54 protein-coding genes and 2 riboswitches (1 of these 56 running past the window's edge) are annotated in these 57,671 nt (G+C 44.6%); of the genes, 20 read left to right on the top strand and 34 right to left on the bottom strand.

Going from position 1 to position 57,671, the window contains the following annotated elements; all coding sequences use genetic code 11:
• From A3IK_RS0104990 to A3IK_RS0104945, 10 genes are all read right to left on the bottom strand, one after another.
• Positions 1-1,075: the 5' portion of an ABC transporter ATP-binding protein gene (locus A3IK_RS0104990; protein ID WP_020558880.1), read on the bottom strand. The gene continues 473 nt to the left of window position 1, outside the view; only the first 1,075 of its 1,548 coding nucleotides appear in the window; it begins with the start codon at positions 1,073-1,075; its stop codon lies off the left edge, out of view.
• On the bottom strand, positions 1,065-2,054 hold the full coding sequence (locus tag A3IK_RS0104985) for a BMP family lipoprotein (RefSeq protein ID WP_020558879.1): 990 nt from the start codon (positions 2,052-2,054) through the stop codon (positions 1,065-1,067). The genes A3IK_RS0104990 and A3IK_RS0104985 overlap by 11 nt, the downstream gene beginning before the upstream one ends.
• Before the next feature lie 102 nt (positions 2,055-2,156).
• Positions 2,157-3,236, bottom strand: a complete 1,080-nt coding sequence (locus tag A3IK_RS18555) for a putative bifunctional lysylphosphatidylglycerol flippase/synthetase (RefSeq protein ID WP_020558878.1) — start codon at positions 3,234-3,236, stop codon at positions 2,157-2,159.
• A 29-nt stretch (positions 3,237-3,265) separates the two neighbouring features.
• On the bottom strand, positions 3,266-3,895 hold the full coding sequence (gene udk, locus A3IK_RS0104975; protein WP_020558877.1) for a uridine kinase: 630 nt from the start codon (positions 3,893-3,895) through the stop codon (positions 3,266-3,268).
• 191 nt (positions 3,896-4,086) lie between these two features.
• Positions 4,087-4,257, bottom strand: a complete 171-nt coding sequence (locus A3IK_RS0104970) for a hypothetical protein (RefSeq protein WP_162596614.1) — start codon at positions 4,255-4,257, stop codon at positions 4,087-4,089.
• Between the two features lie 10 nt (positions 4,258-4,267).
• Positions 4,268-4,789 carry an AAA family ATPase gene (locus A3IK_RS0104965; RefSeq protein ID WP_026220814.1) on the bottom strand — a complete coding sequence of 174 codons (522 nt, stop codon included), beginning with the start codon at positions 4,787-4,789 and terminating at the stop codon, positions 4,268-4,270.
• Positions 4,790-4,943: 154 nt separating this feature from the next.
• A complete protein-coding gene (locus A3IK_RS0104960; protein WP_020558876.1) occupies positions 4,944-5,762 on the bottom strand; it encodes an SPOR domain-containing protein in 819 nt (272 codons plus the stop codon).
• 75 nt (positions 5,763-5,837) lie between these two features.
• Positions 5,838-6,788 carry a thiamine-phosphate kinase gene (thiL, locus tag A3IK_RS0104955; RefSeq protein ID WP_020558875.1) on the bottom strand — a complete coding sequence of 317 codons (951 nt, stop codon included), beginning with the start codon at positions 6,786-6,788 and terminating at the stop codon, positions 5,838-5,840.
• Positions 6,789-6,953: 165 nt separating this feature from the next.
• The gene (locus A3IK_RS0104950) at positions 6,954-10,277 is read right to left on the bottom strand and encodes a cadherin domain-containing protein (RefSeq protein WP_245539456.1); all 3,324 of its coding nucleotides are present in this window, start codon (positions 10,275-10,277) and stop codon (positions 6,954-6,956) included.
• A gap of 359 nt (positions 10,278-10,636) precedes the next feature.
• Positions 10,637-11,248: a cation efflux transmembrane domain-containing protein gene (locus tag A3IK_RS0104945; protein WP_020558873.1), complete on the bottom strand. Its 612-nt coding sequence runs from the start codon at positions 11,246-11,248 to the stop codon at positions 10,637-10,639.
• Positions 11,249-11,311: 63 nt separating this feature from the next.
• Here A3IK_RS0104945 and A3IK_RS0104940 point away from each other — a divergent pair, with 63 nt between their 5' ends.
• Positions 11,312-11,758 carry a MerR family transcriptional regulator gene (locus tag A3IK_RS0104940; protein WP_020558872.1) on the top strand — a complete coding sequence of 149 codons (447 nt, stop codon included), beginning with the start codon at positions 11,312-11,314 and terminating at the stop codon, positions 11,756-11,758.
• A gap of 91 nt (positions 11,759-11,849) precedes the next feature.
• Here A3IK_RS0104940 and A3IK_RS21490 read toward each other — a convergent pair whose 3' ends face one another.
• Together A3IK_RS21490 and A3IK_RS0104930 are read right to left on the bottom strand one after the other, a co-directional pair.
• Positions 11,850-12,911, bottom strand: a complete 1,062-nt coding sequence (locus A3IK_RS21490) for a hypothetical protein (RefSeq protein WP_020558871.1) — start codon at positions 12,909-12,911, stop codon at positions 11,850-11,852.
• 154 nt (positions 12,912-13,065) lie between these two features.
• Positions 13,066-13,638 carry a phosphoribosyltransferase gene (locus A3IK_RS0104930; RefSeq protein ID WP_020558870.1) on the bottom strand — a complete coding sequence of 191 codons (573 nt, stop codon included), beginning with the start codon at positions 13,636-13,638 and terminating at the stop codon, positions 13,066-13,068.
• Positions 13,639-13,703: 65 nt separating this feature from the next.
• Between A3IK_RS0104930 and A3IK_RS0104925 the strand changes: the two genes are divergently transcribed.
• Positions 13,704-14,297 (top strand): phosphoribosyltransferase, encoded by a 594-nt coding sequence (locus A3IK_RS0104925; protein WP_020558869.1) that lies wholly within the window; start codon positions 13,704-13,706, stop codon positions 14,295-14,297.
• 15 nt (positions 14,298-14,312) lie between these two features.
• On the opposite strand, the gene glcE is transcribed toward A3IK_RS0104925, so the two are convergent.
• Positions 14,313-15,377, bottom strand: coding sequence for a glycolate oxidase subunit GlcE (gene glcE, locus A3IK_RS0104920; RefSeq protein ID WP_020558868.1), 1,065 nt, complete (start codon positions 15,375-15,377; stop codon positions 14,313-14,315).
• Positions 15,378-15,815: 438 nt separating this feature from the next.
• Between glcE and crcB the strand changes: the two genes are divergently transcribed.
• Positions 15,816-16,187, top strand: a complete 372-nt coding sequence (crcB, locus tag A3IK_RS0104915) for a fluoride efflux transporter CrcB (RefSeq protein WP_026220813.1) — start codon at positions 15,816-15,818, stop codon at positions 16,185-16,187.
• A 42-nt stretch (positions 16,188-16,229) separates the two neighbouring features.
• Here crcB and A3IK_RS0104910 read toward each other — a convergent pair whose 3' ends face one another.
• From A3IK_RS0104910 to A3IK_RS0104890, 5 genes are all read right to left on the bottom strand, one after another.
• Positions 16,230-17,717, bottom strand: a complete 1,488-nt coding sequence (locus tag A3IK_RS0104910) for a S1C family serine protease (protein WP_020558866.1) — start codon at positions 17,715-17,717, stop codon at positions 16,230-16,232.
• 63 nt (positions 17,718-17,780) lie between these two features.
• The gene (locus A3IK_RS0104905) at positions 17,781-19,661 is read right to left on the bottom strand and encodes a monovalent cation:proton antiporter-2 (CPA2) family protein (protein ID WP_026220812.1); all 1,881 of its coding nucleotides are present in this window, start codon (positions 19,659-19,661) and stop codon (positions 17,781-17,783) included.
• Positions 19,652-20,197 carry an NAD(P)H-dependent oxidoreductase gene (locus A3IK_RS0104900; protein ID WP_020558864.1) on the bottom strand — a complete coding sequence of 182 codons (546 nt, stop codon included), beginning with the start codon at positions 20,195-20,197 and terminating at the stop codon, positions 19,652-19,654. The genes A3IK_RS0104905 and A3IK_RS0104900 overlap by 10 nt, the downstream gene beginning before the upstream one ends.
• Before the next feature lie 3 nt (positions 20,198-20,200).
• Positions 20,201-22,663, bottom strand: a complete 2,463-nt coding sequence (locus A3IK_RS0104895; RefSeq protein ID WP_020558863.1) for an ABC transporter permease — start codon at positions 22,661-22,663, stop codon at positions 20,201-20,203.
• Positions 22,660-23,349 carry an ABC transporter ATP-binding protein gene (locus tag A3IK_RS0104890; protein WP_020558862.1) on the bottom strand — a complete coding sequence of 230 codons (690 nt, stop codon included), beginning with the start codon at positions 23,347-23,349 and terminating at the stop codon, positions 22,660-22,662. Before A3IK_RS0104890 ends, A3IK_RS0104895 begins: the two co-directional genes overlap by 4 nt.
• A 14-nt stretch (positions 23,350-23,363) precedes the next feature.
• On the opposite strand from A3IK_RS0104890, the gene A3IK_RS0104885 reads away from it, so the two are divergent.
• From A3IK_RS0104885 to A3IK_RS18550, 5 genes are all read left to right on the top strand, one after another.
• The gene (locus A3IK_RS0104885; RefSeq protein ID WP_020558861.1) at positions 23,364-24,005 is read left to right on the top strand and encodes an arylesterase; all 642 of its coding nucleotides are present in this window, start codon (positions 23,364-23,366) and stop codon (positions 24,003-24,005) included.
• A 121-nt stretch (positions 24,006-24,126) separates the two neighbouring features.
• Positions 24,127-24,552 (top strand): EamA family transporter, encoded by a 426-nt coding sequence (locus A3IK_RS0104880; RefSeq protein ID WP_020558860.1) that lies wholly within the window; start codon positions 24,127-24,129, stop codon positions 24,550-24,552.
• 48 nt (positions 24,553-24,600) lie between these two features.
• On the top strand, positions 24,601-24,807 hold the full coding sequence (locus A3IK_RS0104875; protein ID WP_020558859.1) for a FitA-like ribbon-helix-helix domain-containing protein: 207 nt from the start codon (positions 24,601-24,603) through the stop codon (positions 24,805-24,807).
• 53 nt (positions 24,808-24,860) lie between these two features.
• Positions 24,861-25,100 (top strand): hypothetical protein, encoded by a 240-nt coding sequence (locus A3IK_RS21485; protein ID WP_211209413.1) that lies wholly within the window; start codon positions 24,861-24,863, stop codon positions 25,098-25,100.
• Between the two features lie 70 nt (positions 25,101-25,170).
• On the top strand, positions 25,171-25,860 hold the full coding sequence (locus A3IK_RS18550) for a hypothetical protein (RefSeq protein ID WP_211209412.1): 690 nt from the start codon (positions 25,171-25,173) through the stop codon (positions 25,858-25,860).
• A 5-nt stretch (positions 25,861-25,865) separates the two neighbouring features.
• On the opposite strand, the gene A3IK_RS0104865 is transcribed toward A3IK_RS18550, so the two are convergent.
• From A3IK_RS0104865 to mtnA, 11 genes are all read right to left on the bottom strand, one after another.
• Positions 25,866-26,189, bottom strand: a complete 324-nt coding sequence (locus tag A3IK_RS0104865) for a hypothetical protein (RefSeq protein ID WP_020558858.1) — start codon at positions 26,187-26,189, stop codon at positions 25,866-25,868.
• A 79-nt stretch (positions 26,190-26,268) separates the two neighbouring features.
• The gene (locus A3IK_RS0104860) at positions 26,269-26,502 is read right to left on the bottom strand and encodes a hypothetical protein (RefSeq protein ID WP_020558857.1); all 234 of its coding nucleotides are present in this window, start codon (positions 26,500-26,502) and stop codon (positions 26,269-26,271) included.
• A 212-nt stretch (positions 26,503-26,714) separates the two neighbouring features.
• Positions 26,715-27,164 carry a type II toxin-antitoxin system VapC family toxin gene (locus A3IK_RS0104855; RefSeq protein WP_020558856.1) on the bottom strand — a complete coding sequence of 150 codons (450 nt, stop codon included), beginning with the start codon at positions 27,162-27,164 and terminating at the stop codon, positions 26,715-26,717.
• Entirely contained in the window at positions 27,161-27,430 is a 270-nt protein-coding gene (locus tag A3IK_RS0104850) for a type II toxin-antitoxin system RelB/DinJ family antitoxin (protein WP_020558855.1), read from the bottom strand. Before A3IK_RS0104850 ends, A3IK_RS0104855 begins: the two co-directional genes overlap by 4 nt.
• A 123-nt stretch (positions 27,431-27,553) precedes the next feature.
• Positions 27,554-30,439: an aminomethyl-transferring glycine dehydrogenase gene (gene gcvP / locus A3IK_RS0104845; protein WP_020558854.1), complete on the bottom strand. Its 2,886-nt coding sequence runs from the start codon at positions 30,437-30,439 to the stop codon at positions 27,554-27,556.
• 25 nt (positions 30,440-30,464) lie between these two features.
• Positions 30,465-30,857 carry a glycine cleavage system protein GcvH gene (gcvH, locus tag A3IK_RS0104840; RefSeq protein WP_020558853.1) on the bottom strand — a complete coding sequence of 131 codons (393 nt, stop codon included), beginning with the start codon at positions 30,855-30,857 and terminating at the stop codon, positions 30,465-30,467.
• 173 nt (positions 30,858-31,030) lie between these two features.
• Entirely contained in the window at positions 31,031-32,116 is a 1,086-nt protein-coding gene (gene gcvT, locus A3IK_RS0104835; protein WP_020558852.1) for a glycine cleavage system aminomethyltransferase GcvT, read from the bottom strand.
• A 52-nt stretch (positions 32,117-32,168) separates the two neighbouring features.
• A riboswitch (glycine riboswitch) is annotated at positions 32,169-32,265 on the bottom strand.
• Positions 32,266-32,277: 12 nt separating this feature from the next.
• Positions 32,278-32,375, bottom strand: a riboswitch (glycine riboswitch).
• 43 nt (positions 32,376-32,418) lie between these two features.
• Positions 32,419-33,333, bottom strand: coding sequence for a DsbC family protein (locus tag A3IK_RS0104830; RefSeq protein ID WP_020558851.1), 915 nt, complete (start codon positions 33,331-33,333; stop codon positions 32,419-32,421).
• Between the two features lie 108 nt (positions 33,334-33,441).
• Positions 33,442-34,374, bottom strand: a complete 933-nt coding sequence (xerD, locus tag A3IK_RS0104825; protein WP_020558850.1) for a site-specific tyrosine recombinase XerD — start codon at positions 34,372-34,374, stop codon at positions 33,442-33,444.
• 11 nt (positions 34,375-34,385) lie between these two features.
• On the bottom strand, positions 34,386-34,727 hold the full coding sequence (locus A3IK_RS0104820; RefSeq protein WP_020558849.1) for a Rieske (2Fe-2S) protein: 342 nt from the start codon (positions 34,725-34,727) through the stop codon (positions 34,386-34,388).
• 18 nt (positions 34,728-34,745) lie between these two features.
• A complete protein-coding gene (gene mtnA, locus A3IK_RS0104815) occupies positions 34,746-35,801 on the bottom strand; it encodes an S-methyl-5-thioribose-1-phosphate isomerase (protein ID WP_020558848.1) in 1,056 nt (351 codons plus the stop codon).
• A gap of 386 nt (positions 35,802-36,187) precedes the next feature.
• Here mtnA and tcmP point away from each other — a divergent pair, with 386 nt between their 5' ends.
• Complete coding sequence (gene tcmP / locus A3IK_RS0104810; protein WP_020558847.1) at positions 36,188-37,105, top strand: three-Cys-motif partner protein TcmP; 918 nt, start codon at positions 36,188-36,190, stop codon at positions 37,103-37,105.
• On the opposite strand, the gene A3IK_RS0104805 is transcribed toward tcmP, so the two are convergent.
• The 3 genes from A3IK_RS0104805 to vapB form a co-directional block, all read right to left on the bottom strand.
• Complete coding sequence (locus A3IK_RS0104805; protein ID WP_020558846.1) at positions 37,091-37,834, bottom strand: DUF5131 family protein; 744 nt, start codon at positions 37,832-37,834, stop codon at positions 37,091-37,093. The two genes, tcmP and A3IK_RS0104805, sit on opposite strands and share 15 nt — an antisense overlap.
• A gap of 108 nt (positions 37,835-37,942) precedes the next feature.
• Positions 37,943-38,344, bottom strand: a complete 402-nt coding sequence (gene vapC, locus A3IK_RS0104800) for a type II toxin-antitoxin system tRNA(fMet)-specific endonuclease VapC (RefSeq protein ID WP_020558845.1) — start codon at positions 38,342-38,344, stop codon at positions 37,943-37,945.
• On the bottom strand, positions 38,345-38,581 hold the full coding sequence (gene vapB, locus A3IK_RS0104795) for a type II toxin-antitoxin system VapB family antitoxin (RefSeq protein ID WP_020558844.1): 237 nt from the start codon (positions 38,579-38,581) through the stop codon (positions 38,345-38,347). It lies immediately after the preceding gene.
• Positions 38,582-38,932: 351 nt separating this feature from the next.
• Here vapB and ubiG point away from each other — a divergent pair, with 351 nt between their 5' ends.
• From ubiG to A3IK_RS20160, 3 genes are all read left to right on the top strand, one after another.
• Positions 38,933-39,643, top strand: coding sequence for a bifunctional 2-polyprenyl-6-hydroxyphenol methylase/3-demethylubiquinol 3-O-methyltransferase UbiG (gene ubiG, locus A3IK_RS0104790; RefSeq protein WP_020558843.1), 711 nt, complete (start codon positions 38,933-38,935; stop codon positions 39,641-39,643).
• Between the two features lie 4 nt (positions 39,644-39,647).
• Complete coding sequence (locus A3IK_RS0104785) at positions 39,648-40,235, top strand: hypothetical protein (protein ID WP_040848694.1); 588 nt, start codon at positions 39,648-39,650, stop codon at positions 40,233-40,235.
• A gap of 412 nt (positions 40,236-40,647) precedes the next feature.
• A complete protein-coding gene (locus tag A3IK_RS20160) occupies positions 40,648-43,632 on the top strand; it encodes an Ig-like domain-containing protein (RefSeq protein ID WP_020558841.1) in 2,985 nt (994 codons plus the stop codon).
• Between the two features lie 76 nt (positions 43,633-43,708).
• On the opposite strand, the gene narL is transcribed toward A3IK_RS20160, so the two are convergent.
• Together narL and A3IK_RS18540 are read right to left on the bottom strand one after the other, a co-directional pair.
• Complete coding sequence (gene narL / locus A3IK_RS0104775; protein WP_020558840.1) at positions 43,709-44,359, bottom strand: two-component system response regulator NarL; 651 nt, start codon at positions 44,357-44,359, stop codon at positions 43,709-43,711.
• Positions 44,349-46,238 carry a type IV pili methyl-accepting chemotaxis transducer N-terminal domain-containing protein gene (locus tag A3IK_RS18540; RefSeq protein ID WP_245539455.1) on the bottom strand — a complete coding sequence of 630 codons (1,890 nt, stop codon included), beginning with the start codon at positions 46,236-46,238 and terminating at the stop codon, positions 44,349-44,351. Before A3IK_RS18540 ends, narL begins: the two co-directional genes overlap by 11 nt.
• Before the next feature lie 296 nt (positions 46,239-46,534).
• Between A3IK_RS18540 and A3IK_RS0104765 the strand changes: the two genes are divergently transcribed.
• The 8 genes from A3IK_RS0104765 (at position 46,535) to A3IK_RS0104730 (ending at position 57,490) form a co-directional block, all read left to right on the top strand.
• The gene (locus A3IK_RS0104765; RefSeq protein ID WP_020558838.1) at positions 46,535-47,806 is read left to right on the top strand and encodes an MFS transporter; all 1,272 of its coding nucleotides are present in this window, start codon (positions 46,535-46,537) and stop codon (positions 47,804-47,806) included.
• Between the two features lie 31 nt (positions 47,807-47,837).
• Complete coding sequence (locus tag A3IK_RS0104760; protein ID WP_020558837.1) at positions 47,838-49,445, top strand: MFS transporter; 1,608 nt, start codon at positions 47,838-47,840, stop codon at positions 49,443-49,445.
• Between the two features lie 103 nt (positions 49,446-49,548).
• Positions 49,549-53,301: a nitrate reductase subunit alpha gene (locus A3IK_RS0104755; protein ID WP_020558836.1), complete on the top strand. Its 3,753-nt coding sequence runs from the start codon at positions 49,549-49,551 to the stop codon at positions 53,299-53,301.
• The gene (narH, locus tag A3IK_RS0104750) at positions 53,298-54,848 is read left to right on the top strand and encodes a nitrate reductase subunit beta (RefSeq protein ID WP_020558835.1); all 1,551 of its coding nucleotides are present in this window, start codon (positions 53,298-53,300) and stop codon (positions 54,846-54,848) included. The genes A3IK_RS0104755 and narH overlap by 4 nt, the downstream gene beginning before the upstream one ends.
• A complete protein-coding gene (gene narJ, locus A3IK_RS0104745; RefSeq protein ID WP_020558834.1) occupies positions 54,845-55,528 on the top strand; it encodes a nitrate reductase molybdenum cofactor assembly chaperone in 684 nt (227 codons plus the stop codon). Before narH ends, narJ begins: the two co-directional genes overlap by 4 nt.
• 1 nt (position 55,529) lies before the next feature.
• A complete protein-coding gene (gene narI, locus A3IK_RS0104740) occupies positions 55,530-56,207 on the top strand; it encodes a respiratory nitrate reductase subunit gamma (protein WP_020558833.1) in 678 nt (225 codons plus the stop codon).
• Positions 56,208-56,210: 3 nt separating this feature from the next.
• On the top strand, positions 56,211-57,014 hold the full coding sequence (locus A3IK_RS18535) for a peptidylprolyl isomerase (RefSeq protein WP_020558832.1): 804 nt from the start codon (positions 56,211-56,213) through the stop codon (positions 57,012-57,014).
• 107 nt (positions 57,015-57,121) lie between these two features.
• Positions 57,122-57,490 (top strand): NnrS family protein, encoded by a 369-nt coding sequence (locus tag A3IK_RS0104730; protein ID WP_020558831.1) that lies wholly within the window; start codon positions 57,122-57,124, stop codon positions 57,488-57,490.
• Positions 57,491-57,671: the final 181 nt, after the last annotated feature.

Here is a 57,671-nt window from a genome sequence, read left to right as displayed (position 1 = left end):
AGGGTAATACTAACCCCATGCGGTGCCTATCCTCAGGGACATGGGCGACGCCCCAGCGGCGTACCTCAGCGGCATCAATAGGGGTTTTAGGGGTAATCATATGCTGACTATAGTGAATTTCCCCCGCCGTGGGGCTAATAATGCCGGCTAATACTTGAAGTAGCTCGCTTTGCCCATTACCTGAGACTCCGGCTACACCGACAATTTCGCCTGCATTGAGGTGAAAATTGACCTTTTTAACCCGCTCAACTCCACTAGCATCACGGACTACCAGATCTTTTACCCGTAAACGTTCTGTCCCTAAAGCTACCTCACTATACTCTACCGTATGGCGTACTTTACGTCCTACCATTAGCTCGGCTAGCTCAGCAATAGTGGTTTCAGCCGTTTTGCGATGCGCCACCATACGCCCTTGGCGCATGACAGATACCTGATCGGTAATCGCCATAATCTCACGTAATTTATGCGTGATCAGCAATACCGTGACCCCTTGAGCCGTGAGCTGGCGTAAAATAACAAATAGCTCATCCGCCTCTTGCGGGGTCAAGACTCCAGTAGGCTCATCAAGTATGAGAATACGTGCATTGCGATAAAGCGCTTTCAGAATTTCAATGCGCTGTTGTACCCCTACAGATAACTCCGCAACGGGTATATCGAGTGGCACTGCCAAACCATGACGCGCAATAATCTGCTCTAATTGTTGGCGAGCCGTAGCCGTAGTGGTTTTTAATAAGGCTCCCCCCTCTGCGCCTAGAATAATATTTTCTAAAGCAGTGAAGGTTTCCACCAGCATAAAATGCTGGTGAACCATACCAATACCAAGGCTAATGGCTTGTTGTGGATTACGGAGCTGTATTGCTTGCCCATTGACACGAATTTGACCCTTATCGGGTTGGTATAGCCCGTAAATGATGCTCATGAGCGTCGACTTACCGGCTCCATTTTCACCAATAATGCCGTGTACAGAACCACTCACAACCGATAAATTAATATCTTGATTAGCCTTGACGGCACCGAACTGCTTGGAGACTTCCAGCAGTTCCAATGCTAAAGAAGCGTTAGGATCAATACTCACAGCTATTCGTTTTCATATAGTCATGAATTTTAATTTTATCAGCGATAATATCGGCTTCAATCGCTGCCATTTTTTCCTTGAAAGGCTCTACAATCTTTTCATTGTGCTCATCGACTGCCCAGCCCACACCCTTCTCTGCCAGACCTAAGCTGACAATACCTGAGGTCCAAGTACCATCCATTTTGGCCTTAAAGGTGTCATAAGCTGCATTATCAACCCGCTTAATCATGGAACTTAGCATCGTGCCTGGGTGTAAATGGTTTTGGTTAGAATCCACACCAATGGCATATTTGCCATTATCTTTAGCGGCTTGATAAACACCAATACCTGTGCCACCTGCTGCGGCAAACACCACATCCGCACCGCGATCAAATTGTGACTTGGCTAACTCGCCACCTTTGGTAGGGTTATTCCAAGCGGCACCCGTGGAACCCGTCATATTTTGGAAGACTTCAATATCTTTATTCACATATTTTGCCCCTTGCTCATAACCACAGGCAAATTTACGAATTAAAGCAATATCTTGTCCGCCTACGAAACCAATTTTCCCCGTTTTAGAGGCTAAAGCAGCTAAGGCACCGACTAAAAAGGAACCTTGTTCTTCACGGAAGGTGACGGAACGCACATTGGGCTGATCCACCACGCTATCAATAATGGTAAAGCTGGTATCTGGGAATTCCTTAGCGACAACACCTAAGGCATTGGCTTGGCTAAAACCGACGGAGACAATGGGATCAGATCCCCGTTTAGCCATTTTACGAATAGCTTGTTCGATTTGAGAGTCATTGGAAGGCTCAAACTCACGCACTTCGACTTTAGTGTCTTCAGTAAAACGTTTAGCGCCATTTGACACGCCTTCATTAAAGGATTTGTCAAACTTAGTGCCTAAATCATATACAATAGCGGGACTAATCTCCGCGCTATAAGCCCAGGTGGGTAATAATAATGAGATAGCTAGACCTAACAAGCGGCGTTTCATAGTTGCTCCTTATTGGGGATGGTTAGCAAGAACGTGCTTGGGGTTCAACTATAATCGTTTTTAAACAATAAAGGTATTCCTTTCAAAGCGCTTTTTATCACCTTAATGCTGATGGGCTACAGCAAAGGATATTAAAATCACCAAACCTACCACTACAACTATGATAGCTAAGAGCATATCTGGCAAATAAGGCTTGAGACGTTGATGCAAGGATTGATAACTGTTTTTAATCCAGTCCCGCTGTTGAATCCCCTCATTAACCAATAGCAATAACAGCGCAATCCCGAAAGGTAGTAAATAATAAAAAATACGAAATATTAATAAAGTAGCCGCTAGCTCAGCCTTAGGGAGTTGAGTTAGGGTATTGAGCATCACTACTTCAAAGACCCCTAGCCCCCCCGGCACATGGCTTAAAATACCAATCACCATCGACATCACAAAAGCAGTTAGGGTTTCGATATAGCTCACACCAGACGGTAATAAAATATATAGGGCTAAGGCTACGGTGATAATATCCAGCACAGATGCGCCGGTTTGCATCAAGAGCATACGCGAGGACGGCATATCCACATACCATTGTCGCCATTGTAAGCGTCGACCTACTGGCCCCGCCCAAAGTGCTAACCCAATAATCCCCGCAACTAATAAACCACCCAAAGTTTGCACTAAACCGACGGCTAAGTGCCAACCCAACATTTGATCAAACATATGGCTCATCATTTCCGGGCGCAACAGCAAGACCACCCCAGCCATAAAACTAATCCCGAAGGTGAAAGTTACCGAGACCAGCACCATCACAGCGGCAATTTGCAGCGGTGTTAAACCAACCGCCGAATACAGCCGATAACGCACCGATCCTGCTGATACAATGGCAAGCCCCACACTATGCCCTACAGCATAAGCGGTTAATGAGGTAAAGACTACTTTTGAATTAGGTACACTCAGCTTTAAATAACGCAAGGCTAAGGAGTCATAAAGAGCCAAAATCCAATAGCCCACCCCTACGATCGCTAAGCCGCCTAATAAATGGCTTACAGGAATCGCCTTCACCGCTTCTTTAACCGCGCGAACATCTAAATCATGCAGCATGTGATACAAACTGCTAATCGCTAAAACAAACACTCCGAGAGTGAGTAAGGCGACTAGCCAATGCCAATTGAATTTAATATTTTTAAGATTCATTCTTATCCATGCTCTTTTAAGGGTGGGACTTAGAAATAAACGGACGTTGTTGCATGTAAGCAACTGTGTATGGCAGCCAAAACGGTATCGACCTCTAGCTCTCCATCACCGGCTACAATCACATCAGCCTGTAATCGATACGGCTCGACATAACACTCGTGCATCGGGCGCACGGTTGCAAAGTATTGCTCTAAAATGTCATCCACTGTCCGTCCACGTTCGCGGGTATCGCGCTGAATGCGGCGTGCTAAACGAATATCCGAAGGAGTATCCACATAAATCGATAAATCTAAATGCTTCATCACCGTGGGCAACGCAAATAATAAAATACCATCCAAAATAATAATGGGCGTGGGTAATAGTACCTGAGTATGCTCACTACGATCATGAATAGTGAAATCATAATGGGGTAAATCCACCGCTCTTCCCTGACGTAGGGACTGTAAATGCTCACTTAAGAGCGGAGTATCAATCGTATCAGGGTGATCATAATTACCGCGTAAAGTACTAGGGATATTACTTTTACAATGATAATAAGAGTCTAAACTAATCAAGGTAGTAGGTTTTAATGAATGGCTCACCACTGCTTGCGCTAATGTACTCTTGCCACTGCCGCTACCACCACAAATACCAATAAAACGAGGAGGTTGATGTATCACGCCTATAAACGTCCCAGCAAATCCGACGCTGCACTATAACAAAGCTTCTCACTCACGGCACCTCTACCTTGCCTAGACTCAACAATTCTTAGCAGACTATTCAGAAAATAGACAAAATTAAACAGATAATTCCGCCGTTTTGACAGCAAGGATGTATTTACAACAGCTACGAAAGCAATACCTGCTTACTTTTACTCAACTATTGATGGGCTAAGATGTTCATAGGGTAAGGCTATCGGATTACGCTCAAGTAGTAGAATATCGGGGTATTTACGATTGAGTTCGCGCTCACTTTGCGCAAAATAGATTTGAGTTTGATACAACAGCGTCAGTAATAGCGCCTTAACATGCTTTTCATCCATAGCCATTGCATCAAGGTTGGAGAGTAATTGTAAGACTCGCATCATTTCTCAGAAGTAGAAACTTTTGCTCTCCTAGTAATTCAACAAATTGTTGCATTTTATCGGCTGGAGAACCTTTGTCCTTTAAAGCTATTTGATAACTATCCGGGTAGGCATAGCGACGCAAAAAAGTTTGCAAGTGCATTTCAAGCTTACTGCTAAAACGCTGAAAAATAGCCTCATGCCCACCATCAGTATCAATACCGCTAAAATCCATGAACAATACTTGATAGCTATTACACGCAGGGGTAGGACTTTGCCCAATGGCTAACTGCCCGAATAAGGTTGAGAATTCATTTTTATAGGCGATATCGTAGTAATACTCCAACATCGATAGAAATAGGCTCTTACCAAAGCGACGCGGGCGCAGTAAAAATAAGTGGCTACCTGTTGCTTCAAGCTGTGGGATGTAGTGGGTTTTATCAATATAGACAAAGCCACCCGTAATGACTTTTTGAAAATTGCTTTCGCCGTAGGGGACTTTAAGATTCATGGGGCTAGCTCGGTGATTTTAGCTTAGTTTAGAAGCCCATTACACCTGAGACAACTCTAAAATACTTTGTGGGGGCTTGATGGAGTTATATACAAAAAAGCCCAACCTTCACCAGATTGGGCTTTGCTCACAAAGCTACATCATCAACGTTGAATTAGCGAGTGGTAATGAATGCGCCAGACTCGCCAGATAGACTACGAATTCGAGCTAAATTAGCACTGGCTTGATCGCGGCTAGCAAAAGGGACGCGTACTTTATAGAGGCCGCCCACATTATCCACTACCGCACTGAGGCCTACTGCTTGCATTTGACTACGCATACTCTGCGCTTTGCTGCTATTACCCGTTGCTAGTACCTGTACTGCATGCGAACCACTGGCACTACCAGAAGAACTAGAGCCACCACCTCCTGAACCACTATCTGAATAGCTGTCAGGATAACCTTCGGAACCTGAGTAATCATATTGTGGTTTAGCTTGTGCTTTAGGGCGACCATAATTGTCATACATATCATAGGAACCACTATTGCTGCTGGTATTGCTAGCGGTATTCGTACTGCTGGTATCATAATTAGTAATGCTACCATAGTTAGTCGTGCTATTAGTGCCATAATTCGCTACCGGAGTAGTATCCTCATAGCTAGTGCTGCCCCCATCATCATAGCCTTGTGTTGCCGCTTGATATTGGGATTGAGACTGTGCCGGCGGCGTATAGGCCGGTGCGGGCACATAAGTATTAGCCGTATAATTAGGTTGATACTGAGTCTGAGTATTATAGTTAGGTTGCTGCGGCTGTACTGTTGTGATCGTTGTCGTGGCTACTGTAGAGGTATTACTGCCTTGAACCAATGGCCCAGATTCTGGAATAGAGGCAACGGCATTAGTATCCATTTCCTCTATAGGTGCGGTAGAACAAGCACTTAGGGTTAGCGCCATCAGCGTTACTAATACGCCTACCTTTAATTGACTAGTCATATATTTTAAGCCCTTATTTTATTTAGTTATCACTTTATAAGACTATATTATTAGGGCAGAGTTCTTTGCACAAGCTCAGTATTTGAAATGATCGTATCCACTTGTCTGAAAGTTCTCAGCACCATGTACCCGCACAGCGGGCTTGGCTTCACTTATTAAACCAATCAGGGTGACTGGTAGATGAATAGCACTAAAATACTGATCTAAAAGGTATATTTTTTCAGATGGTAGGGTAAACAACAACTCATAATCATCCCCTCCCGCTAAAGCAAAGGCTTGACGTTGCGCTAAAGGCAATGGCTTTAATGCCTCTGAATAGGGCAAGCATGTTGCGTCTAATTCAATCGTCACTTGAGATTGCCGCGCTAAATGCCAAGCCTCGCTCACTAAGCCATCGGATATATCAATACAGGCATGAGCATGTTGAATCAGAAAATCAACCGCTGCTGTGCGAGCCGTAGGATAATTGAGACGCTCCATACAATAATGAGCTGCTGCCTCCGGCAAACTCAAACGCTCCTGCAAGAGCGCCAAACCCGCCGCTGCATCCCCTAAAAACCCCGTGACACATACCACATCCCCCACCTGAGCCTTAGAACGTAGCAACCGTGTACCTTGAGGGGCTAGACCCAAGATTTGTATGCTAATACTAAGCGCACCCCGTGTGGTATCCCCTCCAATCAAACTGAGCTGATGTGCATCAGCTATGGTTTTTAAACCTGTACTAAATCCTTGTAACCAAGCCTCATCCACCTCTGGCAAAGAAAGTGATAAGGTAAACCAACGCGCGGTAGCTCCCATAGCAGCCATATCACTAATATTGACCGCTAATGATTTATAGCCTACTGCATCAGCAGGCGTTGCCACCGGAAAATGGACACCGCTATTGGAAGTATCCACCGCTACGGCTAGCTCAAACCCTGCTGGTACTTGTACTAAAGCACTATCATCCCCATTACCGACTACAAGCGCAGAGTCATTACTTTCCCAGTGAAAATAACGCTTTATAATATCAAATTCAGACATGGTTACTACTGACCTCTAGAGACTGGAGTAAAAGTAAGGTGGTATTTCTGGAGTAGTCTTGGCGACAGGGGTGTATTATTCGGCATTACGACGCTCTAGCAAAGTCCCCCATAGCTACTATGGGGGACTGAAGTATTTCTGACTAGTTTAAACGATGTTTTACTGTTAAGGCACCGTACCCAATATCACATAGTTGCCAGATAATGTCGTATTAGTGGGGTGTAGAATAATATTGCCCGTAGCAATATTTAACTCATTACCAGGGCCTGCAAAAATAGTCACTCCATCCATATTAATATCGGAATTGGAATAGGCTTGGTACACATAATTTGCATTAAATAAGGTATTACCCTCGGCTAGTAAAACATTGGATAACACCGGACTCACATCATTATTGGGGCCATTAACGATAATATTTTTATCTAAATTAGCATTACCCGCCCACATTACTGCTTTGCTACCAGCCATTAATTGCGCTTGTGCGCCATAGGTCGGTGTCGAGCTTAAACGGAAATCTACCACGCTATTTAGAGTCAAACTCATCGCAATAGGCGCTTTAGTCATCACCGCTAAATGATTACGATGGCGCAATACCACATAGTAAGACCCATCATTGACTGCTGATATGAGCCATTGTGCACTATCATTGCTTGGATTCAGCACGAGTCCTTCACGCGTCAATAGTCCCGCCTTTTGTGCCACAATAGTACTAGGATTAGTCGCATCACGTAACTCGATTATCACCCAGTCTACAATAGCAGAAGCACCTGTGACGGCTAGACGAGTACTACTAACCACTTCATTTCCTGTGTAATTGAAAGCAGTATAACGACTATAAGGCTGTGTAGTAGGGATAAGATTCAGTACACGCAGACTATCATTCATTAGTGTGCTCACAGAATCATAAGGGCCTTGTAATAACCCCATGACGGAGAGGCTCACACCTTCTGGTGTATTGGTGACCGTAATCGTAAGCACTTGGGTATCCACCCCGCCCTTACCATCGCTCACCGATACCGTCACTAGATAGCTATTATTACCATCACTATCGGTTGGCGCTTCAAAATCAGGCGGAGTGATAAAGGTTAAAACACCCGTACTCGCTTGAATACTAAAGCGTGCTGCATCCACTCCCCCACTAATGCTATAAGTGAGCACATCATTATCGGCATCGGTTGCTGTTACTGTTGTAACCGTTTGTGTTCCCTCTGCTAAGGTAATACTTGCTGTATTTCCTCCGCCATTACTGGTAATCACAGGCGCTCTATTAGCCGGTGCAATAGGGCAGACATTAGCGATCGGCGTTACGAAATTACTAATTTGTGCCGCAGAAAGAGTGAAGGTAGAGGAGGTTTCATAGCGTCTAGGGCTAGTCTTAGATCCATCAGGATCAGAAGGATTACTTTCTATAATACCACTCCAAGAACCACCGACAGAGGCAATGGCTGCAGCCGCGCCATCACGCTCATCTGCTGTGCTTCCATTAGGTAGCGTAAGCGATACCATTGAAAACTTAACACCTTGGGCTTTTAATAGATTGTAGATAGTAAAATTTGACCCATCATTCGGCTCGTAGCCATACCCCACGCCATCAATCATAGAAGAACCAGCAACAGACCCGTCTCGATAGGCATCGGTGAAAATGACGATTTGTAAGGGGCGACTTAAATCACGGCTCAGCTCCTTGAGGGGGCTTAGAATAAAACTTGAGGTGGTGCTGGCATTGCCGTCAAGCGCATAGCTCAACTGATTCACAGCGCCCGCTAGGTTGTCCTCAGTATAATTATAAATGCTGGGAAATTGGCGTACAGGTGAGGAGAGTGCCGCCGTTGAGAAGTCTCGCTCTAGAGAGAGATACTGTCCATAATTGGCTAAGAGTACACTACCACCAGCAACGGGGCCTGCAAAATGAGCGACAGCAATACGGGTGGCTGGATTAGCAGTACGCAGCGCATTACCAATACTCACCACCGTTGCGGCATATTCAGTATATTCTGCAGCAAGGACAGAGCCTGAGTTATCCAAGAGAAAAATGACATCAGTACCCCCGGTAGCCGTACAGCTCGGAGTTCCCCCAATAACAGGCAGCTCAGGCAGATTAGTCACTGTTACAGCAATGGCCTGCATATCTGTGCCACCTTTGCCATCGGATACAGTCACTTGAACATCATAAACATTATTAGCCCCAGCATCGGTGGGAGCCTCATAATCGGGAGCTGAGACAAATTGTAAGACACCCGTACTACTATTAATGGTGAACTTAGCCGCATCAGCTCCACCTGTAATGCTATAGGTTAAGGTGTCCCCATCCGCATCGGTGGCTGTTACCGTTGTTACTGCGGTTTGGTTTTCTGGCACACTAATAGCGGCGGTATCACCCCCCCCATTACTCGTAATCACAGGCGCTCTATTGCCTATTAATACGGTGACAGCATAATCCTCCACCTCACCATTACTCGCATTACTGACACTATTAAGATCTGTAGTGGTTGACCATCTAAAGCGAGCATAGGTCTGAGTAGTAACGGCATTAGTAGGTACATTGACATTAAAACTGATCACACCCGTTGCAGCGTTAGTATCGCCCGTAGCATTATCTTGTATATTGACAGCGACTTGCTCACTAGCCTCCCACACTCCATTGCCATTCCAATCGATCCAACCTTGCAAAAAGCCACCAGCGCCTGCGACGGTTGCCGTAATCGTAGCGGTTTGTCCCTGCTTCAATACGGGGAAAACAATACCATCGTCATCGCTACCATCACCAGTAGCTCCGATACTAGCAAGGCTTGCCGTATCATCATCGATAGCAGCACCTAATAAGATACCGGGCACGATTTGATGAAGTGTTTCACCATAGCTATTCGTACCTGTCCCATTAGCACTTACACCTGTAATGGGCGCATCTGATTTATCAATTTGAACCGTCGTATTAGTACAAGCATTAGTACCCGTAAACCACATACCATTAGATGCCGCACTACCACAGAACCAGTTAGCAGAACTCAGCTCAGTATCATACATTTCAAACCGGATAGAACTCACCGACACGGTAGTAGGCAAAGAAATGTCTACACTTCCATTCGTCATTGTCGTCGCAGCAAAATTATTGCCCGAACGCGACAACCCCGTCATATTACTCACATTAGCGGCTTGTAATGTATAGGTGCCTCCACTTGATAAATTAATGACTAATTTAACAGACTCACCATAGCCATATATGCCATTAATTAATCCTGTTTTAACCAAAGCGGATAGTTTAAAGTTCAAACCATGTACCGGTTGATTAAAGTCCATTAAGTATTGATATCCAGTTCCGCCGGGGGAAACCTGATCAGCAGTACCAAAACCGAGTATGGTGGCATTCACTTTCCCGAAGTTATATGCCGAACAGGCTTTCACATTTTGTCCGGCATTCACTTTAGTCACGGTTGAAGTTATGGGAGTACCTGTCCAAGGAGCAGGATTGGCGGTCGTCGATAAATCCATACTACCGCAGGTCTCTACCACCATAGTCGCCTGAGCGATATTTCCGAAACTGAACAATAATATAGCTATGATCAGTTTTAGTAATGTGGGAGGGTAGGTAGATGATATATTTTTTAGCTTGAGTAGCTCAAATATTTTAGACATAAATCAACCTGTTATTTATTTTTTATATTCAACTATCGTTTGATACATATATTATTTTATGCCTTATATAGTCAAATAAAAACCATAAAAACACAAGGTGTTCTATAAATTTAATTAATTAATGATTAGGTTATCGGCGTTTTTTACATAAAAACAACTCGCTATTTTTGCCCCACTATTGCTACGGTTCAGATAATAACAAGCTACTACCCCCATCATCCTTGAGCTAGCTCACTACGCGCTTGTTTAATAATTTGATAGGAGGCGCTCAAAGCTAGACTAGCCATGACGACCGCGACCATAAAATCAGGCAAACCAGATTGTGTACCTAATACCCCTAAGGCTGCCAACATAACCGCAATATTACCAATGGCATCATTGCGGCTGCATAGCCACACGCTACGCATATTGCTATCACCTTCGCGCCATGCATACAGCATAACTGCCACGGTCACATTGGCAATGAGTGCTAGCACACCGACTACTCCCATGGTGGTAGCCTCTGGCACACTATTATTCATCAATCCCCATAGTGCATCGCCTAATACCCACACGCCAAACAGCGCCATGGTCGAGGCTTTAATCAACGATGCGCGGGCGCGTACTAGAGTCGCCATACCTAATACCCATAGGCTAATGCCGTAATTCGCCGCATCGCCCAAGAAGTCGAGTGAGTCAGCTAGTAAAGCGGACGAATTGGCCTTAAGACCGTAAATAATTTCTACCCCAAACATGAGGGCATTAATAATCAACGCGACCCACAGCACCTTACGATAGCGCTCATCGGGTACTGCCTCGGTACTACAATCATGATGATCACAAGCCATGTTCTTGCTCCTAAATTACTATTAGGTTTATGCTAAAGTCTGTAGTCACTACAGAGTCAAGCTATGACAAGTGAATTAACTATAGGCGCACTGAGTACCGCCTCAGGGGTGGCGATTGAAACTATTCGCTATTATGAAAAAAGCGGCCTACTGGCTAAAGCCAAGCGTAGTCTGAATGGTTATAGGCGCTATGGTGCCCTCGATATTCAACGCCTGCGCTTTATCCGTCGGGGGCGAGATTTAGGCTTTAGTATTGAAGAATTGAAAACCCTATTACAGCTTGCCGATCACCCTACTCAGCCCTGCGCCCAAGCGGATGCCTTGGTACAAAACCATCTCACCGAAGTCAAAGCGAAAATCCGCGATCTGCAAGCTATTCAGCAAGTACTTGAACAATTAGCCGAATGTGACAGCCATAATGCAGAGCATTGCCGTCTATTAGAAGTATTAGATCATCGTAGCTGTTGTTCGCCTGTTGATTTTGCTTGGGTCACTGTATCAGAGGCCTAAACCCAACTATCATGCGTCTAAACAGATCAGCATAGGGATAGTCTTAGCTATCCCCAGCCTATAGCCAATGCGTTTAGCTCATAGCTCAGTACTAATGAAAGCCATACGTTGACCATGGTTTGACTTCAGCATCGACATTACCGAGCAGCAATACACTGAGTCCTGTCGCCGTCGCTTGTAGAATAATGGTTTTATAATTTTTAACCCCGACATTGACCGTCCCAGAGCTAGGCGCTGAGGTCTTATCGTTAAGAGTACCCAATGTGCCTGCAAACTCAATGGGGCTAAATACATCCAGTGTCAGGCTAGCACTGTTCATGGTATAGGTACTTTTGAACTCATGCTGCATTTTAAAGGTTAAATTACTCACATCAGTGGTGTAGCGAAACTTGATTGATTCATAGGTATGCTGAATAGTGCTGCCTCCTACTGTGGCGGTATAGCTCAGATTATTACTATTGAGCGCCTCATAACTTTTGCGCTCCTCCAAGCTATTCACCAAGCTGGTATCCAGTAAACCATTGATCACATCATAATCACTGCTATTAGTAGAGCGGGATTTGAAATCTTTAAACGTAGTGCTCTGCCCCAACGTCCACGCCTGCACATAAGCGGCTTGGGCTGAGCTATTAAATGCAGGCAAGGAGCTGCTCGCAAAACTCACCTCCACACTAATACCACCCGACATATAGACCGTATCGCCATTCGTACAATTATTAAAAGTAATAGTGTACAGATCTCCCTCTGATACCTTTTTATTCAGGTCATTGTCCTGATAATCCAAGGTATAAGTTCCCTCCGAGCATAATGGGACTGTGAACTTACTACCATTAAAGCTAGGGGTCGCTTTAGTAATAAAGCTCAGCAGGTCATTCTGCATATGTATATTAGTCATATACACCCCCACCACTGCATCAACTTGAGCACGCGACAAACTACTAGGGGTAGGTGTCGGAGTGGGCGTAGGAGTTGGTGTTGGGGTGGGTGTCGGCGTAGGAGTCGGTGTTGGGGTGGGCGTAGGTGTGGGGGTTGGAGTGGGCGTAGGTGTAGGCGTCAGCGGGCTAGGAGCAGAAGAGTTGACCGTACCACCTCCACCACAAGCAGCTAATACAAAAACTAGGGGTGCTACTACAATAAAATTAGTCTTAGACATAGACTTGCTCTATTTTTTATAAATTTAATTTATTAACAGTCTAGCAAGGTTAAGCCAATAACTCAATTCTAGATGATTACTGGTGATCTATAGAGTGATTTTAACCCTAATCCATAGACTAGCCCCCTTTGCTCCTACAGTAGATAAGACTTGCTTATTGCTCAACTGATAAATGGGGCTGCAAAATCTCATAGATCGCAGGACGTTGGGTGCGAATCTCCTCCACCGTTAAACCCTCTAGGGAATGCGGGTACTTTAACCAAGCCTCGGTTTCATACAAATAGTAATCTGGTTCGCGCTCGGTTTGATTGCGACTCGGTTTGTAATAAGGCACTGCAACCCGAATATCTTCTGGTGCATTTAAACGAGTACGACGCTGTAACTCATTAATAATCGCTTCGATTGAGCGCCCAGTATCAAATACATCATCTACAATCAATAAGTTATCATGGGATTGAATGTTTTTAACTAAATAATTGAGACCGAATACTTGTACCTGCTTAGTTTGCTTATCAATCCCACTATAAGAGGAGGTACGAATGGCAATATGATCGGTATGTACCCCGTAAAAATCTAAAAATTCCTGCACCGCAATTCCCATCGGCACTCCGCCGCGCCAAACCGCCAACATAAAGGTGGGGCGAAAACCACTATTGAGTACCTGTACGGCTAGCTCAAAGGAGTCTTCGAGTAATTGTTGTGCGCTTAAATATTGCTTGCTAATCATCACTACACTCCGAGCCATAAAGTGCGTTATATTCTCTAGCCTGTCCGTGCAACGCAAGCCCTACTATGAAAAAACATTTTCTAGATGAAGAAACTCTACTCCTTGATGCGTTTCGTTTAGGCGTTAAGATTTACGAAAGTGGATTTCGTCCCACCTTTATCGTCGCACTGTGGCGCGGCGGCAGTACGGTGGGGATTTATGTACAGGAATGTTTACAGACTTTAGGGGTTAAAACGGATCATATTGCCCTGCGCACTTCGTATCGTGGTTTGCCGCATTATCAAAATATGGTCAGCTCACCGACCACTGAAATTCGCGTACATGGCACGCAGTACTTGATGGAAAATCTCAATGTGACTGACAAACTCTTGATTGTCGATGATGTGTTTAGTACCGGATTAAGTGTACAAGCGGTGTTAACTCGACTGCGCACCCATTTAAAACGCAATATGCCTCATGATGTACGCATTGCGACACCTTGGTATCGCCCTACTTTTAATAAAACAGAACTCCAACCCGATTATTATCTGCACACCACTGAAGACTGGCTGGTCTTTCCGTATGAAATGAGCGGCCTGAGTTTAGAAGAAATTGAACAGCATAAGCCTTTCTTGATTCCGCTAATGCATGAAGTACGGATTCACGAAACGGATGACTAAGCATTGCTAGGCTGACTACCAATCTGCATATAAGCGTCCGGGATTAAAAATATACTGCGGATCTAGTGCTGCTTTGACGCGCCGTTGTGCTTGTACTGCTGCATCGGCCTGTGGTTGAAAGGCACCCACACCCGGCAAACGCCCTCGATATAGGGTTGCCTGTCCGCCTTGTTTACTCGCAATATTCCGCATTAGATTTACGGGCATATTACTATATACCCAACGCTGCGCTCCTGCCCAATCCAGCAAAGCGTTACCCTCTAAACGACTCGCTACCTGCGTAGTAGGTTCCACCGACAAGCGCCAAAGGGGGCGATCATATTGTTGGAAAAACTCGTGGGTTTGATTGCGTAATGATTGCCAAAACTCATCAGCATCCGGCACCTCCTCACCCCCGATGCCAGAATGAGTCTCCTTCACTTGACGCTCTGTAGCACTAAAGCGGATATAGAGGCAATCATCAAAATAACAACAGCCACTCAAAGGTGGAGCCGAGCGGCGTAGAGCCAGTACATAATCTAGAGCCTCATTCAGCGGCATTTCTAAGGCAGTAGTGAGCGAGTATTCGGGTTTTGTGACTACCTTAAGGGTCACATCCAGCATCACCCCTAAGGTTCCAAGCGCTCCCACCATTAGGCGCGGCACATCGTAGCCCGCTGCGTTTTTCGCTGTTTGCCCCCCAAAACTCGCAACCTCCCCAAACCCGGTAATCATAGTCGTGCCTAACATATGGTCGCGCACGCCGCCCCACCACGGACGAGCAGGCCCTGCAAGACCGGCTGCAATCACCCCGCCAATGGTAGATACCGGAGAAAAGCGCGGCGGCTCAAAGGCTAACATCTGCCCTTGTTCGGCTAACATGCTCTCTATTTGCTCTAAAGGCGTACCACTACGCGCTTTAATAAATAGCTCCGTTGGCTCATACGCCATCACACCGACATGTCGTGCCGTAGACAGCACCTGTTTAGCGCTACATTCGTTACCATAAAAATGCTTACTACCACTACCCATAATCAGCAATGGGCGACGTGCCTCAAGCGCATCACGTACTTGTTGTTGTAATGATTCACTGATATCCATGTCTTGCCCCAGATTAAAAACGCGGAGATTCCTAGGGGGGAGTCACTCCCCAGGTTTAATAAACCTTCAGGATCAAAAGCCCGCTTTAAAGCACGAAATACCTGTCAATAAAGCATCCGCATTCATTAAATTGCCGACCTAGAGTTAGGTCTTGTCCTACTCTAGATCATGTTTTCAGTTATGAGCTACTCACATGACCCTATAGAGCGCTAAGATAGGCACTCAAAATAGCTGGGTATGGCGTAGGCTCCTCTGCCCTATTAGCAGCATATGAAATAAAAGATATCTAAATAGTCATCCGTCCGCTGTGAATAGTTACCACTTTAATGCTTAACCTATTATGGATAATCAAACCTCATTTGAGGCAATGCCCTGATAAGTGTATCCTATTTGCGGCATAAATTGCGTATCTTCCCCTGAGATAGAGGCTAAAAATTGTTGACGCTAGTATTCATTGCTCTAGGCGGAGCCTGTGGCGCTTTGCTACGTTATGGCACCGCTAACCTCCTAGTAGCCGCACTAGGACGAGAATTTCCCTATAGCACTTTAGTTATTAATATTCTCGGTTCATTTCTAATCGGTATCTGTGCGGTGTGGTTTTTGCAGCGTGAGTGGCTGAGCCTTCCCTATGCACGTGGGGTGATTGTTGGGGTATTAGGGGCTTACACCACTTTCTCTACCTTTTCCTTGGATACGTTGATTTTATTGGAGGCAGGAGAGTGGCTCAAAGCTGGGATTTATGTTTTGAGTAGTGTTCTATTATGCCTACTCGCAACAGGGTTAGGTCTTATGTCGGCACGAGCTTTCTAAAACTAGGGTCGATTACTATCGCCCTAGTTTTTCGTTCCTTTATTATTGTTTCTCAGCGGTGTTTTTTAGCTCTTTATCTAAAAGCTTTAAATCCTCTGAGCGATCCGCTTTCATATGATATTTCTTTAATAACTTATTATGCTCTGCTAAAGCTAATGAACGCTCAATGACAACCTCATAACCACTAGAGCTGGTTAAAGTAATAAAAGGGTCTTGAATAGCATTCATCATTTTATAAAACTCACTAAAGTTATTAAAATATTGACCATTCACTTTATCGACTATCATACTTGCATCATGAAAACCCACATTACTACTAGAGGCGAGTACTCTAGAAATACGTACATACTCTGTTTGCTTGGGTTGATCTAATTTATCAAACTCTGAGCGTGTTAAACAACGATCAGCAATTTTGCGCGGTGTAAAGACAAAACCACCATAGACCCAATAACGTGGTTGCTCATCGTAATTATAATCGGTGTGATCAGCGCTCATTAGTGGCATCGTAATATCCAGTTTTTTATCATCTCGTAATACTTCAAGCTTTAGCGTTTCCCCTACCTGTAGCATGTCGATCTGATGAAAGAAATTAATAAAGCGATCAGGTAAATACATAATACTACCATTACTCTCAATCGCATATTTATCGACACGAGTAATAATATCACCGGCCTTAATAAACTTTTCGGCATCCGTATCCGCGCACACACTGGTCACTAAAATACCGGGATCACCGGCTTTTAAATTATATTTTTTCCGCATGGAGGGATTGAGTAATTCTTCCGTGATCAAAGCCAAACGTGGAAAACCATCATACTTACCATCTGCCAGATCAGTTAAAAAATGATTCAAAATACTCGTTGGAATAATATAACCAATATTCTCCTCACCATTACCCGCAACCTGCATCACGACACCGACTACCTTACCATCCGATAATACCGGCCCCCCGCTATTGCCGGCATTGATTGCCGCATCAATTTGAATAGCTTTAAACATTAAATCACTATGGGCATAGGTTTGATATTCAATGCGTGACACAATACCCTTAGTAACACTAAGGCTATCTCCCCCAGTTGGAAAACCATAGACCGTCACTTCTTGGTGAATATCGGGTAGTCCACCAATGGGAAGCGGCTTTTTATCCGTAAAAAAAGCTTTATCTTGTACTTTTAAAATAGCTAAATCAGCCTCATGGGTTACAAACTCAACCTCGGCCTCATAACGCTCAGGTGCACCATCACGTTGTACTTCAATAAAAGTACCATTCGCCACCACATGAGCATTGGTAATAATGCGATTACCCTCAATCAAAAACCCACTGCCAATACGTGACTCTGAGCCAGAATTCCACGGGGTAAACGAATTAAATACTTCGGCGGTGGTATAAATCTTTACCACAGAATTAGCTAATTGCCGCAGCTCTTCGCTGGTGTTTATCTTAGGGGCTGCCCACACCGGGGACATTGAAATTAAAACCCACCCTAACACCCAAACACCCAAAGTACGGGTGCTAATTAATTTTTTCATATCAATCCTTTCTTAATGAGGCGCTTAGGGCGGACTTCAGGGCACACCTTAAGGCTCATTATTTTAATGGCTACTCTCATCCTCAAGTGGGCGCTCCCACGTATGATCGGTGTAGTAATGGCGGTTAAAACGATCTGCCTGTAATAACTCAAGCACTTCTTCTTGCACCTGTCGAGCCTCAGACACAAAGGCCGGACTCCCGCGTTCGGCTTTAATTTTGCCTAATGCATCGACTAACATTTCATCATGAATCACAAATTGCAAAGCCTTGCGCTTAGCCTGATAAGCTCGCATACCTAATGCCCTCAAGACCTGCTGTCCTAATTGCACGGAAGAACGAAACATTTCACGCTCTACATGATCGACGCCTAAGAGCTGAAGTTCCTGATAATTAAGCATATCATAAGCCCGAACATATAATTTCAAATTAGGATAGTTCTTTTTAACAATACGAATAATATCCTTTACTTTTTCACGTTCATCGATGGCGATCACTAATACTTGAGCCGTAGCAGCACCGGCTACCTCTAATAAATCTGCTCGACTAGCATCCCCATAAAAGACCTTAAAGCCAAAGGCTCTTACTCGTTCAATATGAGCAGTATTATTATCTAATACCGTCACTGGAATATTATTAGCAACGAGCAAACGTCCTACAATCTGACCAAAACGCCCAAAACCGGCAATAATCACCGGCGTATCTTGCAGCTCTACCAGTTTAGCATCCTCACCAATTTCTAGATGCTCTGGTAATTTAAGGCGCGGCTGTAATAGGCGCTCATTAAACATGACTAATAGTGGGGTACTTAACATCGATAAAGCAATCGTGACGGTTAAAAGATCTACCCAATGAGAACCCAATACCCGACTTTGTAAGGCCAAATTTAATAATACAAAGCCAAACTCGCCCCCTTGAGCCAAACAAAAAGCAAACCAATAACGCTCACTATGACTAATACGATAGATTTTAGCTAATAAGAATAGCAGAATAAATTTAACCGCTACTAAACCCACCACCAAACTCGTAATTAACTTAGGCTCTTTGAATAATAAATTAAAATCAATATTAGCCCCTACCGACATAAAAAACAGCCCCAGTAATAAGGCCTTAAATGGCTCAACTGTGGCTTCTAATTCATGGCGATATTCGCTATTGGCTAATACTACACCCGCAATAAAAGCACCTAGTGCAGGGGATAGACCGACCATACCCATTAATAAAGCAATGCCTACTACTAACATTAACGCAGCGGCAGTAAATATTTCTCGTAAATGGCTATCGGCAATAAAGCGTAATATAGGTCGAAGTAAAATTCTACCGCCTAAAATAATACCGAGTATTACTGCGATAGTAATACCCGCTTGCTGCCAATCAGGTAAATCACCAATAAGACTACCCGAATGATCAGCAGCCTTTTTACTTTTAGTCGTGGCTGTAGCGAGTAAAGGTAAAAAGGCAATAATCGGAATAACGGCAATATCTTGGAATAACAACACGGCAAAACTAGCTTGCCCGCTTTCACTTTTTAAATGCTGCCGCTCCATTAATAACTGCAAGGCAATAGCGGTGGAGGATAGGGATAAAATTAAACCAATGGCTATTGAGGCTTGCCAGGTTAAAGCTAAGACATAAAAACCAATAGCCGCTAATACCCCCGCTGTTACGACTACTTGTAGCCCACCTAAACCTAAAATAGGGCCACGCATACGCCATAACACGGAAGGTTCTAACTCTAAACCAATCAAAAACAGCATCATTACCACACCAAATTCGGCGATGTGCATAATGCTTTCTGGATTTTTAACTAGACCAAGGACAAATGGCCCAATGACAGCACCCGCTATTAAATAGCCTAATACCGCGCCTAGTCCTAAGCGGCTCGCTAAAGGTACAGCAATCACACCCGCAGCGAGAAACACAAAAGCCTGCAGCATTAGCTCCATGTATCACCCCGCTGCAGGGCTAACAGTGAATTACGATACTGTTCTGCGTATTGAGCCAATTGTTTTTCGGACAGACTATCCGCCTCATATACGACAAAAGGCTCTAGATAGTGCATACCGCATAGATTTGCGGTTTGCTCAAAAGGGGCAAGTAATTGTTTAATGGTAAAACGATTCAATCCCCCGGCTTGATAAGAGCTACGACTCCCACCCGCACTTAGGGCATTCATGAGATATTTACCTTTTAAAGTCACCGCCGTCGAGCCATAACCAAGACCATGTTCTAGTACTAAATCCATCCACTCTTTTAACAGCGCCGGAATGCTATACCAATAAAAAGGATGCTGAAACACAATCACATCATGCTCCATTAGCAATCCCTGTTCCCGCATCACATCAACCATAAAATCAGGGTAGTGATGATATAAATCATGCACTTTTACCCCTTCTAACGAGCGGACAGCATCCGCAAGATAAGACTGTGAGCGAGAATGCTCAAAAGCCGGATGGGCTAATAACACTAGAATACGCTGCATAGGCTAGCCCTTGAGTAGTAACATAGGTGGCACATTTAATAATCCTCGCAAACTCCAAAAACCCGCTAAACCAACCAACACCATCCCCGTGATGGCTCCTAATAAGGGTGGCAGTGGGTTAAAAGCCCCTACTAAATCAAATAATTGTAAGGCAATAATACTGCCTAACACACTCGCTATAAGCCCCGCTAATAAACCTGCTAATGCTCCAATCACCATAAACTCAATGCTAATACGTTGTTTTAGCTCGGTATGTGAAGCCCCCATGGATTTTAAAATGGCGATTTCACGTTGCCGTTCAGAGCGTTGCGATTGCAAAGCGGCAATCAAGACCACCACACCCGCGACTAAAGTGAATAAGAAAATCCCTTGTACCGCAAAGGTAGCTCGATTAATTAAGGCGCGAATCTGCTCCATAATAGCCGATACATCAATCGCTGTAATACTCGGATACTGCTGAATCACTTGTTGCAGTAGATTTTGGTTATCTTTTGGTACATGAATACTAGTAATATAGGTATGAGGCAAGTCTTTCAATAACTGCGGAGCCGCTACCACAAAGAAATTAGGTTGTAAGCTATCCCATTTTACCTCACGCACACTCGTCACCGCCTGCTCGAAACGCTGTCCGGCAATATCGAAGGTAAGACGATCACCCAGACCAAAACCTAAGGTTTTACCGACCCCTTGCTCAATCGAAAACCCGTCTTTCGTATCTGCGCTAAACCATGTCCCTTGCAGCACGGTATTACTCGCGGGTAATTCGCTAAAAGAGGATAGATTAAACTCCCGATTGAGTAGTTGTTTGGCTTCTGGATTCTCAAATTGCTCTTGGGTGATTTCCTTACCATTCACTGCGATGAGACGCCCTCGGATCATAGGATAGAGTTTACCCTCGAATTGGCGCTCTTGTAATGCTTTTACTAAGCCCGGTTGGTCTTGAGGTTGGATATTAATCAGAAACTGATTCGGTGCATTCGCAGGCAAACTCTCTTCCCAACGATTGACTAGATCAGTACGAATCGTGGTCAATAATAATAGGCTAAAAAATCCGGTAGCAAAGACCACTAATAATAATACCGAACGCCTAGCTCCCCGAAACACTGCTAACCAGCGCCATGAAAAATGCCAACTTAAATAACTGACTAAGCGCACTAAGCCCAAAGCGGCTAACCAGAAAACACCCAACCCTACCACTAAACCACCCAAAATCCACAGTGCCAGCAAAGGGTCTTGTGCCTGCAACCAAAACAATCCATACAGTGCGGGTACTAAGGCGATTAGCCAGCCTTTAAGTGGTACACGAATGGTATTAAAACGCTGTTGCAGAATTTGAATCGGCTCAGTATTGAGTAATTGCCAAATATAGGGCAAAGCAAAACCCAATAATAAAATCACGGCGGTTAAAAAGCCTAACCACACCGGACGCCAGCTCGGTAAGGGCAAGGTTTCATGGATCACCTCAGCTAAACGATCCGCCAGCAAGAATTGCAAGCCATAGCCAATAGCTGAACCTACTAATGCCGCTAGCAAGGCCAAAACCAGTAAAGAAATAAATTGTTCACGCATTAAATTGCGTCGTGATTGCCCCATAGCTTTAGACACTGCGACGGCTACGGTTTCTTTTCTTACTAAACTCGCACTAGTTAAGGCAATGGCTGTAGCAGCAAGTACCACACTTAATAGGGAGGATAATCCTAGAAAACGCATCGCACGCTGTAAGGACTCCTGCACACTAGGTAAACCATCTTCTAGGGTACGTACTTGCTCGGTAGATTTTAATTGCGGTTTTAGCCACGCTTGCAGACTCTCAATACTTCGGCTATTACCAGCATAGTAGTGGTTATAACGCGCACGACTCGCGATGGTGACTAAGCCGGTAGCGGGTACATCTGCCGCATTCATTAAGATCACGGGTGAAATTTGTAAAAAGCTCGTACCTCGATCCGGCTCTTGAATCAATAACTCGCTTATGGTGAATAGGCTATTACCCAGCTCAATTTGATCACCGATTTTTAGTTGCAACATATTCATCAGAGCTGGTTCAGCCCATACCTCACCCGCCTTGGGTAAAGTGGTCGCTAGGGTGTAAGGTTGCCCTAATGCTTTAGCTAGGCGCACCTCGCCCTTTAAGGGATAAGCCCCACTGACAGCCTTCACCTCTACCAACTGCATGGCATCAGCGGTACTTGCCATGCTATTAAACTTGAGCATTTGCGCGGTGCTTAGACCTTGCTGCTCGGCCTGTTTAATAAAATCCTCACTCAATGGGCGCGTCGAGGTCAGCACTAAATCGCCCCCCATGAGTTCCACCGCTTGCGATCGCATCGCTTCCCCGACTCGGTCGGTAAAAAATCCTACTGCCGTGACCACCGCGACGGACACGATCATGGCAATGAGTAATAAACGCATTTCTGATAAACGCCAGCGCCGCAGCCACAGCGTCCAGTGATAGGAAAGGTTCATACGGAACCTCCTTGTCGAACAAGCACGCCATCGAGGTGATAATGCGCCTGACAGCGGGCAGCGAGTCCCTCATCATGTGTCACCATGACTAAGGCCGTACCTTGATCGTGTACTAAACTAAACAGTAGCTCTTCTACTTCATGTCCGGTGGCGCGGTCTAAATTGCCGGTAGGTTCATCGGCAAATAACAGTTGTGGCTCGATCACAAAGGCTCTAGCAATAGCCACCCGCTGTTGCTCGCCTCCTGAGAGTTGGGTAGGAAAGTGATTGAGACGCTCGCCTAAGCCCACGCGCTGCAATGCCTTAGTAGCCCGCTCACGCACACTCGCATCGTTACTTTGTAACTCCAAGGGCAGCATGACATTTTCAAGGGCGGTTAAATTATCTAATAAATGAAAGGACTGAAATACAAAGCCGATTTTACCGAGGCGTAGTTGAGCGCGTTGATCTTCGCTTAATGTCCCTACTTCAGTGCCGAATAGTTTAATCGAGCCTGAGGTTGGGGTATCTAAAGCAGCGAGTAAGCCTAATAAGGTGCTTTTGCCTGAGCCTGAAGTTCCCGTGATAGCAATAGACTCCCCTGCGTGTACGGCTAAATCAATGCCGGTCAAAATGGTGAGCATTTTATCGCTGGTGGGGATAGATTTAGTTAGAGTATTAGTCTCAAGAATAATATTTTTCATCATTTAAGAGGTTTTCCATGCAATTACGTGGATTATTCATGGTTATTATCACCCTGTTTTTGAGCTGGAGTAGTCAAGTGTTTGCCAATGAGCCGAACTCAACACGCACGCTATTAGTCTGGGGTGACAGCCTAAGTGCCGCCTATGGTATCAGTACCGATGAAGGCTGGGTGCAATTACTCCAATCTAAACTGGAGAATACCGAGGGAGCTAGCGATATTAAGGTGGTCAATGGCAGTGTCAGTGGCGAAACCACTAGTGGTGGCTTAACCCGCTTTCCGGCGCATTTAGATACCTATAAACCTAATTTTGTCATTCTAGAGCTAGGTGCGAATGATGGGCTACGTGGCTTATCGGTTAAAGCCATGCGTAGTAATTTAGACCAGATGATTCAAATGGCACAGAAAAGTGGGGCAAAAGTCGCCTTACTCGGTATGCATATGCCGGCTAATTTCGGGCGTTTATACCGTGAGCAGTATGATAAGACTTTTGTGGATTTAGCCGAGCAATATCAATTACCTTTTAATCCATTTTTCTTAGATGGAGTGGCTTTACAAGAGGATTTATTATTACCCGATGGTTTACATCCGAATGCTAAAGCACAGCCTAAATTATTAGATAATATCTGGCCGATAGTAGTGGAGCTATTAGATTTGTAACTAGTATCATCACCTAACTACTCACCTAGAAGTAATCGTACCTTTAAAACTACTCCAGAAACATACGATTACTTTTATTAGGTACTTATCAAGCTATCAGCCTCGAAATAGGACATTATTCATGCTAGAGCGATGGGTTATTTATGCGTTTATCTCTATGTTTTTTGCCGGATTTACTTCTGTTATTGCCAAACAAGGACTAGCCGGTATTTCGGGTGAATTAGGATTAACCATACGTACCCTATTTGTATTTGTGCTGGTCTTAGGTTTCGCGTGGGTTGCTATACCTACAGCGGACTGGAGTAAAGTTAATTCGACAAATTGGTTATGGCTTGGGTTATCGGGTGTCACTACGACTTTGTCATGGATATTTTATTATAAAGCGCTGAAAGAGGGAGATGTTGCAACCGTAGCTCTCATTGATAAAGGCAGTGTATTGATTGCTATGTTAATGGCGTGGTTGCTACTCAAAGAGGTGATTACAGTACGCATGTTATTAGGTGCGGGGCTGATTGTCGCAGGTCTATTAGTTATCGCTAAAAAATGATAGCAATGTTATCACTTAACTATCAAACCACAGTATAGGTTGACAGCTATGGCTACTCTGATTGTCAGGAACATCAGCGATGAAATCGCTCAAGCTTTAAAACTACATGCCAGCCAGTTAGGTATTAGTGCTGAAGCTGCTCACCGTCAAATTTTAGAGCAGGTACTAATGCGTCCTAAGAAAAAAAACTTTCTCACGCTCTTAACAGAGATGCCGAATGTTGGCAAAGATAGCGACTTTGAACGGATACAATAGAATACTTTCTCGAAATAGTTAACTTTTGATAAAAACAAGGTGAGGATAACCATATGTGGTTTAAAAAACTAACAGGCTTTCATGAAGAAAATCCAGCGCAAGTTCGAGAGAATTTATCCGTTGAAGGATTAATATTAAAATCTCATGTCAATGATAAACAATATCAGTGTGGTCAATTAGAAATCCCCTCACTAGCAGAACTAAGGCAGCGTATTAGTAGAAAACAGGCTATTTCTGGAAAACTAGTGGTTAATGAAGTAATAAATAGCCCATGCCCAACAATTACATATTGATCAATCAAATGCTAATGCCTTATTTCAAGTTGCCTCACAATTTAATCTTTTAGAAATGGTTCATCCTAGTGTGACACCTGAGGATGGAGTAAATCGATACGAATATGATTTAACCCAAGGGCCTGCTTGTGCTATTGCCGCCGGTGCTGGCACTATTTATCGAAATTACTTTGCTCCGGTTAATGGCAAAATAGGCCAAACGGCTGATAATCAAATAGATTGCCTTGCTGAGATGGGAGCAGCTTTAGAAAATTCCAAAAATCAATTATGGCAAATGAAAAATGGCTACGCTTTACCCTCACTAGAAGGGTTAGATGCCATCAATAATCAAATAATATCAGCTAGTGAATTAGAGCGGGATGAATTAAGAAAATTATTGCGTATTGGTATTCAGTGGAATACTGAAGTGACATTAAACGAGGCAAAACACACTGTTACTCAAGCGTATTGTTCTGCACTACCTGTTTCCTATTCTAATCTGCCGGCAAAACTATGGGCAGAGTTTGCAAAATTAATATTAGAAGCTGCCTATGAGGCAACGTTCTGTGCAGGAATATTGAATCAATTAAACACAGGTAATAATAAAATCTATCTAACACTGCTAGGTGGCGGTGCATTTGGTAATAATCAAGAGTGGATTATAAATGCGATTGCACGGAGTTTAGAGTTGTATAAGAGCTTTGATCTTAACGTTTTTATTGTGAGCTATAGATACTCTCATCCTCACATACAACAGTTGATTAGTGAGTATCAAGCTTAACAAAGCTACTTTTTATTTTTCTTCTTTCCATAAGGAATCGCCCAACCGAATAAAACAGCTTCTAATAATATTCTAAATTTTGAGGTGCTTCTTAACCCTTCTGATTGGGGTACATAATGCTCTCTAAATTTATTAATGACCTCAATAGCCTCTTCATAATAGGAAGGAGGAACACTAATAGACCTTTCGTTATATCCGGGGATTTGCATACCGGGTAATATACCCCCTAAATATTGTGAGTTTATAAAATAAGGAATATCAGCAGCGCCTAGTTCAGCAACTAGTAGGATTTGCTCGACTTCATCTCTTGGGTAACAAACCGTAATCATATTATTACCTGCCTTGGCTTTCACAATGATTTTAAAGAACGGCGTATCTCTGGCATCGAATACGAATTATATTATTTTTTTATTGGATAAGAAGCTTTTGAGCGCGAGCTTTTGCCATACGCATCAAGTGCTCAAGCCGCAAATAATGTTCTAATTCGGACACTTCCTCCACAGATAGGGTAGTACTCTTAGACTTATGAATCAGATCACTCACTCGTATATTAGATGCCTCTGAAGGTCTGAAAGCAATAACTTTATCGGGTGTGGTTCCCGCAGCAATAAAATCAATGATTTCTTCGTATACAAGAGCCATGATTTAGACCTCTCTACTTATGATTTATTATAGCATGTCATAATAAGTCACCTAATATTAATCCCCTAAATAAATAGGCGACATAGTTAAGCTAAATTCCACTTATTTCTATTATAAATCAATGAGTTAAAATTAACCCCATCTGCTATTTAATTGGTAGGTTAATAACAAACTATTTGACAAAATGAGTAAACCAACCTCTTCATTTCTTGCTAATTAATAGCTAAAGGGTTTACCACATCTAAAAAACCAAATTCTTTAAAATCTTTAACATTGATGGTGTATAAACCCTTAATATTATTATCTTTAAGCGTTGCAGCTAAGGCGACATCAAATATCTTTTTTCGTGTCGTCATCCCTTCTAATAATGAAAAAAGAGTCGTTAATTGAGTCGCTTGCGGATGAATAATAGGAACACCTGAAGCTATATACCTTTGCACAATAATGGTTGCTTTGTCTAATGGGAGGGGATTTCCTATTTTTGACCACGTTATCACATTTAGAAATTCAACTAGTACCTGAGCGGGAATACATACTTCCCTACTAATATCATAATTACTAAAAGCTTTTTCAATAAACGATTTAGCCTCGGTATGAAAAGGGGCTGTTGTATTATGGGCATACACTAATAAATTGGTATCAATCGCATACAGAGCACTCATAATCCACGCTCAGCATATAACTCATCCCGATCTGGCATAGTATTTAGCCCTAAATCAAAGGTTTCTACTATAAAAGGCTGTGTTGCTCTTAACTTAGCCTCTTCTGGTAAGCGGGGCGTAAAAGGTAAACCTCTCATCAGTTCTACTTGTTTTAAAAACATATTGATCGCTTGTGCCGTTGTCATACCTAATTGAGCGAAAATCTGCTCAGCATTATCTTTTAAAACAGGGTCAACACGGGTTGTAATCACAGCAGTACGGCTCATAGAGTCACTCCAATTGATCATCGAATGTATTCAAATGTAGTACATAAATCACGTAAACACAAATAAGCTATCAAAGAAAAAGGGGCATATGCCCCCTTTCCTGATCAATATGTCTATTACTCTTTAGCGATAACTATCCACACTCGGACAAGAACACACTAAATTCCTATCACCATAGACATTATCAATACGATTTACCGTAGGCCAATATTTCGCAGTTGGATGAATACCTTTCGGGAATACCGCCTCCGTTTGACTATAAGGACGCTCCCACGCATTCACTAAATCATCTAAGGTATGCGGCGCATTCACTAATGGATTATTATCCTTAGGCCATACACCGTCTTGAACCTTTTGAATCTCTTCACGAATGGCAATCATGGCATCACAAAAACGATCCAGCTCTTCTTTAGGCTCGGATTCGGTCGGCTCAATCATTAATGTACCTGCAACCGGAAACGACATCGTCGGTGCATGGAAACCATAATCCATTAAACGCTTGGCAATATCCGATTCATCCATACCGGACGCGGCTTTTATCGGGCGAATATCAATAATGCACTCATGTGCTACTCGACCATTAGCCCCACGGAATAACACCGGATAATGAGCACTCAGGCGTTGCATAATGTAATTAGCATTCAAAATAGCCATTTGAGTGGCTTTCTTGAGGCCTTCTGCACCCATCAGCTTAATATACATCCACGAAATGGGCAGAATGGCACCACTACCATAAGGAGCCGCCGATACAGCACTATTACCTTGTGGAATACCTTCAGGTGGATTGACCACATGGCTAGATAAGAAAGGTGCTAGATGTGCTTTTACCCCGATTGGTCCCATTCCGGGGCCACCACCACCATGTGGAATCGCAAAGGTTTTATGCAGATTCAAATGCGACACATCCGAGCCAAATTTCCCCGGCTTAGATAGTCCCACCTGAGCATTCATATTCGCGCCGTCCATATACACCTGACCGCCGAACTCATGCACAATCTGGCAAATCTCCACAATATCCTGCTCAAACACACCATGAGTCGAAGGATAGGTCACCATCAAACAGGATAAATCCTCTTTGTGTTGCTCAGCTTTAGCGCGTAGATCATTAATATCCACATTGCCATTGCTGTCACACTCCACCACTACCACTTTGAGATTCACCATAGCAGCAGAGGCCGGATTCGTTCCGTGTGCAGAGCTGGGGATTAAGCATACATCACGATGGCCTTGTCCAATACTGGCCTGATAACGACGAATCGCGACCAAACCGGCATACTCACCTTGCGCCCCTGAATTAGGCTGCATAGAAATCGCATCATAACCCGTAATTTCAACCAGCCACGCCTCTAGCTCTCGAATCATGGCTTGATAACCCGTGGTTTGCTCCTTCGGGGCAAAGGGGTGAATCTGGGCAAACTCAGGCCATGTAATCGGCATCATTTCTGCCGTTGCATTGAGCTTCATAGTGCAAGAGCCGAGCGGAATCATACCGTGTGTTAGAGAAAAGTCCTTATTCTCTAAGCGCTTGAGATAGCGCAACATTTCAGATTCAGAGTGATGCGTATTGAATACCGGATGCGTAAGGAATGGACTCGTGCGAGCATAGCCAGAGGGAATACCGCTTCCCCCTGTCTGCACGACTTGATCCAGCTGCTCAATCGTTAAGCCATGACCTTGACCGAGTAATACCGTGAATAACTGCTCGACATCCGACCGTGTGGTAGTTTCATCAAGGCTAATACCTAATTTATCACTATCGACTTTGCGTAAATTGATATTGGCCGCTAATGCCGCTTGATATAAAGCGTTTTGCTTATCCCCAACGACTAAGGTTAGAGTGTCAAACCAGGTATCATTTAATAGTTTCAGGCCTTTTTGTTGTAAGCCTTGGGCTAAAATACTGGTTAAACGATGGATTCGTCCGGCAATTTTCTTTAAGCCTTCCGCACCGTGATAGACCGCATAAAAGCCTGCCATATTGGCGAGTAAGGCTTGGGCAGTACAAATATTGGAGGTCGCTTTTTCGCGGCGAATGTGTTGTTCACGGGTTTGCATCGCCATCCGTAAAGCTTGCTTACCATGACTATCGATAGATACGCCAATCAAGCGTCCTGCCATCGTCCGTTTAAACGCATCTTTAGTAGCAAAGAATGCTGCATGTGGGCCACCGAACCCCATCGGTACACCAAAGCGCTGGGAATTACCCACTACGACATCTGCACCACACTCACCCGGAGATTTGAGCGTGATAAGTGCCATTAAATCAGTCGCAACACAGACCAAAGCTTTTTGATCATGCGCTTGTTTAATAATCGCATCGAGATCAATAATTTCACCCGTCGTGCTGGGATACTGTACGGCTACCCCAAAAACTTCGTGCTTAGAGAGTTCACTTAGGGGCGCAATCACTAATTCAAAACCAAAATACTCCGCCCGTGTTTTGAGTACATCAATGGTCTGTGGATGCACCGTATCTGCGACAAAATATTTATCTGATTTAAGCTTATTAGAACGCTTACAGAGTGTCATCGCCTCAGCCGCTGCGGTGGCTTCATCTAATAAGGACGCATTCGCAATATCCATACCCGTTAGGTCTATCACCATTTGCTGGTAATTGAGTAATGCTTCTAAGCGGCCTTGAGAAATTTCCGGCTGATACGGCGTGTAGGCGGTATACCAACCCGGATTTTCTAACACATTGCGTTGGATCACCGGCGGTACAATCGTAGGGTAATACCCCATACCGATATAAGACTTTGCGACCTTATTTTGTGAGGCTAGGCTTTGCAAATAGGCCAATGCCTCAGTCTCGGTGTAGCTACCCTCTAAATTCAAAGGATTAGCGCTACGAATATTGGCAGGTACCGTACTATCGATCAGATCATCTAAGGACTCTGCACCTACCGTTTGCAACATGACCTGTGTATCAGCGTCACTAGGGCCTATGTGGCGGGCAATGAAATCGTCGCGCTGTTCAAGATCAGCCAAAGCGACGCGTGAATTTGTCATAATGTTACACCTTCAAATCAATCGATTACGCTTCACTGTCTAAGAGTGCTTGATAAGCTGCTGCATCCATGAGGCTAGCGAGTTGAGCTTTATCGGCTAATTTCACTTTAAAAATCCAACCCGCACCATAAGGATCTGCATTCACGGATTCAGGGCTATCCCCTAGTGCTTCATTAACTTCGGTCACTTCACCGGATACAGGCGCATAAAGGTCAGAGGCGGCTTTCACTGACTCCACCACGCCACACTCATCACCAACGGCAAAGGTGCTACCCACTTCAGGCACTTCCACAAACACTAAATCACCTAATAAGGCCTGTGCATGATCGGTAATACCCACCGTCACGGTGCCATCACCATTATCGAGTAACCATTCATGTGATTCGGAATACTTTAAATTAGCTAATACATTGCTCATGATGATCTCCAAGAGAGAATAAGATTAAGGGGAAAAATAATACGGTTCTTGCGAAGGTTACTAAAACCCCCTCTCGATCTACCCCTTGACAGGGGAAGAGGTAAAACCAACGCCCTCTCCTACCAAGGGGAGGGTTGGGGAGGGGTAATCTTTCAGAGAACAAACTCACTCTGTTACACATCTAACACTGATTTACCAAAGCGGACAAAGTTAGGCTTTACAATACGCGCCGATTGTAATTTGCCCCGAATATCCACTTGGCATTCGGTCTCCGTACCCGCTGGAATACGAGCGAACGCAATCGATTCTTTAAGGGTGGGGGAAAAGGTGCCGCTGGTGGTTTCACCCTCGCCTTGACTACAAACCACTTTCATATGGCTACGCAATACGCCCTTGCCTGTTAGTACTAAACCGACAAAACGCTGCTGCACACCCGCTGCTTTTTCAGCTTCTAAGGCTTTACGTCCGATAAAATCACGCTCGGCAGGTTGCCAACCAATCGTCCAACCCAATCCTGAGGTGAGCGGCGAGGTCGTTTCATCCATATCCAAGCCATATAGATTCATACCCGCTTCTAAACGCAAGGTATCGCGTGCGCCCAAGCCAATCGGTTTGATACCTGCGGCTAATAACGCATCCCATACTTTAGGTGCTTGAGTTGCGGGGAACATCATTTCAAACCCATCTTCGCCGGTATAACCCGTGCGAGCTATGAACCAGTCATTAATAAATGCGCCATAGAAATGCTTTAAAGGCTCCGCAATCGCCACTTCGTGGGCGGGCATCATACCTAATACTTTGTCACGTGCATTCGGGCCTTGCACCGCGATCATGGCTAAATCACTACGGAAAGTCAGCGTGGCATTAAAGGGTTTTAGTTGTTCATTCATCCACGCAATATCTTTTTCGCGGGTCGCGGCATTGACCACAATGCGGTATTTAGTATCGGTGAGGTAATAAACAATGAGGTCATCAATGACGCCGCCTTGCTCATTTAGCATGCAGCTATAGAGGGCTTTGCCGGATTCTTTAAGTTTATCAACATTATTAGCGAGTAGCTTTAAGAGGAAAGGTTTAGCGTCCGCCCCCTCAAGGTCTAAAATGGTCATGTGTGATACGTCAAACATGCCTGCATCGGTGCGGACATCATGGTGTTCTTGGAGTTGTGAGCCGTAATGAATCGGCATTTCCCAACCCGCGAAATCCACCATTTTGGCACCTGCTTCGAGGTGTTTTATATAAAAAGGGGTGCGTTGCATCGATAATCTCCCAAAGCCAACAAACAAAAGGGGCGGCAGACACAGCTGTATCTGCCGCCCCTCTGTCCTGAAACCTGAGAGATTCCTGTGAATTCACAGTTACTACCCTTCGGTGAGTGCGTTTAGCACTACTCTCCAGAGTTAACTTACACGCCGAGCGTGATTAGCAAACAGTCCTTTTACCTGAGCGTTTCCGGGCGGAATTGCGCCTTCGGTGCTGTCTGAGTTTACCCCCAACAGTCTCTTCTGCTTACCTACCGTTAAGCGCCAAAGTATAACGGATTACCTAGTATAACAGAAGGCTATTGCGCAACCTTACTCTCTTCTAAAGCCTCAAACATTTCACGCGCCGGACGGTATCCTGCAATCATTACCCCATCTTGCGTCACAATCGCAGGCGTACCTGTTACCCCTACTTTTTGACCTAGATTGTAATGATCAGCAACTGGATTGGTGCAGTCTTTAGGATCAATCGTTTTACCATCTTTCAGCTCACTAATCGCCTTCATAGGATCAGCACTGCACCACGCGGACACCATTTGTTTATAAGGCCCTGAGCCAACACCTGCACGTGGATAGGCAAAATAATGCACAGTTACGCCTAGATCATTGAGTTTCGGCACTTCATGGTGCAGCTTCACACAATAGGGGCAAGACACATCGGTAAATACCGAAATCGCGTATTTTTCCTCACCTTTAGCTTTAAAGGTAATGGTCTTACTTAGATCTGCTTTGTCCATCACCGCTTTGCGACCTGAAGCGCGGGCATTTTCAGATAAGTTAGTACGACTTTTGCTATCAATTAAGTCGCCACTGAAAACATAACGCCCATCGGGGCTACTATAAAGTAACTCCATACCAAAACTCACCGCATAGACACCTGCTATAGGAGTTGGTTTAACACTATCCGGTGCTGAACCGAATAAGGGTTTCAATTGTTCTGTGATTTGTTTGACGACTTCAGGGTCAACACTAGCCGCTGGAGCAGATGCTGTTTTTTCAGGGGTAGCCACAGGTGCAGCGGCCTCCGTTGTTGCAGGCGTAGCAGCCACTTTCTCAGCAGCAGCTTCAGTCGTCGCTGGAGTAGTTGCCACTTTTTCAGTAGCAGCAGCCGGTGCGGCGGCTTCAGCCGGAGCTGTAGCAGGTTTATCTTCAGCCCATGTCAATGTTGACAAAGCAGCACTCAACACGGCTGCTAGTACTAAGTTTTTAGCCATAGTATGTGTAAATCCCAGACAAGATTAGAAATAATATAAGCACGTTATTATAATTAGCTTTCATGAACGCCTTCTAACATAACACGCGCCCAGTGGCGAGTATACTTACTACCCACGGGGATGATGTTTACGATGGAGTTCTTGTAAGCGACTTTGTGCTACATGCGTATAAATTTGGGTAGTCGATAAATCGCTATGCCCTAAGAGTAGCTGTACCACCCTTAAGTTCGCCCCATGATTCAATAAATGGGTCGCAAACGCATGCCTTAAGGTATGGGGTGAAATGTCTTTATGAATATTCGCACTCAGGGCATAACGTTTAATCACATACCAAAAGGCTTGACGTGTCATACCTGCCCCGCGACTGGTAATAAACATTTGCTCACAATAGCCTTTGCCCTGCATCAGTTCTTCCCGCGCCTCACGCAAGTATTGCACTAACCAATGCAATGCCTCTTCCCCCATAGGGACTAAACGCTCTTTACGCCCTTTACCGATGATACGCACAATACCTTGTTCGAGTGAGATTTCATCTTGGCGAATCATCACCAATTCAGACACTCGCAACCCAGTAGCATAAAGTAACTCCAACATAGCCCGATCACGGATGCCGAGCGGATGTGTAGTATCCGGTGCTCTCAGTAACCGTTCTACTTCGTTTTCAGTTAAGGTTCCGGGTAATACTCGCCCTTGACGTGGGGATTCAATTAGGGCAGTAGGGTCAGCCTCTAATACTGAAATACGCAGTAAGTAACGATAAAAACGTCTTAAGCTAGATAATAAGCGGGCATTACTCGAAGCCTTAGCGCCCTTACCCACTTTAAAACTTAAGAACTCTAATAAATCTTCTTGTTGAGCCTGTTCTAGTGACTTTTCTCGCTCATTTAGCCAAGCGCATAGACTACGTAAGTCACGCTCATAGGCTTCTAAGGTATTGCGACTTACCCCACGCTCAGCCCAAATATTATCTAGAAATTGATCAATACGGGTTTGTTGTTGGCATTGGGCTTTACTATTAGACCCCCTTAACACTGTATCCATACAGGGTTTCCTTAAGACTCAATAGATAGCCATACTACACGATCTCTAATTTCAATAGATAGCGGGGTCAATGATTTTCCCGTACAAGGCCCTGCAACACACTGCCCCGTTTCCAGCTCAAACAAAGCCAAATGCATGGCACAGACAATTAGCTCATTATTTTTATCTAAAAATTGGTGCGGATTCCAATTCAAGGGTAGATGCTGATGCGGGCAATGATTTTTATAAGCTAGGTATTGATCGGTTGCGGTTTTTACTAGAAAACCATCCACTATTCCCTGCTCTGTTTGAACTTCAAACCCAAAACTGGAGTACTCAGCCAATTCGTCTAAAGTACTCACTGGATATAACATAAGACCAATCCTAGTAGCTCACGCTTGCATGAGTTGGGCAAGTTTTTCAGTACTAGGATGATAGATGACACCTTTTTCTGTCACCAGCACATCAATAAGCTCAGCGGGTGTCACATCAAAAGAGGGATTCCACGCATCAGCACCCGGTGCTGCAATACGCTGATTACCCACTTGTAAGACCTCATCAATAGAGCGCTCTTCAATGGGAATATCATTCCCCGTCAGGGTAGCTAAATCAATGGTACTGGTCGGCGCGACTACTATAAACTTTATGCCATGATAACGCGCATTCACCGCCAAACTATAGGTGCCAATCTTATTCGCCACATCGCCATTAGCAGCAATACGATCTGCTCCAACAATGACAGCAGCAATACGCTTAGTTCCCATCAGTGCCGCCATAGCACTATCAGGGACTAATTTATAAGGAATATGATCTTTGCCCAATTCCCAAGCGGTCAGACGTGAGCCTTGCCACCAAGGACGAGTTTCACCCACATAAATACGCTCAAACTTACCATCAGCATAGGCGCTACGAATCACACCCAAGGCCGTACCATAGCCGCCTGTAGCTAATGATCCGGTATTACCATGGGTAATTAAGCCGTGAGCCGAGTCAATTAATTGAGCACCAAGCTGCCCCATTTGATAATTCGCGGCAATGTCGCGGCTATGAATGGTTTTCGCAAGTTCTAATAAAGTAGCAATAGGATCACCATCAATCCGCAGTAGCGCATCACACATACGTTTGAGTGCCCACTTTAAACTGACTGCGGTAGGGCGAGCATTAGCTAGAATATCCTTTTCGATTTCTAGACGATTACGCCAGTCATTGGGGTATTGTTTATAGCTTTTACGAGCGGCTAAGACCAGTGCATAGGCTGCCGCAATCCCAATAGCAGGTGCGCCGCGTACCACCATATTACGAATGGCTTCTGCCACATCTTCTGCACTATATAATTCAATATACTGCTCATTATGCGGTAGTTTGCGCTGATCAAGGAGAATGAGATGGTCATTTTTCCACTCTACGGCTCGAATGGAATCATGTTGGTTCTTAACATTATTCAACATAATATAACTACCTTTACAGTGGTACTACTGCGGACAACACTCATGACTATACTATTGCTTTATTAGTTTTGGCGCGCTGGATTTTAATGGTTGCTTAAGATAACAAAATACTTTCCCACTATGCCATTGTTAACGACAAGGGGCTTATTGTCGCTATCCTGCCACATATTGAGACCGTGCGCCAACAGAAGGTCAGACAAATCAGCTCGCTAGTCGATTTTTTCTTGTTTTTATCATAATGCCTTTAGATGTTAGTTCTATTGTACAAATTTTGCACACAATCAATAAGTTGACAAACTTTTAATCAAAAAAGTAGAATTTTCAATAGTATTGAATCTATTCTTTACCAAGTACTAATAGTGCTCTAAACATGAGAAAGGCGAAATATGGCTCATAAATTTGGTGGTGCATGGACTGAAATTAAACTGGCTATTTTACGTGATTACCTCTCCTTTTATACCAAAGCTCTACAATATCAACCCACAAGGGAAAATCCCTTTCAACTAATGTATATCGATGCTTTTGCAGGTACAGGCGAACGCGAGCAGATCATACAAGAAGCAGCCCCTTTATTTAACGAAGAAAAGGAAGTAGACATTTTAGATGGATCAGCTCGTATTGCCTTGGCTACTCAACCAGCATTCGCTAGTTATCACTTTATTGAAAAGAAGAAGAAACACTATGAGCGTTTGCAAGAAATTGTACAATCTGAAGAATACAAACACTTAAAAGATCGAATTAAACTTTATCATGCTGATGCTAACAATCAGCTTTCAAGCATTATTCACACCTACCTAATGGGTAGAGCTAGCTACCTTACGCGAGCAGTTTTATTTCTTGATCCTTATGGTTTAGGTGTTGAGTGGTCTACCTTACAACAAATCAATGCTACTGAGAAAACAGACTTATGGTTTTTATTTTCTCTTTCTGGCCTGTATCGTAATACATCAATAGAGTTTGATAATATAGAAAATTATAAAAAACAACGGATTAACACTATTTTTGGCACTGATGAGTGGCAGCGTATTTTTTACTCAAATGAGTATACCGATAAGCAAGGGGACTTATTTGGGGGCTTTTCTAATAAGACTACTCGAACTGCTAGTATTAAAGAATTAGAAAACTATGTACATCAGCGTTTATCAAGCTTATTTCACTATGTAGCTCAACCAGTACCCCTACCCGTGACAGGTGTACAGCAATTTTCTTTATTCCTTTGCGTTTCCAATAAAGGACAAAAAGCTACTGATCTAGCAAAACGAGTAGCTAATGATATTATACGCAATCATTTAAGGATGCGCTGAAAGTGGATAACCATCCCATTGTTTACCATGAAGCAAACGTCCATTAAGATTCTTGTTACGCTTTTTACCATCGGCACCCCACGTGCCCCACTGCTTAAAAAAGAAAGCCGCACCTTGAGCTTCACATTGTATTCTGACGTTATCTGCCCATTCGGGACGCATAGGGCGAGCCTGACTACCACTTTCTCCCCCTACAATCACCCAATGAATACCTTGTAAATTAATTACCCCTATATCCTCCAATAATGGCTCAACTGACAGAAAACGAATTCTAGCTTTGACTGTACGTAAAGCATTTATACGTGGAACACCATATTTTTTATCCTCCACTGTAACACCTTGCCATACATTCTGAGGTATTACTCGATCAGTATAATATTCTGCCATACGCTCAGCGCGTTTAGTTAATATCTGATAGGTATGCTGAGGAGTTTGGTGAATCACCCGCATGACTTGATCAATATAGGCAAACGGTACATCCTCATGAAATAGGTCTGACATACTGTTTACAAAATATAAAGTGGGCTTTTTACGCTGTAAAGGCTCGCTCAAACGATCTGGCATCAGTGATAGCTCAAAACCATTACTATAACCTGGTGTTCCCATCGCCTTTAGGCGCACCGCCATTGTTTCAGCATAGCAGTGTTTACACCCAGGAGATATTTTGGTACATCCCGTCACTGGGTTCCACGTCCGCTCAGTCCACTCAATCTTACTACTATTGCTCATAATGTAGTCCTACCATTTTTAGCTACTCTAAGATTTTCCGAGTTCTCTAAAGTAAATCCCGAACAAAATACGAACTAAATAATAGATCACTATACTATCTGAATCCAATTAATTCACCCAACCCTCCAAACGCAGCCCTGCTACACGACTAAATTCACGGGTATTATTAGTCACTAGCACTAAACCACGAGATCGGGCATGACCTGCGATCATCATATCGTAGGGGCCAATTGGTTGACCCAGCGCATAGAGTTCGGCTCGAATCTGCCCAAAATGATCGGCTGCACTATCATCAAACATTAATACCTCCAAACGTGCTGCCAACCCCTCAATATCCTTACGATTTTGCTCAGGACGTGACGAGCGCTCTACTCCAAAAATTAACTCACCCCATGTCACTGTCGAAATAGCTAGCTGCCCTTCGTAACGTTTAAATGCCTCACGTACCGATGCCGGACGATTTTTAATCGTATAAATAACCATATTGGTATCCAACAAATACCGCAGCATCTAAAGTAGCTCCCGAATCTGATCATTAGGTTGCAGACGCTCATCCATAAAATCAGCCGTACAATGAGGGTGATCAAACCAATCATCCCAACTTTCATGGAGTGGGGTAATAATTCGCTGCCTACCTAGCGCTACAATTCTTACTTGTTGCACTTCACTAGGTAGCTCTACGCTTTTAGGCAAACGTACCGCTTGGCTTCGATTACTCTTAAAGAGCGTTGTTTGTACATTACTCATCTTGTATATCCTCATGACATATACAGCTCAATCATAACCCGATTCCGGGCTTAAATCCAAACCTATAGCACACTGATTGGTCACGAATTATTCACATACATACCTTTGATGATTTATTACTTATGGCACAGCAAAACCAAATAATAGCTTGAATAGTATGGATGAAATGCATATTGCTGCTTGACTTGCTAAAATGCCCCCACAACACCACTGCAAAACCTGCCACCAACCCAACAGGCGCTGCATATGGCAATGATCAAGGTCACTTAATGCGATAGATTTATTGCCAATAATGGATCTTAACCAACAGCTCTGTCTGTAATGCAGACTGTTTTACAACTAGGATTATGCATGAGTACTGCAACAACCAATGTGGATTTAAATGAAATCCGCAAATTTGAAGATATTGCCCATCGTTGGTGGGATCAAGAAAGTGAATTTAAACCACTCCATGCGATTAACCCGCTGCGTCTTAACTATATTGATGAGCGCGTACGCTTAACCGGAAAAAAAGTCGTCGATGTGGGCTGTGGCGGCGGGATTTTAGCCGAAAGTATGGCACGGCGTGGCGCTATAGTGACAGGTATTGATCTGGGTGAAACCCCTTTATCCGTAGCACGCCTTCACGCGTTAGAGTCTGGGATCACGGTGGATTATCGCAAAGTCAGCGCTGAAACTTTAGCAGAAGAAATGCCTCAAACCTTTGATGTTGTCACTTGTATGGAGATGTTAGAGCACGTGCCTGATCCCTCTTCGGTGATCAAAGCTTGTGCCACTTTAGTCAAACCCGGCGGGCAAGTTTTTTTCTCCACCATTAATCGTAATGCTAAAGCCTTTGCTCTGGCAATTGTAGGTGCGGAATATATCTTGAATATGCTCCCACGGGGTACACATGAGTACGCTAAATTTATCCGTCCATCTGAGCTAGAGGCTTGGGCGCATGAGGCTGGTTTAGACTTGCAACACACTAGTGGTTTAACTTATAACCCCTTGTTTCAAAGTTATCGCCTTGGACGTGATATTGATGTTAACTATATAATGTATTTTAGAAAGGAAGATTAATTTCATGGTAAGTGTTCGCCGTCTCGCCCCCGTTTTGTTACTCGTCGCAGTAACTTCGACAGGGTGTGCAGTGCAATATGATGGAGTGAGTATGACTCCAGGGTCTACTCAGCCTCAAGTGAATAACCTTTCCCCCGAACTTAAAAAAAATATTAGTGAACTACAAACCGCCTTACAGGCTATGAGTCCTAGCATAAGCCCGCGCGAAGCAGCGGATGTCGCTTATGATGCTTATATTTATCCACGCCACTTAGCGAATGAGTGGGGGCTAACATGGCCTCCTCTGTACCATAATGTGTTACGTAATGCGAAAAAACGCCCTGCAGGTTTATGTACCGACTGGACGCAAGCTATGCGTACTCATATGTACAAAAAGAAACTCAAAACCTTTGATCTGTGGTGGGGTGTTGCCTATAAGGGTAATGCATGGCGCGAGCATAGTACTCTAGTCATGACCGCTAAAGGCAAGCCTTTTGACAGTGGTATTTTATTAGACCCGTGGCGTAATTCGGGTGAATTATTCTGGAGCCGTGTTCCAGACGATGAAGATTATCCTTGGAAAGTATTCCAAGACCCCTCAATGGCACGCTAACTTACTAACCCTTTTTATGCACCTCTTTTAGCTACAAAAGCAGTCTTTTTTATTAGAAGGCTGCTTTTGCTCCCAATCGCTAGCTAAGCTGCTCCCACAATACCCATCGTAAAGTAAGCATTCTCAGTTTATTCATAATAGCAAATTACCCTTGCACATTTTTTAATAAAAACCTAAACTACTCAGTCACTTAACGATAAGCAGTTGGTTAGGGTTATGTTGTTGTTATTAATATAAAAATCAATAGGCTGCTTTTATTACTAGCCATGAGGTGCTTCGTAGTATTTGATCCTTTACCTATAAATCACACATAAAATCAACATCTTAAATATACACTAGTAAAGCTATTTCTCTCGATCAAATACTCAAGTCTAAATAAAAATTAGCTTCTGTTTTGTTTGGGGAACTATTCGTGTCTAAATTCTTTGCTCAAAAAGCATCTACTCTATACATCAAAACTATACTGAGTTGGTCTTTTATTTTCATTTTATTCAATCTATCCAATGCCTATGCAAATAGTTGTGGCACTGTACAAGCCGAGATTGGTACGCTCGATACTCAGCATATTATCCCTCCTCAATATGTCCCTAGTGCTCTCATTATTGACAATATTAATCAACAATTTTTATGGTTATCTACACCAGAAGAAGGCACTGTCACCATTACGCTAAAAAATGCCCTAAATGAGAGTGACCCGACTCAAGGCTTAAACCAAACCGTTACGATTACCAAGAGCTCACCATTACGCTTAAATTTAAATACAGCTCCTTATGGGGGAGCGACCTATGCCGGGCTTGGTATTGTTAATGATGCTGACATTGCGAGCGTTAATCGCACGGATGGCATAGTTTTGCAGGGAGATAAGCGCTTCTATGCCCAGGTTCGTCACTCCTCAAAGAGCCAAGGCAATTTTTTAATCGCTAAAGGCCAGACCGCCCTCGGACGCCGTTTTCGTACTGGGCATTTATGGACCAGTAGTGATACTGCTAAAATGCATGTTCGCTCCCATAGTTTTAGTATTATGGCGACTAAGGATAATACCACGGTTAATATTAGCGATTTACCTGCTGGCGTTACGCTTGTCCAACCCATTCCTAATCCGCTCGTTTTAAATAAATACGAATCTTTTATGGTGGGGATGCGTCTGAATGCAGGTAATAATGTCCAGCCTACCCTAGTCAATGAACTCAATGGCACACTCATCACGGCGGATAAACCGATTGTGGTGAATTCAGGCTCGTGGTTAGGGGGAGGAGAAGACATAGAGCAAGATATTGGTATGGATCAAATTATTCCTGCTAACTTACTCAGTAAGGATTTTTTATTAGTGCGCGGAGTCGGTACGGATAATACCGAAGTCCCGATTGTCGTTGCGGATAAAGATAACACCATTATTTATGCCAATGGCGGTTCTCAACCTATAGCGACCATTAATGCAGGGGACTATTATGCGCTGCCGGGACATTGGGGAGCTGATAACTCGCTTTATATTCGCACCTCCCAACCGGCCTATGTCTATCAATCAACCTCTTCTAATTTATCCGGCAGCGGAACAGGCTTAAACTTTATCGCTGGACTGCACCCTAGTTTAGAAATGCAAGAACTCGTTCTGCCTCAAGTAGAGCAAATAGGGGATGCGGCCATGACTATCATTGGTGAAAAAGAGGCTCAAGTATTGGTAGATAATCAACTACTCACCCAAGGCACACCTCTCAGTGGTAATGTTAATTACCTCCAATACAACATACTAGGCAAAACAGGGACGGTAAATGTTACAGCCGATCTCCCTTATTTAGCGACCTTAAGTACCGTCGCAGGCTCACGGGGAGCGGCGGGTTATTTCGTAGGCTTTCCTAACTCCTTCGCGGTGCGTGACACAGTTTTAGTACGTCCTCGCCAAGCCTTTACCATCGATCCTTTAGCCAATGATGTCGCCTCGGTTTATGACTTTGATTTGAATCAGATCTGTACCCCTGCCCAAAATGGACAAGCCACCCTAAATACCAATGGCACAATCAGCTATCAAGCCAATCCTAATTTCCTCGGCGTCGATCAGATCAAATACGGTATCTATGACGCGGTAGAGGGTATTTATGATAGTAGCTATATTGAAATTGAAACTGATCTAGATGGAGATGGCGTGGGAGATACCATTGATATTGATGTCGATGGTGATGGTATTTTAAATACCGTTGAGGGTGATGCCGATCCTGATCAAGATGGTATACCTAATTATCAAGACTTAGATTCGGATGGCGATGGTATCCCCGATCTCATTGAGGGACAAGGTACACCAAGCTATATTAATCCGCTCTATTTCGACGGGGATCAAGATGGTTTAGATAATAGCTACGACTCTGCCACTAGTGCGGGAGTAATTCCGGTTGATACCGATGGGGATGATACCCCTGACTATCTGGATACCAATAGTGATAATGACTATCTCTCCGATACGCAAGAAGCCAACCTCACACTCAACGGTCAAGATCAAGACCTTGATGGCATCGATGATGGTGCAGATTTTGATACCCAAAACTTTGGTTTTACCGCTCAAGCGACCACTCAAGTATTACAACTCTATCCTGTTTCGACTTCAGGCACGGAAGTATTGTGGCGTTTTCAATCCCCAGCTCTACGGGTACGAGCTTTGCTACAAGGCGCTTATCAAGAGGGCTTAATGCGCGATGATTTACGTTCTTTACAAGTTTTACCTCTCGCCCAGCCCTATAACTATGCCCCTTTTAATTATAATGGCACCGAAACCTTAGCACCGGAACTGCTCACGCTGACTACCTCCGATGCTCCGGTAGATTGGGTACTTGTTGAACTCACTCGTGAGGGAGAAACCACACCGGCTATACAAAAGGCGGCTATCTTGCAGCGCGACGGTGATATTGTCGATGCCGCTACTAATGACACCACGCTACTCTTTCCGACCTTACCTACCGCAACCTACTGGGTATCTGTTAAGCACCGTAATCACCTAGGGGTTATGACTCAAACTGCGCTACCGTTTTCAACAACGCCGGTTAGTGTTGACTTTACCCTAGCTACAACGCCAGTGTATGGCACTCACGCACGCATAGAGCAAGGCACTATTGCTTTACTATGGGCAGGTGATGCGGATAGTAATGGCACCATTACCTCGAATGGCCCCACTAATGATCACACTCAGGTACTCAATCAAATCATTAGTGATGCCCACAATAGTGTGACCAATAGTAATTTTAAAGCGACTGGCTACTCTACGGCTGACCTTAATTTAAATGGCATTACCTTATTTGCTGGCCCAGAAAATGATATTAATTTATTAAGCAGTAATGTGGTCTTACACCCCGCGAATCAAAGTACAGCGGCTAATTTCGTGTTTCAGCAGCAGGTCGAGCCTAGCGAATAATCGGTAGATACGGCTAATCTTAACTCTTAGGTAGTAGAGCTACTGCCTAAGAGTTTCAATCAACAGCTTATCCGTCTTATCTGTGCTGCTCTACAAACCACACCGCCGCCTCGACCCGCGAGCGTAGATTTAGCTTACGTAGCAAATGCTTCACATGCACTTTTACCGTCCCCTCGGTAATGTTTAATTCCCGTGCTACTAATTTATTACTTTTACCTGTCGCAACTCTTTCTAGAATGCGCTGCTCTTGTTCGGTTAATCCTGCCTCTACAGTGGTCTTGGGGTGAGCTGCGTCATGGCGCATACTATGAGCTAAGATATTAATCAGGCGCTCAGTCAGAGTAATATGCCCCGCCGCTGCTTCAGCGAGCTTTTCCACTAGATCTTCTGGTTCCATTTCTTTTAGCAAATAACCATCTGCGCCCGAACGCAAGGCCGCAATCAGGTCATCCGCTTGATCAGAGACGGTCAACATGACCACTCGCGCATCCGAACCAGAGGCTTTAATCACTTTTAAAACCTCAATCCCACTCATATCCTTCATATTCAGATCTAGCAGAATCATATCGGGGGTCAGCTCAGCCGCCAGATCAATACCCTCCTGCCCACAAGAAGCTTCCCCTACAATCGTGAAATCAGGAATCATATTCACTAAATAGCGCACCCCTTTACGAAACAAAGGGTGATCATCCACGATCAATAGGCGTTGTGGTTCTTCAGGCAGCATAAGGAATCTCTACAGTCATAGGAGTGGAAGATGAACTTTGATGTGGGGTAAAAATCAGCCGCACTCCCGTACCACCTTGCGGACGCGCATAATAGACCAATTTACCCCCTAATGCTTGCGCACGTTCATTCATAATCGTAATACCATAGTGATGCAAAGAAGCATTGGCTTGAATACCAATCCCATTATCCTCAATTAATAACTCTACCTTATTAGTATCTTGGGTCTTTAAGCTCACCCACGCCTGTTGTGCACGGGCATGTTTAAGAATATTAGATAAGCCCTCACGCACAATTTGCAGTAAATGAATCTCTTCATTCGGGGTGAGGTGTAAAACGCCGAGATCAATATCCAATTGAATCGGGAAATCACCGCGCTCGGCAAATTCGGCGGTGGTTTGCGCTAAAGCCATACCCAAATCAGCCCCCTCCATACGCAGCCGAAACGTAGACAATAATTCTCGTAACTGCTGATAAGAACAATGCAATCCTTCGCGTAATTCCTCTAAAGCCTCTGCCACCTCATGTGCCGTTGCGGGGTTTTGAATCGCCATGCGTAGGCGACTGACTTGAATTTTCATATAAGCGAGTGATTGGGCGAGTGAGTCATGTAATTCACGCGCAATGACTGCTCGCTCCTCTAATAAAGCGACCCGCCGATTTTGCTCAATACGTTGTTCGGAGGCGAGCGTCACACTAATATGATGCGAGAGCGCTTCTAATAATTGTAATTGCCACAGCTCCGCCTGTTTATCCGCCGGAATATCAATCGCTAATAAACCATAATGCCTATCAGTATTAGTAAGGGGCAAACGTATAATAGGTCTACCCGACTGAGTAGCTGGCTCTAACCCTACCGTTTTAGTATTTTGGCACTCCTCACAATTAGCCATTTGTAAACATAAAGGAGACTGTTGATTCGGAGCCGTCGTAGCGATAACCGTACCCTGTTTATCATGATCCCCTTTTAAACATAAGGTTCCCACCCCCAAACCTAAAGTCGCTTCAGCGTCTTTTAATACCTTATAAAACACTTCTCGACTCGGAGAAATACCGTGCAACTGTATAATCGAACGATACAGCAAATCTAATGAGCGATTACTACGAGTCAATTCTTCCGTTTTTTGTTCCACACGAGTTTCTAGATCGCGATAAAGCTTAAATAAGTCCTCTGCCATCAAATCAAAAGCTCGCCCTAGATACCCGATTTCATCCTCACCTTTTAGCCCCGAACGCACAGTTAAATTACCACGGCGTATTTGATCGGTAAGGCTCAATAAATCCTTGAGTGGATTAACTAAAATATTACGAATAAGATAAATGGAGAGTAATACCATTAATAAAGTGCCAATCACTGCCACCCCTAAAACTATGCGTAACACTAATATTTTTGCTTCTGTCGCTTCTTCAATTTGCTTTACTAAATAATTAATCGTATCCACAAAATACGGAATAGCACTTAATAACTCTTCATTACTTGAGGCACTAATGATTTGTAGTGCTGGCATAATGTTCTGTTGCCAATGCGTTTGAATAGCCTCATAGGTGAATCTCAATGAGCCATTTGCATCGGTAGGTAATACCGATTGAATTGAATCCGAAGTAAGATCTTGTTCAAATTGTGTGATGGCCTGCTCAAGACGGGTACGTTGTAGCGGATCGTCTTTATGTACTAACTGCTGATGTATCGAGGCCATACGCCAACTTTGCATGCGTAAACTACCCGCGATATTAATAGCCTGACCACTGCCTTGGGTAGTTTCGGCAACCATCCACGAAGTAGACATGCCTAAAATAGCCAGTAAGGTGATAGCTGCAATCATTCCCCCTAAGCGAAACAGCAAAGAGTTTTGCAATTTAGTCCACGCCAACGATTTCAAAATATTACGATCCCTGCCGATTAAAATACTGAGCACTCCACTATGCTTTATTATAGTACTACCACTAGTGAAACAAGACAGAATCCTAGGTATACCCCTAATGATCTCCCGTCACCCTATAATAAAGCCACTACCCAAATAGTTTTTATATAAAACAAATAGTTAGTTAAAAATCACCTATACCACTAAAGTGGTATATCCGTGTTTATTACCCCTTATCTGCCCACTAGTCGTTGCCTCAGTAGCAGCGTACAACTAGGTTCACCGTCTATTCAGACAAGCGAGATAAGTGAGTTATGGCAACACAACAATATAAGGCATGGTCAGTCGTTATTATGAGCACGCTAGCATTTACCGTGTGCTTCATGATTTGGATGATGTTTGCTGTTATTGGCATTCCGATTAAAGATTCTTTGGGTTTGAATGAAACCCAATTTGGTATTTTAGTAGCAACCCCCGTATTAACCGGCTCACTAGCCCGCTTACCCCTAGGCATGTGGACGGATAAATGGGGCGGGCGTCTAGTCTTTTTTATTTTAATGTTATCAACCGTTATTCCTATTTGGCTGATTACCTATGCTACGGAATATTGGCAGTTTTTAATTCTGGGATTATTTGTTGGGATTGCGGGGGGGTCTTTTACCGTTGGTATTGCCTATTGTGCGCGTTGGTTTCCTAAAGATCAGCAAGGTACTGCTATGGGAATTTTCGGAGCCGGTAATACGGGTTCGGCAGTCACTAAATTAGTGGCTCCTATGATTGTGGTGAGTTATGGCTGGACTATGGTTCCTAGGGTTTATGCGGTTTTAATGCTGATCACGGCCATTATTTTTTGGTTTTTTACCTTTACCGATCCTAGCCATAAAGTTGCTAAATCAGTCACGGTCAGTGAGCAATTAGCGGCACTCAAAGATCCTCGCGTTTGGCGCTATAGCCAATATTACTCCATTGTATTTGGTGGCTATGTAGCGTTATCACTCTGGATGACAAAGTATTATATTTCAGAATATGGCTTTGATCTTAAAACAGCCGCTGTTCTAGCCGCTGCATTTAGTATTCCTGGAGGCTTATTACGCGCAGTCGGTGGATATTTCTCTGATAAATTTGGGGCGCATACCATTACTTGGTGGGTACTATGGGTTGCTTTAGTATGCCTATTTTTCCTCTCTTATCCACAAACTACTTTTACCATTAAAACCATTGACGGTGATGCCACTTTCCATTTCGGTTTGAACTCCACTCTATTTACTATTTTCATGTTTACCTTAGGAATTGCCTTTGCGATTGGTAAAGCTTCGGTTTTTAAATATATCTCAGATGATTATCCACAAAATATTGGTGTCGTTTCAGGCGTCGTTGGATTAGCCGGAGGTTTGGGTGGTTTTCTCATGCCTATTATGTTTGGAATGCTCGTGGATTTAACCGGCATTCGTTCGTCTGCCTTTATGTTGATGTTTGGAATTGTTTGGGTATCGCTCATGTGGATGTATTTCACGGAAGTACGCCCTGTATATGCCGACTTGCATATCCAGCAAGAACGTTTGCGCCAACAAACTCAGCCCCAGTGATTCGCGTTATTTATATTTTAAGGACTTTCTTATGAAAGATATCCAACAATGGGATGTGGAAAATAACACATTCTGGGAACAGACTGGCAAAAAGATTGCCAATCGTAATTTATGGCTGTCGATTCCAGCCTTGCTGTGTGGGTTTGCCATCTGGAGCATGTGGAGCGTTATTACGGTACAGATGCTCAATCTAGGTTTTCCCTTTACCAAAGAAGAGCTATTCACCCTCACCGCCATTGCCGGAATTTCCGGTGCTACCATGCGTATTCCCGCCTCGTTCCTAATTCGCCTCGCGGGTGGACGCAATACTATTTTTCTGACTACCGCGATGTTATTAGCCCCTGCCTTAGGGACGGGATTAGTACTCCAGCATCCTGATACTCCGCTGTGGGTATTTCAACTGATGGCTCTTTGGTCAGGTGTGGGCGGGGGTAATTTTGCTAGCTCCATGTCTAATATCAGCACGTTTTATCCTAAACGCTTACAAGGTACAGCACTCGGTCTTAATGCGGGTTTAGGTAACTTTGGTGTCACCACGATGCAAATCGTCATACCCCTTGTGATGACTGTAGGGATATTTGGCGCTCTCGGTGGCGAATCCATGATCCTGCAAAAAGATAGCGGTTGGATTTTTGGTAAAATAGCCGCTGGTACACCGACTTGGATTCAAAATGCGGGTCTAGCATGGGTAATTTCACTAGTACCACTCTCCATCTTATGCTGGTTTGGGATGAATAACCTCAAGACAGTATCACCCGACACTGGTAGTCCCATCGTAGCCTTTCTAAAAATTACCTATCTCTACTCGCTGGTATTCATTCCTTCGATTGCCATCCTTTATCTATACCTACCCGCACCTACTGGACTAGGGCTGCTGAATATGTGGATAGCCATTCCACTGGATATTTTAGCGGCACTCTTGATTATGCGTTTAGCCGCGTTTGGAGCCATGAAGGAAAACGTAGCCAAGCAATTTGCTATTTTTAAGAATAAACACACTTGGTCGATGACGGCTCTCTATGTAGTCACCTTTGGCTCATTCATTGGTTTTTCTATGGCATTACCTTTAGCTATTACCGTTATTTTCGGGTTCCAGCACTTACCTGATGCAGCAGGTGTCATCACTCATACTACCAAAAACCTCAATGCTCCTTCAGCCCTTACTTATGCGTGGATTGGCCCGTTTGTAGGTGCTGCTATTCGTCCGGTAGGGGGATGGATTTCAGATAAGGTTGGTGGCTCCATTGTGACTCAGGTGGTTTCTGTAGTGATGGTAATTGCCTCTGCGGCGGTGGGCTATGTGATGATGCAGGCTTATGCGTCTCCTACTCCTGAACTCTATTTTCCTGCCTTTTTGGGTTTATTCATTGTGTTATTCGCAGCTAGCGGCATTGGTAATGGTTCCACTTTCCGCTCTATAGGCTTCATTTTTGATCGCGCTCAAGCAGGCCCTGTACTCGGCTGGACTTCGGCTGTAGCGGCCTATGGCGCTTTTATCGCCCCCGTTGTGATTGGTAATCAAATCCAAGCCGGTACACCTGAATATGCCATGTATGGTTTTGCGATTTTCTACGCACTATGCCTGATTTTGAACTGGTGGTTCTATCTGCGTAGCGGTAGCGAAATCAAAAACCCTTAATACCGGAGAAATAATGTATGACTACTCTACTTTATGACCCCACCCCGCAGATCGCCACTGATGTTCAGGGTATCTGTAGCACTACACGGGAGCATTGCTTGCTATGAGCCACTTTATTGATCGATTGAATTTTTTTAAACGTACCTCACAACCCTTTTCCGACCAACACGGCGCGACAACCACTGAAAATCGTGACTGGGAGAATGGCTATCGTCAACGCTGGCAACACGACAAGGTAGTACGCTCCACGCATGGGGTAAACTGTACCGGCTCATGCAGTTGGAAAATATATGTCAAAAACGGTTTAATCACGTGGGAAACACAGCAAACGGATTATCCTCGTACTCGCCCTGACTTACCTAATCATGAGCCGCGTGGCTGCCCACGGGGGGCTAGTTATTCGTGGTATACCTATAGCGCTAACCGCCTCAAATATCCCTTGATACGTAGACAGCTAGTGGAATTATGGCGCGATGCTAAGGCTAAAAACTCCGATCCGGTCACAGCATGGGCTTCCATTGTGGAAGATCCGGTCAAGGCAAAATCCTATAAAACCCGTCGTGGTTTGGGCGGCTTTATTCGCTCAAATTGGGAAGAGCTAAACGAGCTGATTGCAGCCGCCAATGTGTACACGGCCAAGCAATACGGCCCCGATCGTGTGATTGGTTTCTCACCTATCCCCGCTATGTCAATGGTGTCGTATGCCGCCGGAAGCCGTTACCTCTCCTTAATTGGTGGGACGTGCATGAGCTTCTACGATTGGTATTGCGACCTACCACCCGCCTCGCCGATGGTATGGGGTGAACAAACCGATGTACCAGAATCTGCCGATTGGTATAACAGTAGCTATATCATTGCGTGGGGGTCGAATATTCCACAGACTCGTACACCGGATGCGCATTTCTTTACTGAGGTACGCTATAAAGGTACGAAAACGGTTGCGATTACACCGGACTATGCCGAGGTCGCCAAGCATGCTGATCAATGGCTAAATCCCAAGCAAGGCACTGATGCTGCCTTAGCGCTAGCGTTTGGTCATGTGATTCTTAAAGAATTCCATCTGGATAAGCCGAGCACTTATTTCACAGATTATGTGCGCCGCTATACTGACTGGCCTAATCTTGTTTTACTAGAAAAACGTGAGGATGGCAGCTATCAAGCCGGACGCTTTGCGCGTGCTAGCGACTTTGTTTCAGGTCTAGGCGAGGAGAAAAATCCCGATTGGAAAACTGTAGCGATTGATGATGCCACCGGTGAAATCATTTCCCCGAATGGCTCCATTGGCTACCGTTGGGATGGCAGCGGTCAATGGAATTTGCAACAAAAGGATGGCAAAACTCACACTGACATTACCCTACGCCTCTCATTAGTAGAACATCACGATACGGTGGTGGACGTAGCCGTCCCTTATTTTGGTGGTGTGCCTAGTGATTACTTTGCGGGTAATACCATTAAGGATATTCTCAAATATAAATTACCCGCCCGCAAAGTCACCTTAGCCGATGGCTCGGAAGGTTTATTAGTCGCGGTTTATGATCTGAATATGGCGAATTACGGTATTAACCGTGGTCTGGGTGATGATGACAGTGCTAAAGACTTTGATGATGCTAATGCACCCTATACTCCGGCTTGGCAAGAAGCGATTACAGGTGTACCTCGCGATAAAGTGATTCGCATTGCGCGTGAATTTGCTGATACTGCCGATAAGACCAAAGGTAAGTCGATGATTATCGTTGGGGCGGGCATGAACCACTGGTATCACATGGATATGAATTACCGTGGCCTCATTAATATGCTGGCTATGTGTGGTTGTGTGGGGCAATCGGGCGGTGGCTGGGCGCATTATGTGGGACAAGAAAAGCTACGCCCACAAACTGGCTGGTTACCGTTAGCCTTTGCCCTCGACTGGAGCCGTCCTCCTCGGCAAATGAATTCGACCTCCTTCTTTTATAATCACGCTAGTCAATGGCGCTATGAGAAGCTAGAAATCAAGGAAATCCTCTCGCCCTTAGCTAACCCTAAGCGTCAATCCGGTAACTTGATCGACTATAATGTGCGCTCCGAGCGTATGGGTTGGCTACCTTCTGCACCACAACTCAATACTAACCCGCTACATATCGCAAAAGCTGCCAAAGCCGCAGGCATGAGTCCAGTTGAGTACACCGTAGCAGGACTTAAATCAGGCAAGATCGCCTTTGCCGCAGAAGATCCCGATAATCCACAAAACTTCCCGCGTAACCTATTCGTGTGGCGCTCAAATTTATTAGGCTCCTCAGGTAAGGGGCATGAGTACATGCTCAAATATTTGCTGGGTACTAAACACGGTATACAAGGCAAAGATCTCGGTGAAATGGGGAGCAGCAAACCGCAAGAGGTTAAATGGCATCAAGACGCGCCTGAGGGCAAGCTGGACTTACTCGTCACCCTCGACTTCCGTATGTCTACTACCTGTTTATATTCCGACATTGTGCTACCTACCGCGACTTGGTATGAAAAGGATGATCTGAATACCTCCGATATGCACCCCTTCATCCATCCGCTGACTGCTGCGGTTGATCCTGCATGGGAAGCGCGTAGTGATTGGGAAATCTACAAAGGGATTGCTAAAGCCTTTTCTCGCGTCTGTGAGGGTCATTTAGGCATAGAAACCGATTTAGTAACCCTACCCTTATTGCATGATGCTCCGGCTGAACTCGGTCAAGCGATCGGTGTGAAGGATTGGAAAAAAGGCGAATGTGAGCTGATTCCGGGTAAAACCGCCCCCGCATTTATTGCGGTTGAGCGTAATTATCCCGACACTTATGCGCGTTTTACCTCGATTGGTCCTTTACTGGAGAAACTGGGTAATGGTGGTAAAGGTATTAATTGGAATACCGACATCGAAGTTGCTTTCCTCGGTAAACTCAATCACCAGCACACTAGCGGCAGCAATGAAGGCCGCCCACGTCTAGACAGTGCGATTGATGCGGCGGAAATGATTCTCTCGCTAGCGCCCGAAACCAATGGGCAAGTCGCGGTAAAAGCATGGGCTGCTTTATCAAAAATCACCGGCATCGACCATACTCATCTCGCACGCTATAAAGAAGATGAGAAAATTCGCTTCCGTGACATTGTTACCCAACCGCGCAAAATCATTTCTAGCCCTACCTGGTCCGGTTTGGAAGATGAGCATGTGTCCTATAATGCCGGATATACCAATGTGCATGAGTTAATCCCTTGGCGTACTCTGACGGGAAGGCAACAGTTCTATCTGGATCATGACTGGATGCGTGACTTTGGTGAAAGTATGCTGGTCTATCGTCCACCCATTAATACCAAAACCATTAAGCCGCTGCTTAATCAAAAATCGAATGGCAACCCAGAACTGGCTTTGAACTGGATTACGCCGCATCAAAAATGGGGTATCCACTCAACCTATACTGATAACCTACTCATGCTCACCCTATCACGCGGGGGGCCGATTGTATGGATGAGTGAAGCCGATGCCAAAACACTCGGTATTGTCGATAATGATTGGATTGACCTATTCAACACCAATGGAGCCATAGCCGCTCGTGCAGTAGTCAGTCAGCGCGTTATGCCCGGCATGGTCATGATGTATCACGCTCAAGAGAAAATTGTGAATGTCCCCGGCTCTGCCATTACCGGCGAACGGGGCGGTATTCATAACTCTGTCACCCGTGTTTGCCCCAAACCCACGCATATGATTGGCGGTTATGCCCAATTAGCCTATGGCTTTAACTACTATGGCACGGTGGGTTCTAATCGTGATGAGTTCGTTATTGTGCGCAAAATGACCAAAGTCGAATGGCTCGATAATGAAGGCAATGACTATGAGCAGGAGGCAGTAAAATGAAAATTCGTTCCCAAGTCGGCATGGTGCTGAATTTAGACAAGTGCATCGGCTGCCATACCTGTTCGATTACTTGTAAAAATGTCTGGACTTCACGCGAAGGCATGGAATACGCGTGGTTTAATAATGTCGAAACCAAACCCGGTATCGGCTATCCCAAAGAATGGGAGAATCAGGATAAGTGGAAAGGCGGCTGGTTACGCCGTGCCGATGGCAAAATTGAGCCACGTATTGGTGGAAGGTTTCGGATATTAGCCAATATCTTTGCCAATCCCGATTTACCTGAAATTGATGACTACTACGAGCCTTTCGATTTTGACTATCAACACCTACACAATGCACCGGATAGCCAGCATCAGCCAGTAGCCCGCCCCCGCTCATTGATCTCAGGTCAGCGTATGGACAAGATCGAATGGGGGCCAAACTGGGAGGAAATTCTCGGTACTGAGTTTTCTCATCGGCGCAAAGATAAAAACTTCGAGCAGATTCAAGCAGACATTTATGGTGAATTTGAAAATACTTTCATGTTTACCCTGCCGCGTTTATGTGAGCATTGTTTGAATCCGGCGTGTGTCGCCTCTTGTCCGAGTGGTGCGATTTATAAGCGTGATGAAGACGGGATTGTCTTGATTGACCAAGACAAATGCCGAGGCTGGCGTATGTGTGTCAGCGGCTGCCCCTACAAAAAGATTTATTACAACTGGAAGTCTGGAAAATCTGAAAAGTGTATTTTCTGCTATCCGCGTATTGAGTCTGGCATGCCCACCGTCTGTTCTGAAACCTGTGTCGGACGGATTCGTTATCTAGGGGTATTGCTCTATGACGCTGATAAAATTGAAGCGGTCGCCAGCACCCCCAATGAACGCGATCTATACGAAAAACAATTGGAGGTATTCCTCGATCCCTTTGACCCAAAAGTGATTGAACAGGCAAAAAAAGACGGTATTCCCGACGGTGTGTTAAAAGCCGCACAAGAATCTCCGGTCTGGAAGCTAGCAATGGATTGGAAGCTAGCTCTACCCTTACACCCTGAATACCGTACCCTACCCATGGTGTGGTATGTGCCTCCCCTTTCTCCGATTCAGTCCGCGGCTGATGCGGGCAAAATTGGCTATGAGGGTGTTTTACCGGATGTGGATAGCTTACGTATTCCCGTGCGCTATTTAGCCAATCTATTGACCGCAGGTGATGAGGAGCCGGTGAAATTAGCCCTCAAACGCTTAATGGCTATGCGTCAATATAAGCGAGCCGAAACGGTAGAGGGTATTCACGATACTCGTGCACTAGAGCAAGTCGGTTTATCCGAGGCTCAAGCCAAGGAAATGTACCGTTACCTCGCTATTGCTAATTATGAAGACCGTTACGTTATTCCCAGCAGTCACCGAGAACTGGCCCGCGATGCCTTCCCAGAGCGTGGCGGTTGTGGTTTCAGCTTTGGAGATGGTTGTAGCGGTAGTAGTAACAATGAGGTCAACCTATTCGGTGGGCGTAAGCAAACAGTAACGATGGTACAAAAAATTGACTTCGTGAAACAGGAAGTCAACTCATGATCAAAATTTTTGTAGTCATTGCACGTTTACTAGACTACCCCAGCGCTGAGCTGCTAACCGCCCAAACGACCTTGATGGAGGTCGTGCGTGAAGAGACCCGTTTGCCCCTAGCGCTACGTAGTTCCCTAGTTTCATTTATTCAGCGCCTAGGGGCACGCGGTTTATTGGATGCACAGGAAGATTATGTCTCCACCTTTGATCGTGGGCGTTCACTATCATTACTGTTATTTGAACATGTACATGGTGAGTCGCGCGACCGTGGACAGGCAATGGTGGATTTGCTGCAGCAATACCGTGATGCGGGCTTAGAGTTAAATATTAAGGAGTTGCCGGATTATATTCCGCTCTATCTCGAATACCTCGCTACCCGCACTGAAGCAGAGGCTGCTCAAGGTCTAGGTGATATTCACCCCATACTCGCGCTGCTATCGGCACGCTTACAAGAGCGTGATAGCCCTTACCATCTCTTGTTTGATGCGCTACTCGCAATGATTGGCATTCAGCCGAATATGGCTGAATTACGCGATAAAGTAGCGATTGAATCCCGCGATGATACCCCGGCTGCATTGGATAAGGTGTGGGAAGAGGAAATGGTGCGCTTTGTAGAAGACAAAGGCAGCTCCTGCCGCCCCACTCAAGCCGCTAATCAAGCCTATACGCTACATTTTAGGGAGAACTGATATGTCTTATTTTGATGCAATTTTCTTTGGACTGTACCCCTATGTAGCAGGTACGGTATTTCTGCTCGGCAGTTGGCTACGTTACGACCATGCACAATACACATGGCGGGCAGGCTCTAGCCAAATGCTAAATAAAACCCATATGCGTAAAGCCAGCAATTTATTCCATGTGGGTATTTTGGTGATTTTCTTTGGACATCTAGTAGGTTTACTGACCCCGCATTGGGTCTATGAACCCTTTATGTCGGCAGGCACCAAACAAGTCCTAGCCATTATGGTGGGGGGTATTGCCGGTATAGCCTGTTGGTATGGCGCACTACTGTTATTCCTGCGCCGCATGAACGACCCACGAGTACGGGCAACAGGCTCGACGATGGATCTGGTCATTATTGGTATTTTGCTAGTACAAGTGACCCTTGGCTTACTGACTATTATTCCGACCTTAGGCCATTTAGATGGTAGCAATATGCTAAAACTCGCCGAATGGGCGCAAGCCATTGTGTTTTTTAAAGGGGGTGCCGCTGCTCATTTAGCCGATGTGGGGATTATTTTTAAGCTGCATATTGTCCTAGGTTTAACCATTTTCCTGCTCTTCCCCTTTACTCGCTTAGTACATATTTGGAGCGTTCCGCTGCAATATGTGAATCGTCGTTATCAGATTGTACGGGCAAGGGGTTAAGTAATGGATATTGGGATATATCGCCCTCACTCTGAGCCTACCCCTCCCACATTGGGAAGGCCAGAGGTGCGGGTTGGCTCACGTATTTTAACGGAAGCAACCATTGCACAGGAGTTGCAATATCATCCAGCCGAACAAATGGAAGAAGCCTGGCAGGCAGCGACCACTAGTCTGGTCATTCGTGAGCTATTAGCACAACGGGCTGTTGCCTTACACATTGAAGCCGCTAGTGAGGAAGAACGCACTGCCCTACTGTTGGAAAGGGAGCTGCAAGCACCTGATCCAACAGAGGCGCAGTGTTTTCACTATTTCCAAAACAATCGGCAACGTTTCCAAACTCCAGTATTGTTAGCGGTGAGTCATATTCTGCTACCTGCAGCCCCTGATGATATGGTGCAACGCGATCAACAACGCCAACTAGCAGAGCAATTACTGCGACAATTGCAAGCTGATCCGGCAAGTTTCACAACACTCGCTCGGCAATATTCCGCTTGTCCCTCTTCAGGGCAAGGAGGCAGCCTTGGGCAATTGTCACTAGGGCAAACGGTGGCAGAGTTTGAGCGTCAAGTATGGCGACTGCCTGTAGGTTTACATAATCAGCCCATAGAAACCCGCTTTGGGTTTCATGTGGTGCGGGTAGATCAACGCGAAGAAGGTAAGTCCTTGGACTATGAACTCGTTGCCGCGCGTATTCGGGTATATTTACATGAGCAAGTGACACGACGGGCATTAGCGCAATATTTACAAACATTGGGGCTGGCTATTGGTATTGAAGGCATCACATTTACGCCTGCCTGCAGCTCATAGACGCCCTAAATAATAGGTTTTTTATGTTGGCACTAAAGGGGCTGAACGAGTATGGTGGGTTTTATAAATCTTTGTGATCTATTTTGAGGCTTGGTTCACGAAATATTATGTTACAAATTACTGATCCCACTGACACGCCCCCGCGCTTTGCGTTATTTCAACTAGGCTTCCGCCCTTTCTTTTTGGCGGCAAGCCTGTTTGCTGTTTTTGGCACTTTGGCATGGGTCGCTTTGTATAACTTCCAATGGGTAGGTCTCCCTGCTACTTATCCCCCGATGTTATGGCATGCGCATGAAATGGTGTTTGCCTATGCCTTGGCGGTAATTGCTGGGTTTTTATTAACGGCTGTTAAAAACTGGACGGGCTTACCCACCCTACATGGCTATAGTTTGGCAGGTTTGTTCGGCCTATGGTTCATTGCTCGTCTCTTACCCTTTACTGGTTTACAGGGCAATCGCTTGAACCCTGCTATATAAATAGAGGATAAGTAAGGCTTTTACTCCGAGAGCCGTCAAGATGCCAAACACTCCTCCTATCCCCCCTACCCAATGCCCACCTCCTGCCAATGCCGTAAGCCGTCTGATGGAACATCTGGCAAGCCTACGCGATCCGCGCCAACTCGCCAAAGTGATCTATCCGCTGCCCGAGATCCTATTA

The organism is Thiofilum flexile DSM 14609, assembly GCF_000380185.1.
Lineage (GTDB): Bacteria > Pseudomonadota > Gammaproteobacteria > Thiotrichales > Thiotrichaceae > Thiofilum > Thiofilum flexile.
This window is presented reverse-complemented; position numbering and strand designations above follow the sequence as displayed.

Excerpts from the sequence above, each read along its gene's own strand:
- A3IK_RS0104905 (WP_026220812.1), bottom strand. The coding sequence starts at position 19,661 with ATGGAGCTAATGCTGCAGGCTTTTGTGTTTCTCGCTGCGGGTGTGATT.
- glcE (WP_020558868.1), bottom strand. The coding sequence starts at position 15,377 with ATGGATATCAGTGAATCATTACAACAACAAGTACGTGATGCGCTTGAG.
- A3IK_RS0104760 (WP_020558837.1), top strand. The coding sequence starts at position 47,838 with ATGAAAGATATCCAACAATGGGATGTGGAAAATAACACATTCTGGGAA.
- xerD (WP_020558850.1), bottom strand. The coding sequence starts at position 34,374 with ATGGATACAGTGTTAAGGGGGTCTAATAGTAAAGCCCAATGCCAACAA.
- A3IK_RS21485 (WP_211209413.1), top strand. The coding sequence starts at position 24,861 with ATGTGGTTTAAAAAACTAACAGGCTTTCATGAAGAAAATCCAGCGCAA.
- A3IK_RS0104765 (WP_020558838.1), top strand. The coding sequence starts at position 46,535 with ATGGCAACACAACAATATAAGGCATGGTCAGTCGTTATTATGAGCACG.
- A3IK_RS18535 (WP_020558832.1), top strand. The coding sequence starts at position 56,211 with ATGGATATTGGGATATATCGCCCTCACTCTGAGCCTACCCCTCCCACA.
- A3IK_RS0104865 (WP_020558858.1), bottom strand. The coding sequence starts at position 26,189 with ATGATTACGGTTTGTTACCCAAGAGATGAAGTCGAGCAAATCCTACTA.
- A3IK_RS0104890 (WP_020558862.1), bottom strand. The coding sequence starts at position 23,349 with ATGATGAAAAATATTATTCTTGAGACTAATACTCTAACTAAATCTATC.
- ubiG (WP_020558843.1), top strand. The coding sequence starts at position 38,933 with ATGAGTACTGCAACAACCAATGTGGATTTAAATGAAATCCGCAAATTT.
- A3IK_RS0104785 (WP_040848694.1), top strand. The coding sequence starts at position 39,648 with ATGGTAAGTGTTCGCCGTCTCGCCCCCGTTTTGTTACTCGTCGCAGTA.
- A3IK_RS0104875 (WP_020558859.1), top strand. The coding sequence starts at position 24,601 with ATGGCTACTCTGATTGTCAGGAACATCAGCGATGAAATCGCTCAAGCT.
- vapB (WP_020558844.1), bottom strand. The coding sequence starts at position 38,581 with ATGAGTAATGTACAAACAACGCTCTTTAAGAGTAATCGAAGCCAAGCG.
- A3IK_RS0104850 (WP_020558855.1), bottom strand. The coding sequence starts at position 27,430 with ATGAGCCGTACTGCTGTGATTACAACCCGTGTTGACCCTGTTTTAAAA.
- tcmP (WP_020558847.1), top strand. The coding sequence starts at position 36,188 with ATGGCTCATAAATTTGGTGGTGCATGGACTGAAATTAAACTGGCTATT.
- A3IK_RS0104895 (WP_020558863.1), bottom strand. The coding sequence starts at position 22,663 with ATGAACCTTTCCTATCACTGGACGCTGTGGCTGCGGCGCTGGCGTTTA.
- A3IK_RS0104940 (WP_020558872.1), top strand. The coding sequence starts at position 11,312 with ATGACAAGTGAATTAACTATAGGCGCACTGAGTACCGCCTCAGGGGTG.
- narL (WP_020558840.1), bottom strand. The coding sequence starts at position 44,359 with ATGCTGCCTGAAGAACCACAACGCCTATTGATCGTGGATGATCACCCT.
- A3IK_RS0104860 (WP_020558857.1), bottom strand. The coding sequence starts at position 26,502 with ATGGCTCTTGTATACGAAGAAATCATTGATTTTATTGCTGCGGGAACC.
- A3IK_RS0104945 (WP_020558873.1), bottom strand. The coding sequence starts at position 11,248 with ATGGCTTGTGATCATCATGATTGTAGTACCGAGGCAGTACCCGATGAG.
- A3IK_RS0104730 (WP_020558831.1), top strand. The coding sequence starts at position 57,122 with ATGTTACAAATTACTGATCCCACTGACACGCCCCCGCGCTTTGCGTTA.
- A3IK_RS0104755 (WP_020558836.1), top strand. The coding sequence starts at position 49,549 with ATGAGCCACTTTATTGATCGATTGAATTTTTTTAAACGTACCTCACAA.
- narH (WP_020558835.1), top strand. The coding sequence starts at position 53,298 with ATGAAAATTCGTTCCCAAGTCGGCATGGTGCTGAATTTAGACAAGTGC.
- A3IK_RS0104885 (WP_020558861.1), top strand. The coding sequence starts at position 23,364 with ATGCAATTACGTGGATTATTCATGGTTATTATCACCCTGTTTTTGAGC.
- A3IK_RS0104880 (WP_020558860.1), top strand. The coding sequence starts at position 24,127 with ATGCTAGAGCGATGGGTTATTTATGCGTTTATCTCTATGTTTTTTGCC.
- vapC (WP_020558845.1), bottom strand. The coding sequence starts at position 38,344 with ATGCTGCGGTATTTGTTGGATACCAATATGGTTATTTATACGATTAAA.
- A3IK_RS0104805 (WP_020558846.1), bottom strand. The coding sequence starts at position 37,834 with ATGAGCAATAGTAGTAAGATTGAGTGGACTGAGCGGACGTGGAACCCA.
- A3IK_RS0104930 (WP_020558870.1), bottom strand. The coding sequence starts at position 13,638 with ATGATTAGCAAGCAATATTTAAGCGCACAACAATTACTCGAAGACTCC.
- A3IK_RS0104965 (WP_026220814.1), bottom strand. The coding sequence starts at position 4,789 with ATGAATCTTAAAGTCCCCTACGGCGAAAGCAATTTTCAAAAAGTCATT.
- A3IK_RS0104855 (WP_020558856.1), bottom strand. The coding sequence starts at position 27,164 with ATGAGTGCTCTGTATGCGATTGATACCAATTTATTAGTGTATGCCCAT.
- narI (WP_020558833.1), top strand. The coding sequence starts at position 55,530 with ATGTCTTATTTTGATGCAATTTTCTTTGGACTGTACCCCTATGTAGCA.
- thiL (WP_020558875.1), bottom strand. The coding sequence starts at position 6,788 with ATGTCTGAATTTGATATTATAAAGCGTTATTTTCACTGGGAAAGTAAT.
- A3IK_RS0104950 (WP_245539456.1), bottom strand. The coding sequence starts at position 10,277 with ATGGATTTATCGACGACCGCCAATCCTGCTCCTTGGACAGGTACTCCC.
- narJ (WP_020558834.1), top strand. The coding sequence starts at position 54,845 with ATGATCAAAATTTTTGTAGTCATTGCACGTTTACTAGACTACCCCAGC.
- A3IK_RS0104925 (WP_020558869.1), top strand. The coding sequence starts at position 13,704 with ATGAAAAAACATTTTCTAGATGAAGAAACTCTACTCCTTGATGCGTTT.
- A3IK_RS0104985 (WP_020558879.1), bottom strand. The coding sequence starts at position 2,054 with ATGAAACGCCGCTTGTTAGGTCTAGCTATCTCATTATTATTACCCACC.
- A3IK_RS0104970 (WP_162596614.1), bottom strand. The coding sequence starts at position 4,257 with ATGGATGAAAAGCATGTTAAGGCGCTATTACTGACGCTGTTGTATCAA.
- A3IK_RS0104900 (WP_020558864.1), bottom strand. The coding sequence starts at position 20,197 with ATGCAGCGTATTCTAGTGTTATTAGCCCATCCGGCTTTTGAGCATTCT.
- gcvT (WP_020558852.1), bottom strand. The coding sequence starts at position 32,116 with ATGCAACGCACCCCTTTTTATATAAAACACCTCGAAGCAGGTGCCAAA.
- gcvH (WP_020558853.1), bottom strand. The coding sequence starts at position 30,857 with ATGAGCAATGTATTAGCTAATTTAAAGTATTCCGAATCACATGAATGG.
- gcvP (WP_020558854.1), bottom strand. The coding sequence starts at position 30,439 with ATGACAAATTCACGCGTCGCTTTGGCTGATCTTGAACAGCGCGACGAT.
- A3IK_RS21490 (WP_020558871.1), bottom strand. The coding sequence starts at position 12,911 with ATGTCTAAGACTAATTTTATTGTAGTAGCACCCCTAGTTTTTGTATTA.
- A3IK_RS0104820 (WP_020558849.1), bottom strand. The coding sequence starts at position 34,727 with ATGTTATATCCAGTGAGTACTTTAGACGAATTGGCTGAGTACTCCAGT.
- A3IK_RS0104960 (WP_020558876.1), bottom strand. The coding sequence starts at position 5,762 with ATGACTAGTCAATTAAAGGTAGGCGTATTAGTAACGCTGATGGCGCTA.
- A3IK_RS18555 (WP_020558878.1), bottom strand. The coding sequence starts at position 3,236 with ATGAATCTTAAAAATATTAAATTCAATTGGCATTGGCTAGTCGCCTTA.
- A3IK_RS0104830 (WP_020558851.1), bottom strand. The coding sequence starts at position 33,333 with ATGGCTAAAAACTTAGTACTAGCAGCCGTGTTGAGTGCTGCTTTGTCA.
- A3IK_RS0104910 (WP_020558866.1), bottom strand. The coding sequence starts at position 17,717 with ATGAAAAAATTAATTAGCACCCGTACTTTGGGTGTTTGGGTGTTAGGG.
- mtnA (WP_020558848.1), bottom strand. The coding sequence starts at position 35,801 with ATGTTGAATAATGTTAAGAACCAACATGATTCCATTCGAGCCGTAGAG.